General features: G+C 71.8%; 53 protein-coding genes and 1 pseudogene (2 of these 54 cut by a window edge). 36 read left to right on the top strand and 18 right to left on the bottom strand.

Features of this window, described 5'->3' with window-relative positions:
• Positions 1-733, top strand: partial view of an ABC transporter ATP-binding protein gene (locus ACH414_RS18790; protein ID WP_382533616.1) — the final stretch only. It extends 1,103 nt beyond the left edge of the window; only the last 733 of its 1,836 coding nucleotides appear in the window; its start codon lies off the left edge, out of view; it ends in the stop codon at positions 731-733.
• 297 nt (positions 734-1,030) lie between these two features.
• Positions 1,031-1,891 (top strand): endolytic transglycosylase MltG, encoded by an 861-nt coding sequence (gene mltG / locus ACH414_RS18785; protein WP_386570389.1) that lies wholly within the window; start codon positions 1,031-1,033, stop codon positions 1,889-1,891.
• On the opposite strand, the gene ACH414_RS18780 is transcribed toward mltG, so the two are convergent.
• A complete protein-coding gene (locus ACH414_RS18780) occupies positions 1,857-2,948 on the bottom strand; it encodes an NAD(P)-binding domain-containing protein (protein ID WP_398942524.1) in 1,092 nt (363 codons plus the stop codon). The two genes, mltG and ACH414_RS18780, sit on opposite strands and share 35 nt — an antisense overlap.
• Before the next feature lie 61 nt (positions 2,949-3,009).
• A complete protein-coding gene (locus ACH414_RS18775) occupies positions 3,010-4,224 on the bottom strand; it encodes an LLM class flavin-dependent oxidoreductase (protein WP_398942522.1) in 1,215 nt (404 codons plus the stop codon).
• A 366-nt stretch (positions 4,225-4,590) separates the two neighbouring features.
• Between ACH414_RS18775 and ACH414_RS18770 the strand changes: the two genes are divergently transcribed.
• Positions 4,591-5,007, top strand: coding sequence for a secondary thiamine-phosphate synthase enzyme YjbQ (locus ACH414_RS18770; RefSeq protein ID WP_382533623.1), 417 nt, complete (start codon positions 4,591-4,593; stop codon positions 5,005-5,007).
• 362 nt (positions 5,008-5,369) lie between these two features.
• Here the strand turns inward: ACH414_RS18770 and ACH414_RS18765 are convergent, their stop codons facing one another.
• Positions 5,370-6,209, bottom strand: a complete 840-nt coding sequence (locus tag ACH414_RS18765; RefSeq protein ID WP_398942520.1) for an alpha/beta fold hydrolase — start codon at positions 6,207-6,209, stop codon at positions 5,370-5,372.
• A 36-nt stretch (positions 6,210-6,245) separates the two neighbouring features.
• Here ACH414_RS18765 and ACH414_RS18760 point away from each other — a divergent pair, with 36 nt between their 5' ends.
• Complete coding sequence (locus ACH414_RS18760) at positions 6,246-6,866, top strand: TetR/AcrR family transcriptional regulator (protein WP_398942518.1); 621 nt, start codon at positions 6,246-6,248, stop codon at positions 6,864-6,866.
• Between the two features lie 144 nt (positions 6,867-7,010).
• Here the strand turns inward: ACH414_RS18760 and ACH414_RS18755 are convergent, their stop codons facing one another.
• On the bottom strand, positions 7,011-7,835 hold the full coding sequence (locus tag ACH414_RS18755; RefSeq protein ID WP_398942516.1) for a sulfite exporter TauE/SafE family protein: 825 nt from the start codon (positions 7,833-7,835) through the stop codon (positions 7,011-7,013).
• A 336-nt stretch (positions 7,836-8,171) separates the two neighbouring features.
• Between ACH414_RS18755 and ACH414_RS18750 the strand changes: the two genes are divergently transcribed.
• The 3 genes from ACH414_RS18750 to ACH414_RS18740 are packed head-to-tail and all read left to right on the top strand — an operon-like array spanning position 8,172 to position 11,572.
• Positions 8,172-9,080: a phosphate ABC transporter substrate-binding protein gene (locus ACH414_RS18750; RefSeq protein WP_382533631.1), complete on the top strand. Its 909-nt coding sequence runs from the start codon at positions 8,172-8,174 to the stop codon at positions 9,078-9,080.
• A gap of 3 nt (positions 9,081-9,083) precedes the next feature.
• Positions 9,084-10,895, top strand: a complete 1,812-nt coding sequence (pstC, locus tag ACH414_RS18745) for a phosphate ABC transporter permease subunit PstC (RefSeq protein ID WP_382533633.1) — start codon at positions 9,084-9,086, stop codon at positions 10,893-10,895.
• Positions 10,883-11,572 carry a phosphate ABC transporter ATP-binding protein gene (locus ACH414_RS18740; protein ID WP_382533635.1) on the top strand — a complete coding sequence of 230 codons (690 nt, stop codon included), beginning with the start codon at positions 10,883-10,885 and terminating at the stop codon, positions 11,570-11,572. Before pstC ends, ACH414_RS18740 begins: the two co-directional genes overlap by 13 nt.
• An 81-nt stretch (positions 11,573-11,653) precedes the next feature.
• Here ACH414_RS18740 and arsB read toward each other — a convergent pair whose 3' ends face one another.
• Both arsB and ACH414_RS18730 read right to left on the bottom strand, forming a co-directional pair.
• Complete coding sequence (gene arsB, locus ACH414_RS18735; RefSeq protein ID WP_398942513.1) at positions 11,654-12,730, bottom strand: ACR3 family arsenite efflux transporter; 1,077 nt, start codon at positions 12,728-12,730, stop codon at positions 11,654-11,656.
• Between the two features lie 127 nt (positions 12,731-12,857).
• A complete protein-coding gene (locus ACH414_RS18730; RefSeq protein ID WP_382533639.1) occupies positions 12,858-13,169 on the bottom strand; it encodes an ArsR/SmtB family transcription factor in 312 nt (103 codons plus the stop codon).
• Between the two features lie 125 nt (positions 13,170-13,294).
• Between ACH414_RS18730 and ACH414_RS18725 the strand changes: the two genes are divergently transcribed.
• Positions 13,295-13,750, top strand: a complete 456-nt coding sequence (locus ACH414_RS18725; RefSeq protein ID WP_386566641.1) for an arsenate reductase ArsC — start codon at positions 13,295-13,297, stop codon at positions 13,748-13,750.
• Here the strand turns inward: ACH414_RS18725 and ACH414_RS18720 are convergent.
• Both ACH414_RS18720 and ACH414_RS18715 read right to left on the bottom strand, forming a co-directional pair.
• Positions 13,719-15,401 carry a copper resistance CopC/CopD family protein gene (locus ACH414_RS18720; RefSeq protein WP_398942510.1) on the bottom strand — a complete coding sequence of 561 codons (1,683 nt, stop codon included), beginning with the start codon at positions 15,399-15,401 and terminating at the stop codon, positions 13,719-13,721. The two genes, ACH414_RS18725 and ACH414_RS18720, sit on opposite strands and share 32 nt — an antisense overlap.
• Positions 15,402-15,416: 15 nt before the next feature.
• Positions 15,417-16,163 carry a YcnI family protein gene (locus ACH414_RS18715; RefSeq protein WP_382533645.1) on the bottom strand — a complete coding sequence of 249 codons (747 nt, stop codon included), beginning with the start codon at positions 16,161-16,163 and terminating at the stop codon, positions 15,417-15,419.
• Positions 16,164-17,126: 963 nt separating this feature from the next.
• Between ACH414_RS18715 and ACH414_RS18710 the strand changes: the two genes are divergently transcribed.
• Both ACH414_RS18710 and ACH414_RS18705 read left to right on the top strand, forming a co-directional pair.
• On the top strand, positions 17,127-19,643 hold the full coding sequence (locus ACH414_RS18710) for a molybdopterin-dependent oxidoreductase (RefSeq protein WP_386566646.1): 2,517 nt from the start codon (positions 17,127-17,129) through the stop codon (positions 19,641-19,643).
• A gap of 189 nt (positions 19,644-19,832) precedes the next feature.
• Positions 19,833-20,207, top strand: a complete 375-nt coding sequence (locus ACH414_RS18705; RefSeq protein ID WP_382533649.1) for an ArsR/SmtB family transcription factor — start codon at positions 19,833-19,835, stop codon at positions 20,205-20,207.
• A gap of 3 nt (positions 20,208-20,210) precedes the next feature.
• Here ACH414_RS18705 and ACH414_RS18700 read toward each other — a convergent pair whose 3' ends face one another.
• Positions 20,211-21,293, bottom strand: a complete 1,083-nt coding sequence (locus ACH414_RS18700) for a LuxR family transcriptional regulator (RefSeq protein WP_382533651.1) — start codon at positions 21,291-21,293, stop codon at positions 20,211-20,213.
• 246 nt (positions 21,294-21,539) lie between these two features.
• On the opposite strand from ACH414_RS18700, the gene aroA reads away from it, so the two are divergent.
• The 18 genes from aroA to ACH414_RS18610 all read left to right on the top strand — a co-directional run bounded on the left by aroA (position 21,540) and on the right by ACH414_RS18610 (position 41,547).
• Positions 21,540-22,841 (top strand): 3-phosphoshikimate 1-carboxyvinyltransferase, encoded by a 1,302-nt coding sequence (gene aroA / locus ACH414_RS18695; protein WP_398942507.1) that lies wholly within the window; start codon positions 21,540-21,542, stop codon positions 22,839-22,841.
• Positions 22,838-24,364, top strand: coding sequence for a 2,3-bisphosphoglycerate-independent phosphoglycerate mutase (gpmI, locus tag ACH414_RS18690; RefSeq protein WP_386566649.1), 1,527 nt, complete (start codon positions 22,838-22,840; stop codon positions 24,362-24,364). Before aroA ends, gpmI begins: the two co-directional genes overlap by 4 nt.
• Positions 24,365-24,449: 85 nt before the next feature.
• Positions 24,450-25,142, top strand: coding sequence for a hypothetical protein (locus tag ACH414_RS18685; RefSeq protein ID WP_382533656.1), 693 nt, complete (start codon positions 24,450-24,452; stop codon positions 25,140-25,142).
• A 75-nt stretch (positions 25,143-25,217) separates the two neighbouring features.
• Positions 25,218-25,397: a hypothetical protein gene (locus ACH414_RS18680; RefSeq protein ID WP_382533658.1), complete on the top strand. Its 180-nt coding sequence runs from the start codon at positions 25,218-25,220 to the stop codon at positions 25,395-25,397.
• Positions 25,398-25,411: 14 nt separating this feature from the next.
• Complete coding sequence (locus tag ACH414_RS18675) at positions 25,412-26,638, top strand: M28 family metallopeptidase (protein WP_398942504.1); 1,227 nt, start codon at positions 25,412-25,414, stop codon at positions 26,636-26,638.
• A gap of 119 nt (positions 26,639-26,757) precedes the next feature.
• Positions 26,758-27,108, top strand: coding sequence for a carboxymuconolactone decarboxylase family protein (locus ACH414_RS18670; protein ID WP_382533663.1), 351 nt, complete (start codon positions 26,758-26,760; stop codon positions 27,106-27,108).
• Between the two features lie 44 nt (positions 27,109-27,152).
• Positions 27,153-28,427 carry an acetyl-CoA carboxylase biotin carboxylase subunit family protein gene (locus ACH414_RS18665; protein WP_398942502.1) on the top strand — a complete coding sequence of 425 codons (1,275 nt, stop codon included), beginning with the start codon at positions 27,153-27,155 and terminating at the stop codon, positions 28,425-28,427.
• 10 nt (positions 28,428-28,437) lie between these two features.
• Positions 28,438-29,565, top strand: coding sequence for a GNAT family N-acetyltransferase (locus ACH414_RS18660; RefSeq protein ID WP_398942500.1), 1,128 nt, complete (start codon positions 28,438-28,440; stop codon positions 29,563-29,565).
• Positions 29,565-30,770, top strand: a complete 1,206-nt coding sequence (locus tag ACH414_RS18655) for an acetyl-CoA carboxylase biotin carboxylase subunit family protein (protein ID WP_398942631.1) — start codon at positions 29,565-29,567, stop codon at positions 30,768-30,770. The genes ACH414_RS18660 and ACH414_RS18655 overlap by 1 nt, the downstream gene beginning before the upstream one ends.
• Complete coding sequence (locus ACH414_RS18650; RefSeq protein ID WP_386566658.1) at positions 30,767-32,014, top strand: acetyl-CoA carboxylase biotin carboxylase subunit family protein; 1,248 nt, start codon at positions 30,767-30,769, stop codon at positions 32,012-32,014. The genes ACH414_RS18655 and ACH414_RS18650 overlap by 4 nt, the downstream gene beginning before the upstream one ends.
• A gap of 289 nt (positions 32,015-32,303) precedes the next feature.
• On the top strand, positions 32,304-33,995 hold the full coding sequence (locus ACH414_RS18645) for an ABC transporter ATP-binding protein (protein ID WP_382533670.1): 1,692 nt from the start codon (positions 32,304-32,306) through the stop codon (positions 33,993-33,995).
• Entirely contained in the window at positions 33,992-35,932 is a 1,941-nt protein-coding gene (locus ACH414_RS18640) for an ABC transporter ATP-binding protein (RefSeq protein ID WP_382533672.1), read from the top strand. The genes ACH414_RS18645 and ACH414_RS18640 overlap by 4 nt, the downstream gene beginning before the upstream one ends.
• Complete coding sequence (locus ACH414_RS18635; protein ID WP_382533674.1) at positions 35,925-36,251, top strand: hypothetical protein; 327 nt, start codon at positions 35,925-35,927, stop codon at positions 36,249-36,251. Before ACH414_RS18640 ends, ACH414_RS18635 begins: the two co-directional genes overlap by 8 nt.
• A 34-nt stretch (positions 36,252-36,285) precedes the next feature.
• A complete protein-coding gene (locus tag ACH414_RS18630) occupies positions 36,286-36,777 on the top strand; it encodes a FixH family protein (protein WP_382533676.1) in 492 nt (163 codons plus the stop codon).
• Between the two features lie 5 nt (positions 36,778-36,782).
• Positions 36,783-37,976: a pyridoxal phosphate-dependent aminotransferase gene (locus tag ACH414_RS18625; RefSeq protein ID WP_382533678.1), complete on the top strand. Its 1,194-nt coding sequence runs from the start codon at positions 36,783-36,785 to the stop codon at positions 37,974-37,976.
• Positions 37,973-38,200, top strand: coding sequence for a heavy-metal-associated domain-containing protein (locus tag ACH414_RS18620; protein ID WP_382533680.1), 228 nt, complete (start codon positions 37,973-37,975; stop codon positions 38,198-38,200). Before ACH414_RS18625 ends, ACH414_RS18620 begins: the two co-directional genes overlap by 4 nt.
• A gap of 123 nt (positions 38,201-38,323) precedes the next feature.
• Positions 38,324-40,615: a heavy metal translocating P-type ATPase gene (locus tag ACH414_RS18615; protein WP_398942497.1), complete on the top strand. Its 2,292-nt coding sequence runs from the start codon at positions 38,324-38,326 to the stop codon at positions 40,613-40,615.
• Positions 40,612-41,547: a GNAT family N-acetyltransferase gene (locus ACH414_RS18610; protein ID WP_382533684.1), complete on the top strand. Its 936-nt coding sequence runs from the start codon at positions 40,612-40,614 to the stop codon at positions 41,545-41,547. The genes ACH414_RS18615 and ACH414_RS18610 overlap by 4 nt, the downstream gene beginning before the upstream one ends.
• Before the next feature lie 69 nt (positions 41,548-41,616).
• Here ACH414_RS18610 and ACH414_RS18605 read toward each other — a convergent pair whose 3' ends face one another.
• Both ACH414_RS18605 and ACH414_RS18600 read right to left on the bottom strand, forming a co-directional pair.
• A complete protein-coding gene (locus ACH414_RS18605; protein WP_398942495.1) occupies positions 41,617-41,988 on the bottom strand; it encodes an ArsR/SmtB family transcription factor in 372 nt (123 codons plus the stop codon).
• 39 nt (positions 41,989-42,027) lie between these two features.
• Positions 42,028-42,384 carry an ArsR/SmtB family transcription factor gene (locus tag ACH414_RS18600; RefSeq protein ID WP_386566668.1) on the bottom strand — a complete coding sequence of 119 codons (357 nt, stop codon included), beginning with the start codon at positions 42,382-42,384 and terminating at the stop codon, positions 42,028-42,030.
• Between the two features lie 111 nt (positions 42,385-42,495).
• Here ACH414_RS18600 and ACH414_RS18595 point away from each other — a divergent pair, with 111 nt between their 5' ends.
• The 4 genes and pseudogenes from ACH414_RS18595 to ACH414_RS18580 all read left to right on the top strand — a co-directional run.
• The gene (locus tag ACH414_RS18595) at positions 42,496-43,857 is read left to right on the top strand and encodes an FAD-dependent oxidoreductase (protein ID WP_382533690.1); all 1,362 of its coding nucleotides are present in this window, start codon (positions 42,496-42,498) and stop codon (positions 43,855-43,857) included.
• A gap of 5 nt (positions 43,858-43,862) precedes the next feature.
• On the top strand, positions 43,863-45,095 hold the full coding sequence (locus tag ACH414_RS18590; protein ID WP_398942492.1) for an MFS transporter: 1,233 nt from the start codon (positions 43,863-43,865) through the stop codon (positions 45,093-45,095).
• Complete coding sequence (locus ACH414_RS18585; protein WP_386566672.1) at positions 45,092-46,147, top strand: ArsO family NAD(P)H-dependent flavin-containing monooxygenase; 1,056 nt, start codon at positions 45,092-45,094, stop codon at positions 46,145-46,147. Before ACH414_RS18590 ends, ACH414_RS18585 begins: the two co-directional genes overlap by 4 nt.
• Positions 46,148-46,533: 386 nt before the next feature.
• Positions 46,534-46,665 (top strand): annotated as a pseudogene (locus ACH414_RS18580) (restriction endonuclease); the annotation flags it as partial.
• Positions 46,666-47,151: 486 nt separating this feature from the next.
• On the opposite strand, the gene ACH414_RS18575 reads toward ACH414_RS18580, so the two are convergent.
• The 3 genes from ACH414_RS18575 to ACH414_RS18565 form a co-directional block, all read right to left on the bottom strand.
• Complete coding sequence (locus tag ACH414_RS18575) at positions 47,152-47,751, bottom strand: hypothetical protein (RefSeq protein ID WP_398942490.1); 600 nt, start codon at positions 47,749-47,751, stop codon at positions 47,152-47,154.
• Positions 47,752-47,794: 43 nt separating this feature from the next.
• A complete protein-coding gene (locus ACH414_RS18570; protein ID WP_391768913.1) occupies positions 47,795-48,364 on the bottom strand; it encodes an SMI1/KNR4 family protein in 570 nt (189 codons plus the stop codon).
• Positions 48,365-48,734: 370 nt separating this feature from the next.
• A complete protein-coding gene (locus tag ACH414_RS18565) occupies positions 48,735-50,081 on the bottom strand; it encodes a PHB depolymerase family esterase (protein ID WP_398942487.1) in 1,347 nt (448 codons plus the stop codon).
• Positions 50,082-50,622: 541 nt separating this feature from the next.
• Between ACH414_RS18565 and ACH414_RS18560 the strand changes: the two genes are divergently transcribed.
• From ACH414_RS18560 to ACH414_RS18550, 3 genes are all read left to right on the top strand, one after another.
• Positions 50,623-51,012 carry an STAS domain-containing protein gene (locus ACH414_RS18560; RefSeq protein WP_398942485.1) on the top strand — a complete coding sequence of 130 codons (390 nt, stop codon included), beginning with the start codon at positions 50,623-50,625 and terminating at the stop codon, positions 51,010-51,012.
• Between the two features lie 65 nt (positions 51,013-51,077).
• Positions 51,078-51,545 (top strand): ATP-binding protein, encoded by a 468-nt coding sequence (locus ACH414_RS18555; protein WP_398942483.1) that lies wholly within the window; start codon positions 51,078-51,080, stop codon positions 51,543-51,545.
• 402 nt (positions 51,546-51,947) lie between these two features.
• On the top strand, positions 51,948-52,304 hold the full coding sequence (locus ACH414_RS18550) for an STAS domain-containing protein (RefSeq protein ID WP_398942482.1): 357 nt from the start codon (positions 51,948-51,950) through the stop codon (positions 52,302-52,304).
• A 62-nt stretch (positions 52,305-52,366) separates the two neighbouring features.
• Here the strand turns inward: ACH414_RS18550 and ACH414_RS18545 are convergent, their stop codons facing one another.
• Positions 52,367-53,167 (bottom strand): hypothetical protein, encoded by an 801-nt coding sequence (locus ACH414_RS18545; protein WP_386566682.1) that lies wholly within the window; start codon positions 53,165-53,167, stop codon positions 52,367-52,369.
• 390 nt (positions 53,168-53,557) lie between these two features.
• Here ACH414_RS18545 and ACH414_RS18540 point away from each other — a divergent pair, with 390 nt between their 5' ends.
• Positions 53,558-53,899 (top strand): SCO0607 family lipoprotein, encoded by a 342-nt coding sequence (locus ACH414_RS18540; protein WP_398942480.1) that lies wholly within the window; start codon positions 53,558-53,560, stop codon positions 53,897-53,899.
• A gap of 45 nt (positions 53,900-53,944) precedes the next feature.
• Here ACH414_RS18540 and ACH414_RS18535 read toward each other — a convergent pair whose 3' ends face one another.
• The 3 genes from ACH414_RS18535 to ACH414_RS18525 all read right to left on the bottom strand — a co-directional run.
• Positions 53,945-54,691 (bottom strand): NADase-type glycan-binding domain-containing protein, encoded by a 747-nt coding sequence (locus ACH414_RS18535; protein WP_382533710.1) that lies wholly within the window; start codon positions 54,689-54,691, stop codon positions 53,945-53,947.
• Between the two features lie 529 nt (positions 54,692-55,220).
• Entirely contained in the window at positions 55,221-55,799 is a 579-nt protein-coding gene (locus ACH414_RS18530; protein ID WP_382533712.1) for a phage tail protein, read from the bottom strand.
• On the bottom strand, positions 55,796-56,934 hold the 3' portion of the coding sequence (locus tag ACH414_RS18525; RefSeq protein WP_382533713.1) for a putative baseplate assembly protein. 835 nt of this gene lie beyond the right edge of the window; the window shows 1,139 of its 1,974 coding nt (coding positions 836-1,974); the start codon falls outside the window, past its right edge — the gene reads right to left on this strand; its stop codon occupies positions 55,796-55,798. The genes ACH414_RS18530 and ACH414_RS18525 overlap by 4 nt, the downstream gene beginning before the upstream one ends.

The following is a 56,934-nucleotide window of genomic DNA, read 5'->3' as shown; positions in this document are numbered from 1 at the left end:
CTACGACCCCGAGGGCGAGGGCCGGCCGACCCTGGACGGCATCGACCTCACCGTCCCCGCCGGCAGCAGCCTCGCCGTGGTCGGCCCCACCGGCTCCGGCAAGTCCACCCTGAGCTATCTGGTGCCCCGGCTGTACGACGTGACCGAAGGCCGCGTCACCCTCGACGGGACCGACGTGCGCGACCTCGGCTTCGACACGCTCGCCCAGGCCGTCGGCGTCGTCTCCCAGGAGACCTACCTCTTCCACGCCTCCGTCGCGGACAACCTGCGCTTCGCCAAGCCCGACGCCACCGACGCGGAGATCGAGGCCGCCGCGCGCGCCGCCCAGATCCACGACCACATCGCCTCGCTGCCCGACGGCTACGACACCCTCGTCGGCGAGCGCGGTTACCGCTTCTCCGGCGGCGAGAAGCAGCGCCTGGCCATCGCCCGCACCATCCTGCGCGACCCGCCGGTGCTCATCCTCGACGAGGCGACCAGCGCCCTCGACACCCGCACCGAGCACGCGGTGCAGCAGGCCATCGACGCGCTCTCCGCGGGCCGGACCACCATCACCATCGCCCATCGGCTCTCCACCGTCCGCGACGCGGACCAGATCGTCGTCCTGGAGGCCGGCCGGATCGCCGAGCGCGGCACCCACGAGGAGCTCCTCGCCCAGGACGGGCGGTACGCGGCGCTGGTGCGCCGGGACGAACACGCGAACGTGGGATCGGTTGTTCCCCAGAACGTGTGATCGCGTCGGCTTTCGTTGCCCAACTCCCGTACGGCGTCGCATGATTACCGAGCGCGAACGAAGGGCTGCAGACCGCGACCGCGCAGTCCCACAGAAAGCTCTGTACGAGGAGAAGCACCACCATGAACGTCATCACCAACCTGCTCGCCGGCGTCCTCCACTTCCTGGGCTGGCTCGTCTGACCCTCACGCCCGGCAGGAAAGCGGCGCCGTCGGGCCCCCGTCCCAGGGGACCGGCGGCGCCGCCGCGTGTCCGGCGCTCCCCGGATTCGGGGGCGGGCCGGGTTAGCGTGCGCCCATGACGTACCGGTCCTGGCAGCCCGAGCGCCGTCGCCGCACCCGCCTCACCCGGCGCGGCCGACTCGCCCTCCTCCTGGGCGCCGTCCTCGTCGCCGCCGGCGCGGTCACCGTGCCCCTGCTGCTGCTCGGCGGGGAGGACCGGCCCGCGCCCGAGAAGCAGCGCACGCTGCTCATCCCCGAGGGCTGGCGAGCGGGAGAGGTGTACGCGGCGGTCGACCGCTCGCTCGGCCTGCCGGACGGCACCACCCGCAGGACGGCCCAGGCGGCGGGCACCGGCCTGGCGCTGCCGCCCGCGGCCGGGGGCAACCCGGAGGGCTATCTCTTCCCCGCGACCTATCCGGTGGTGAAGGCCACGACCCCGCAGGGCCTGCTGCGCTACATGGTCGACACGGCGGGCAGGCGCTTCGGCGGCGAGCGCATCACCGAGGGCGCCCGGCGGCACGGGATGAGCGTCCACCAGACCGTGATCGTCGCGAGCATCGTGCAGGCCGAGGCCGACAGCCCCGAGGACATGGGGAAGGTGGCGAGGGTCGTCTACAACCGGCTCGGCCAGGGCATGGCGCTGCAGATGGACTCCACGATCAACTACGCGCTGGGGCGCGACACCGTGGACACCACCCACCAGGACACCCGCATCGACAGCCCGTACAACACCTACGAGCGCCGCGGTCTGCCGCCGTCACCGATCGGCAACCCGGGCGACGCGGCGATGGCCGCGGCGATCGACCCGGCGGACGGCGACTGGCTCTACTTCGTGACCGTGAAGCCGGGCGACACCCGCTTCACCGCGAGCTACGCCGAACACCAGGCGAACGTCGCGGAGTTCAACGCAGAGCGGCGGGCTGCGGGGCGCGCCTGAGCAGCCGGCGGACGTCGGCGACCGCCGCCCGGCCGGCCCGGTTGGCGCCGATGGTGGAGGCGGAGGGGCCGTAGCCGACCAGGTGGACGCGCTCGTCGCGCACCGCCCTGGTGCCCTCGACCCGGATGCCGCCGCCCGGTTCGCGCAGTCGCAGCGGCGCCAGGTGGTCGATCGCGGCGCGGAAGCCGGTCGCCCAGAGGATCACGTCCGCTTCGACCGTCCGTCCGTCGTCCCAGGCGACCCCGGTCGGGGTGATCCGGTCGAACATGGGGTGCCGGTCGAGGATCCCGCGCGCGCGGGCGGAGCGGATGGCGTCGTTGAGCGGCAGCCCGGTGACCGACACGACGCTCTCCGGCGGCAGTCCGCGCCGCACCCGGTCCTCGACGAGCGCGACCGCGGCCCGTCCCTCGACCTCGCCGAAGGGCCCCTCCCGGTAGACGGGCTCGCGCCGGGTGACCCAGGTGGTCTCCGCGGCGACCTCGGCGATCTCCATCAGGTGCTGGGTGCCGGAGGCGCCGCCGCCGACGACGATCACCCGCTTCCCGGCGAAGAACTCCGGGCCGGGGTACTGGGCGGTGTGCAGCTGACGCCCACGGAAGGTCTCCTGCCCCTGGTAGCGCGGCCAGAACGGCCGGTCCCAGGTGCCCGTCGCGTTGATCAGCGCGCGGGTCGCGTACACCCCCTCGGAGGTCTCCACCCGCAGGCGCCCGCCCTCGCCCTCGCGGACCGCCGACACCTCCACCGGCCGGTGCACGTGCAGCGCGAAGGTCTCCTCGTAGTCGGCGAAGTAGTCCCCGATCACCTCGGACGAGGGACGCTCCGGGTCGGCCCCGGCCAGCTCCTTCCCGGGCAGCGCGTGCATCCCGTGGACCTTGCCGTAGGTGAGCGAGGGCCACCGGAACTGCCAGGCGCCGCCCGGGCGGGGGGCGTGGTCGAGGACCACGAAGTCGCGGTCGGGTTCGAAGCCCGAGCGGCGCAGGTGATAGGCGGCCGACAGCCCCGCCTGCCCGGCGCCGGCGACGACCACGTCCACTTCGCGTACCCCGAAATCGTTCACGATTCCACTAACGGTGGCCGGTCGCGGCTTCTTCCCGGCCCGGGCGGGCCGGGAAGCCGGCCTACCGGCCCCCGCCGTTCACGAGCAGCGGCGCCCCGCCCGGCGCGGACGCCGGACGTCCGTTGGCCGCCGGGACCCCGAGCAGCGGCGAGGCGGGCACGGTCGACAGCAGTCCGCGGGCCGCGAGCTCCGGCGTCACGCCCTCGCCGAACCAGTAGGCCTCCTCCAGATGCGGATAGCCCGACAGCACGAAGTGCTCGATGCCCAGGTCGTGGTACTCCTCGATCCGGTCGGCGACGTCGACGTGGCTGCCCACGAGCGCCGTCCCGGCCCCGCCCCGTACCAGACCGACGCCCGCCCACAGGTTCGGCGCGATCTCCAGCCGCTCGCGGTCGAGCGTGCCACCGCCGTGCAGCGCCAGCATCCGCTGCTGCCCCACCGACTCGCTACGGCCCAGGGCGGCCTGCGCGGTCGCGACGGACTCCGGGTCGAGGTCGGCGAGCAGCCGGTCCGCGGTCGCCCACGCCTCGCGCGAGGAGTCGCGGGAGATGGTGTGCAGCCGGATGCCGAAGCGCACCCGGCGGCCCCGCTCCTCCGCGAGCCGCCGGATCCAGTCGATCTTCTCCTTCACCTGCCAGGGCGGCTCGCCCCAGGTCAGATAGACGTCCGCGTGCTCGGCGGCGACCGGACCCGCGGCGGCCGACGAGCCGCCGAAGAAGATCTCCGGCAGCGGGTCGGGCGGCAGCGCGGTGAGCCCGCCCTCCACCTGGTAGTGGCTCCCGTCGAAGTCGTACGGCCGCCCGCCCCACACCCCGCGCACCACGCGCAGGAACTCGGCGGTCCGCTCGTAGCGCTGGTCGTGGCTGAGGAAGTCGCCGTACCGCCGCTGCTCGGCCGAGTCTCCGCCGGTCACCACGTTGAGCAGCAGCCGGCCGCGGGTGATCCGCTGGTACGTCGCCGCCATCTGCGCGGCGAGGACGGGGGAGACGACCCCGGGCCGGAACGCCACCAGGAACTTCAGCCGTTCGGTGTGCTGGGCGAGCGCCACCGTGGTCAGCCAGGCGTCCTCGCACCAGGTCCCGGTGGGCGTGAGCACCGCCTCGAACCCCAGCCGCTCGGCGGCCTTCGCGATCTGCGCCAGATACTCGATGTCGGGCGCCCGCACCCCGCTCGCGGAACGCGTACGGCCGATGCCGCCGTCGCCGTAGACGTGCCGGTCGACGAGGGTGCGGCCGTCGCCGCCGGTCGGCAGGAACCAGTGGAGATGGACGGTCATCGGAGGCTGCCCTTCTGAGGGAACGGGCGCGGAGGCACCCGGAGCTGCGGAACGTCCGCGGGACGAGCCGCGGTGGAGGGGCGAAGGAGCCGCTGAACGCCTGCACACGAGGGGAGACCCGCCGGGCCGAGCCGGTCACGGCGTCCGGGAGCCCCGGACAGCGCGGGGCCAGGCAGGAAGGGGAGGAGGCGTCAGCAGCCGCGACGACACGCGGCGGAGGCCACCCGCAGCAGGTCGATGTGACCGCGCGTGGTGAGCAGGGCTGTACGCAACATGGCGCGAACGTAGCGAGCCGATCCGCGAGCGGTCAACGGCGTCTCGGAGCGTGGACGCGCATTCCCGGTCCGTGAACGGCAGGATGGGGCCATGTCTTTCAGCACCACGGTCCTGACCCTGACCACCGGCTCCACGGAGACCGTCACCGACCTCACCCGCCACTGCGAGGACTTCCTCAACCGCAGCGCCCAGGGCGCCGACGGCCTCCTCAACCTCTTCGTGCCGCACGCCACGGCGGGCCTGGCCATCCTGGAAACGGGCGCCGGCAGCGACGACGACCTCCTCTCCGCCCTCCACCACCTCCTCCCGGCCGACGACCGCTGGCAACACCGCCACGGCTCCCCGGGCCACGGCCGCGACCACGTCCTCCCCGCCCTGATCGCCCCCCACGCGACGGTTCCGGTCCTCGGCGGACGCCTGGAGCTGGGGACGTGGCAGTCGATCTGCCTGGTGGACACGAACAAGGACAACCGGGAGCGGCAGGTGCGGTTGAGCTTTCTGAGCTGATCGAGCCGATCAAGATCGTCCCGGGTGTGGGCGGCCAATTCTCCTTACGCGAGCGCTACCCCTGGCAGGCCCCCCGATCGCCCGCGAGCCGGTCACCCCGCACCGTCGAGCCGACACCGACGCCAGGGCCGAGTCGTGACGCCTGGCGATCTCCACCAGCGACTCGGCAGACGGCCGGGGAAGGACGGCTCCGGCGCCATACGAACCCGGGTGTATCGCCGCACTGTGGCGCCCCCGGGCCCGTTTTTTCCGGAATCGAGCAGGAGGCGGAGAGGCCTAGAGCTCGGTTTGTCGGGTGGTCTCGCATTCGGCCGTTCCAGGTTGATAGAGGCGCAGCTCAGCTTGGCTCCCTGGAATCCCGGTCAAAGCCGCCCATTGATGATCGCGGCGGGTGATTGTCCGTCGGGGGTGGCAGCGAGGCTGTTGAGCAGGTGGCCAAGCTCGGCCGGCGCCTGAATGTGGGCCAGGTGGCCCTGGCCGGGGAGTTCGTGGATTCCGGCGTGAGCGACGTGCCGCCGCACGTGGTCGAAGGACGTTCCGTAGGGGTCTTTTCCACGGTTGCACTGGCCGATGATCAGGTCTACTTGGCCTGCCTGTCGCGCCATCACATCCAAAGGCGGCGCCGAGTCGAGCGCGCCGAGTTCGGCGTACAGCGGTCCGCTCAAGCGGCGCAAGACCGCCCAACCGCGCTGATCGTCCCGAAGGGCTTCGACGTGCCCGGCGGAGAAGCCGGAGATCTGCCGATTGACGATCTCGACGCAGCGATCCCAGTCCCTCGACTCTGCTGCGCTCTTCAGGTCCGGCAGTGCCTGGCGTCCGAATGGCTGCATCACCGGCTCGTAGGCGATCACCTGGGGAATGGGACGATCGTTGGCGGTCAGCAGGGCGATCAAGCCGCCGTAGCTCCAGCCGAAGAGCGTCCTCGTGTTGCCGAACTCGTCGAGGACCGCGCCGAGGTCCTCGACCTCTGTCCGCAGCGAGTAGGCATTGGTCAAGGGTCCCGAGGGGGCGCGGCCTCGGCGGTTCACGACTATCACTGAGGGCCAGGCCGCGATGGCGCCCGCAACGTGGCGCCACGTATGTGCATCGCTCATCACGCCCGGGACGACGACGAGGCCCGGGTCATCCGGCTCCCCGTACACGTCGACCGTGACCCAGCTGTCCCCGCCGACCGGCACCTTCTTGTGGATCGTTCGCTCCATAAACCCATTATGGAGCGAACGATCTACAATGCAAGCGTGACCGAACGCCCCCGTGGACGCCCCAGAGCGTTCGACCGCGACCGCGCGGTCCTCGAAGCCGCTCGCCTCTTCTGGCGACACGGCTACTCCGGCACCTCGACCCGCACCCTGACCGCAACCCTCGGGCTCTCCACCTCCAGCCTCTACGCCGCCTTCGGTAGCAAGGCCGGACTCTTCGAGGAAGCGGTGCGCACCTACGCCGAGCGGTACCGCGAGATCTACCAGCAGGCTGTCGCCGAGAAGGACATCCGGACGGTCATCGAACGCATCCTCACCGACTCGGTCCACGAGTTCACCCAGCCAAGCGACGCGCACCCGGGGTGTCTCATCAGCAGCGCCGTGATGACCGACAGCACGAGCACGCTCGATACCAGCACCCACGTCGCCGAACTGCACAACGCGAACGAACAGGCCCTCCTCGTGCGCATCGAACGAGCGGTCCAGGACGGGGAACTGGCTGCGGGTACCAACGCGACGGACCTGACCGGGCTCATTCAATCCCTATGGCACGGATTGTCCGTCCGGTCCAACGCCGACACGTCTCGCGAGAGCCTGCTTGCGACGGCACGACTTGCTCACCGGTTGATCTGCCGACAACTCGCGTCACCAACGTCCTGACACGCAACATCGGGGGTCAGCGGGGGCGTAGACCGTAGCTGCGGATCGTGGGGTCCGGCCGACCGGCTGACGCCGGCTCCGGAGGTGCGGTTGAGCTTTCTGGGCTGAGGGTGCCGGTCGCGAGGGGGGAGGGGCGCCGGCGGGTCAGTCGTCCCGGTCGTGACGGAGGAGCTTGACCGCGGTGACGAGCAGGACCGCGGCCAGCGCGGGAACGAGTACCACGGTCGGGAAGACGCCGAGGAGCAGGCCGCCGAGGGCGGCCCCCGCCAGGGAGCCCGCGGCCATGGTGGCGGTGAAGCGGAGGTTGGCGCCCAGGACGGCGAAACTGCCGTCGCGGCTGTAGCGGGCGAAGGCGACGAGCATGGTCGGCAGGGAGACCAGCAGGGACAGGCTCCCGGCGGTCTTGATGTCCTCCCCGAACAGCAGGACGATCGTCGGGATCAGCAGCTCGCCTCCGGCCACACCCATGATCGCGGCGACGACGCCGATGCCGAAGCCGGCCGCGACGCCGACGGGGATCCGGGCTGCCGGCGGCAGGTCGAGGCTGCCCAGGGTGGTGGTGTGTGCCAGGACCAGGGCGGCCGCCATGAGGACCATCAGTGCCGCCAGCACCCTGTAGAGGGTGGTGCTGCGCATGCGCACGGCCCAGGATGCGCCCGCCCAGGCGCCCAGGAGGCTGCCGGTGAGCAGGTTGACCGCGACGGGCCAGCGGGCGGCGACCTCGGCCGCCGGGACCGCCGCGAGGCGGGCGGGCAGCGCGACCAGGACCACGACCAGGCTCATCGCCTTGTTGAGGATCACCGCCGGGAGCGCGGCGAAACCGAAGGCGCCGATCAGCAGCGGCAGGCGGAACTCCGCGCCGCCCAGCCCGATCATCCCGCCCAGAACGCCGATGACCGCTCCCGCGGCGAACACCACCGATGCCGAGCGCGTCGGTGGGAGGGGACGGAGGGCCTGGTCGGTGCTCATGACGGGCATCCTCGCCGGTGGAGGGTGGTCGGGCAACGTCGCGTCCCCGGCTTCGGGGAAAGGCACCGGACGTCCGGTGCGGGTTCGTCGGGACCTCCGACGGCCTCCACGGCCTGTCTCTCCCCCTGACTGGCCCAGATGCGTGGATACGCGGACGATCAAGCAAACGGAAGATGTATCAGAAGTGGGGGCAATGTGAACGCCCGTGAAACGACTGGGTGTTGATGAAGGCTTTCCAGCCGCCCGACTGGCTGCTTAGATTCCATTCGAATCAGACCGACTGGGGGAGGACCCTGTATGTCCCGCACCACGGAATCGCCTTCGCAGCCACAGGACTTGACGACGAGGAAGGCCCGGTCCGCGGGCCTGGTCGGTCGGCGGCGGTTCGCCGGTCTCGCCTCGGGGGCAGTCCTGATCGCGTCCCTCACGGCGGCCTGCGCCAACGCCGACGCCAGTGGTGGCGCGGGGCAGGCGCTGCAGGCGAGCGGTTCCACCACGGTCGCGCCCGTCGCGGCTGACGCGGCCGAGGCGCTGAAGGCGCAGGGGTTGAACATCACCGTCGCCACGCAGGGCGGTTCGGCCGGCGGCATCTCGCAGCTCGGTGCCGGGCAGATCGACATCGCGCTCAGCTCGAAGCCGATATCGGACAAGGACAAGGCCGCCAGCCCCAAGACCGACTACGTCGAGACGCAGATCGGCGCCGACGCCGTGGGCATCATCATCAGCAAGCAGGTCGCGGACGCGGGCGTGAAGAACCTGACCGCGGATCAGGTGAAGGGCCTGTTCGAGGGGAAGATCACGAACTGGAAGCAGGTCGGGGGCCCCGACCTGCCGGTCTTCGTCTACGACAAGGAGCCCGGGCGCGGTACGCGCGAGGTGCTCGACAAGTACCTGTACCACGGTGAGAAGCCCCCGCCGCCGCCGAACTCCGACAACTTCGCGATCGTGGGCGGCAACCTGGAGACGCGCAACAAGCTCGAGTCGACGCCGGGCGCCGTCGGCCCGCTGTCGACCGGCTTCGTCGAGGGCCGCGACAAGCTCGCCGTCGTCACCCTGGACGGAATCGCCCCGTCCTCGGAGAACGTCGCCACCGGCAAGTACCCGATGAGCCGCCCGCTCTACATGATCACGAACGGGCCGGCGAAGGGCGACGCGAAGAAGTTCATCGACTACATCCTTTCCGACAAGGGGCAGCCGCTCCTGACCAAGCACGGCTACCTCACCCTCAAGCAAATCGGGAAGTAGCAGGTGACAGTGAAGACGCTGGTGCGGCAGCCCGCCGCACCGGACACCTCACCCCGCCCGCACGCCTCCCGGTGGGTGTGGGCCTGGGTGGGCGCCGGCGCGGTCTCCGTCGCCGGCGTCATGCTGGTGCTCGTCGGCTACCTGGGTGCCGGCGTGCTCGGCGGCACGGTCGACTGGATCGACCTCCTGGCGGAGCCGATGTGGAGTCCGACCGACTCCGTCTTCGGCGGACTGGCGATGATCTACGGCTCGGCCGTCGTGTGCCTGATCGCCCTCGTGCTCGCCGTGCCGGTCGGGTGGGCGGCGGCCATCGCGCTCTCCGAGTACCTCCCGCCCCGGCTCGCGCGACTCCTGCGGATGAGCGTCGAGCTCCTCGCGGCCGTACCGTCCATCGTGTACGGCCTCATCGGCATCATGGCGGTGCGACCGTTCATCGCCTGGCTCGGTGATGTGCCGGGTGGCGACAGCCTCCTGGCGGCCGGCATCGTCCTCGCTGTCATGATCACGCCGACGATCGTGGCCGTGAGCGTGGACGCGCTGACCGCCGTACCGGACCGGTACCGCGAGGCCGCCTACTCCCTGGGGCTCACGCGGCGCGAAGTCGTCCGAGCCGCGGTGCTGCCGCAGGCCCGGCAGGGGATGAGAGCCGGCGTGCTGCTCGGACTCGCCCGTGCCCTCGGCGAGGCGATCGCCGTGTTCCTGGTCGTCGGAAGGGCCGACGGAAGGCTGCCCACGTCGTTCGGCGGGCTGGTCGACTCACTCGTCCATCCCGGGCAGACGCTCACCACGAAGCTGGCCGGACCGGAGCCGGTCCTCGCGGGTACCTCCGGCCCCTACTTCGCCGCGATCTGCGGGCTGGGGCTGATCCTGCTCGCTCTGGTCGCCGCGACCACCGTGTGGGGCATCCGGCGCACGTCCGGCTCCGGTTCCGCGAAGCGGGGCAACCGGAAGCGGCGGTCGTCGCGGATGCGCGGGGAGCTCGACAAGGCCGTGGGGCTGCTGCGCGTGGGGGCGCTGCTGCTTCCCGGTGCGCTGCTCGTCGCCATGCTCGGCATCCTCGCGACGAGGGGGAGCGCGGCCTTCGCTCCGTCGTTCTGGTTCACGTCCGCGGCCGGTTCCGCCGGTGGCGGGGTGAGTGACCAGATCCTCGGCACGCTGCTGCTCGTCGTGACGACGGGGCTCATCTCGCTGCCGCTGGGATTCGGGGCGGGCATTCTGCTCGGCGTCAACGCCTCCGCCCGCACCGCGCGCGTCCTGCAGACGGTGACCGTGGTGGTGGGCGGGACGCCGACGATCCTCCTCGGCCTGGCCGGGTTCGTGATCATCTGCAGCACCATGGGCTGGGGGCGGTCGTGGCTGGCGGGCGCCATCGTGCTCGTGCCGGTGGTCGTGCCCGTGATCGCGCTCACCACGGCCGGCCGGGTCGGCGGTATGCCGCCGGAGATGACCGAGAGCGCGCTGGCGCTCGGCCTTTCGCGCGCTCAGTACATCCGGTCCGTCGTCGTTCCGTACGCCTGGCCGGCCACGATCACGGGGCTCCTGCTCGGCCTGGCTCGTGCCGCGGGGGAGACCGCGCCGCTCCTGTTCACCGCGACGGTGGTCTTCGGCGCGCCCGCGCTGCCCAACGGGATCGTGAACGCTCCCGTCCAGTCTCTGCCCACCCACATCTTCAACCTGTCCCAGGACTCGGGCGACCCGCAGGCGGTCTCGCAGGCGTGGGGCAGCGCGCTGGTCCTGGTGCTCATCACGGCTGTACTGCTGAGCGTGGCGGTCGCGCTGCGCAACCGCTTCGAGGGGGAGCGATGGACCACGTGATCGCCGTACGGGAACTCCGGGTGCGGGACAGGGAGAAGACCCTCGTCGGGCCCGTCTCCTTCGGCCTGGAGCAGGGGTCGACCACCGGCCTCTGCGGGCCGTCCGGGGCCGGCAAGTCCACGGTGCTGCGCGCGCTCGTCGACCTGCTTCCCGCCGGGCTCGCCCGGGACGGGCACCTCGCGGTGCTGGGACGGCCGATCGCGCCCCGGAAGGGCGACGCCGACCTGAGGACCAAGGTCGTCCTGGTGCCCCAGACGCCGGTCGTCTTCGGCGGCAGCATCCTCGACAACGCCCTCTTCGGGATCCGGCACGTCATGCGCGCATCCCGCGAGACCCTGCGCGACCGGGCCGAACAGGCCCTGAACGAGGCAGGCCTGTGGAAGGAGGTCTGCGACCGGCTCGACTCTCCGGCGCAGAACCTGTCCGCCGGCCAGCGGCAGCGGCTGTGCCTCGCGCGGGCCCTGGCCCTGGAGCCCGTGGCCCTGCTCCTCGACGAGCCGACGAGCGCCCTGGACGAGCGCAGCCGGGACACGGTCGAGGAGTCCGTGGCCGCCCTGCGCGGTCGCCGGACCGTTCTGCTCGTGTCGCACGATCCCGCGCAGGTGGCGCGACTCTGCGACCGGACGGTGCAGTTGGACCCGCCCGTGGCGGTGCCGAGCCCCGCTCCGGTGGGTTGATCGTCCGGAGAACCCGGGGTCTCCCTGCGGGCGGCCGGCGCGTTGCGCCGGCCGCCCGTTTCGGCGTTCCCGTCCGGGAGATCACGCCTGCGCGAAGCGTTTCCGCAGGGAGAGCGACACATGGACCAGGCCGATGAGCACGGGCACTTCGATCAGCGGGCCGACGACACCGGACAGCGCCTGCCCCGAGGTGAGGCCGAAGGTGGCGATCGCGACGGCGATGGCGAGCTCGAAGTTGTTGCCGGCCGCGGTGAAGGCGAGGGTCGCGGTGCGCTCGTACGGCAGTCCCACCGCCCTGCCCAGCGCGAACGACCCGAAGAACATGACGGCGAAGTAGACCAGGAGCGGCAGGGCGATACGTGCCACGTCGAGCGGCTGCGAGGTCACCGTCCTGCCCTGGAGGGCGAACAGCACGACGATCGTGAACAGCAGGCCGTACAGCGCCCAGGGGCCGACGCGGGGCAGGAACACGTGCTCGTACCGGTCCCGGCCGATCCGGCGCTCGCCGATCCGGCGCGTGAGGAAGCCGGCCAGCAGAGGCACGCCGAGGAAGACGAGCACGTTGAGCGCGATCTGCCACGGGGAGACGTCGAGGCCCTGGCCGTCACCGAGCCCCAGCCACCGCGGCAGCAGGTCGAGGTAGAACCAGCCCAGCAGGCCGAACGCCACCACCTGGAAGAAGGAGTTGAGGACGACGAGGACGGCGGCGGCCTCCCGGTCGCCGCAGGCGAGGTCGTTCCAGATGATCACCATCGCGATGCAGCGTGCGAGGCCCACGACGATCAACCCGGTGCGGTACGCGGGGAGATCGGGCAGGAAGGCCCAGGCGAGGGCGAACATGACCGCCGGGCCGACGATCCAGTTGGCGACCAGCGAGGAGACCATGAGCCGGCGGTCGCCCGTGACGGCGTCGAGGCGGTCGTAACGCACCTTCGCCAGCACCGGGTACATCATCACGAGCAGCCCGACGGCGATGGGCAGGGAGACGCCGCCGACCTCGACCGCGGCGAGAGCGCCGCTCACCCCCGGGACGAGGCGGCCCAGGAGGAGGCCGACGGCCATCGCGAGGAGGATCCACACCGCGAGGTAGCGGTCCAGGGTCGAGAGGCGACGGGTGAGGGCGGTCGGGGAGGCGGTGTCCGGGTCGGTGAGCGTCACGGGCGCCGCCTCGGGCAGGAGTCGGACTCCGTGATCGCATCAGCCTCGACTGAAGTGAGCATGAGGGGATGCTCTCACATCACTTCGGACTGACACCAGCTTTCGGTGATGTCAGCTCCTGTTGATGTCAGCAGCTCCGCTTGCGGTCGTTGTCGACGGTCTCCCGTGCGGTCGCCGCGAGGCCGGCCAGCTCGCCCGCGAGCGTGGACAGGGCCTCGGGCCTCAGTCTGTAGTACACCCACCGGCCGCAGGGCTCGGTGTCGACGAGGCCCGCCTCGCGGAGCACCTTCAGGTGGTTGGACAGGTTGGTCTGCCGGGCCCCCGTCTCCTCGACCAGGTGGGTCGTGCAGAGGGACTCGCGTGCCAGCAGCGTCACGATCCGAAGTCGCAGGGGGTCGGCCAGCACCTTCAAAACGTCACTGTCGACTGATGTCAGCATGTGCTGATACTCTCACGTTCGGGGGTGTCACGGCCACCGCTTCCCCCAGTCTCCCTCAGGGATTCGACCGGCACGTCGCCACTCCTCACCTGCCACAGCACCGCACCGCACCACCGAGGATCGACATGGCCGCCATCCCCCGCGCTTCCGTCCTGTTCGTCTGCGTCCACAACGCCGGCCGCTCGCAGATGGCCGCCGCCTGGCTCCGGCACCTGTCCCGGGGGCGCGTCGAAGTCCGTTCCGCCGGCACCCTGCCCGCCGAGCAGATCAACCCGCAGGCCGTCACCGCCATGTCCGAGGTGGGCATCGACCTGCTGGGCCTCACCCCGCGGGTGCTCACCCCGGAGATGGTGAAGAGCAGCGACTACGTGATCACCATGGGCTGCGGCGACACGTGCCCCGTCTTCCCCGGCAAGCAGTACCGCGACTGGGCGCTGCAGGACCCGGCGGGCCAGGGGCTCGACGTCGTGCGCCGGATACGTGACGAGATCCGGGAGCGGGTCGGGGATCTCGTCGCCGAGATCGACCGGAACGCCCACGCCGCTGACATCAGCGGACGTCGAGCGGACGACGCAGCGTGATCTGATCGACGTCCGAGGTCCGCACCGTCAGCGCCAGCTCCCACGCGCCCGACGTCGGCACCTGGAAGCCGGAGACGGTCCAGTGGCCTTCCGACGCGCGCCGCAGGGGCACGGGCAAGGGGCCGATCCCTGCGGACGACGTCAGTGTGGCCTGGACCTCGGGTACGTCGAGGAGTGCGCCGGACGGATCCGTCACGGTCACATGGACCGCGTTGGCCCCGGCCCGCCCGGGATCCACGACGACATCGGTCTTCCCCCTTCCTCCGGGGCCTCCGCTGTCGAACGACGCCTCGACGGACACCACGGCAGCGGTCCCCGCTTCCGCGGCCGAAAGCTCCGAGCGCGCGGGTTCCGTGGTGGTCAGCACGGTGGTGACCGCCAGCACCGCCACCCCGAGGACGGCCTCCATGGCCACCCAGCGCCGGAGGTGGCGCACCGGGGCCTGCCCGTGCTCCAGACGCGCCGTCCAGCGCCGCGAGGCGTAGCCGAGGCAGAGCAGCAGGGCCACGCCGCCCGACTTGGCGAGCAGCAGGAGCCCGAAGCGGGTCTCGGTCAGGGCCGGCAGCGAACCCACCTGGCGCCACGACTGGTAGATCCCGGTGCTCACGAGAACGCAGACACTGGCGAACGCGACCCGCGAGAAACGCGCCACCGCTTCCGTGGGCACCGCGTCCGACCGCGTCAAGGCGGTGGTCAGGACGCACAGGCCGCCGATCCATGCCCCGGCGGCCAGCAGGTGCAGCACGTCGACGGGCACGGCGACGGCGGTCTGCAAGCCGGCCGAGGCGTGCTCGGCGCCGGCCCAGGTCCACGCGAGTGCCGATCCCAGGAGCAGCGCGGCGACGAGTGCGGCACGGGCGGCACCCGCTGGGGCAGCGGCCCTTCGCCACCGGATCCACATCACGGCGCCGGTCGCCAGCAGCCCCAGGCGCACGGCGAGCAACGCGCCCGCCTTCGTGCCCAGGACCTCGCCGAAGGCCGCGACGTCGACGACGTCCCCGACCCTCCCGGAGCCGGTGTAGGCGCCCCGGAGGACGAGCAGGGCGAGGGTGCACGCCAGCAGCACCGCCCACCCCGCCGTCACGAGACGGTGCGGCAGACGGCTCTCCCGTCCCCGCGGCCGGCACACCAGCAAGAAGCAGACCGCACCCGTCAGGAGGACCATCCCGGCGTACGCGCCGAAGCGCGCCGCCGCGTAGGCCCACCCGACAGGGCCCGAATCCGGATCGCGTACGGCCGGAACCGTGCCGGCGGACGTCGCCGACGGAGCGCCCACGGCGAAGGTGAAGGCACCCGCGACCGGGTGGCTGTCCGCGGACACCACCTGGTACGCCACCGTGTACGTCCCCCGGGGCAACCGGCCCCGCAGGCCCACGGCGTACGAACCGCCGCCCGCCTCGACCGGCCGCGCGTCGTCCACGCGCCGGCCTGCGGGATCCAGTACGCGCACGGCGTCCGCACTGAGCGCGATCTCCTCGGTGAAGGTCAGCACCACTCGTTGCGGGGCTTCGGCGACCACCGCCCCGCGCGCCGGCGTGCTGCCGGTGAGCACGGCGTGCGCGTCGGCAGGGGAGGCCCCCGCGGCGAGCAGGGCCAGACCGGCCAACAGGACGACGAGCCATCGGTGCGCGCGGGAGACGGCGACCGTCATGACAGCCCCGCCGGATCAGGCGTTGCCGCGGCGGCGGCTGGTGACGAGAGCCGTGACGAGTCCTGCGGCGCCCAGGACGATCCCGGCGATGCCGAGCCACCGCTCGCTCCCGTGCTCGCTGTCGTCGTGCGCCTCGGCCTCCGCCTTCGCGTCGCCGTGCCCGTCGTCGGCCGAGGGCTTCGCGGCGGGTTCGGTCGAGGCCGCCGGAGCGTCGTGGTGGGTGTCGCTCGCCGCGGAGAGCTTCAGCACGGCGGCCGGGTGCTCCGGCTCCTCCTGGCCCTCCACCGGCGGCTCGATCCAGCGCACGACCTCCTTGTTGTCGTAGGTCTGGAGCGCCTTGAGGACGAGCTCGTCCGTGTCCTCGGGGAGCTTGCCGAGAGACAGCGGGAACTTCTGGAAGTAGCCCGGCTGGATGCCCTTGTCGGTGGCGGTCCAGGTGACCTTGCTGACGGCCTCGGTGATGCTCTTGCCGTGCAGCGTCAGCGGCTTGGCGAGCTTCGTCCTGGTGACGTCGATGGTCCACCCGGGCACCGCCTGCGGCATGACCGAGGCGAGCGGGTGGTCGGCCGGGAGGGTGAGCTCGACCTTGACCGTCGAGGCGTTGGGCCGCTCGTTGGGGACCTTGACGTTCACGGTGGCGTAGCCGCCCTTGGCGGCCGTGCCCTCCGGCTGGACGGACACGTGGGCGAAGGCGGGGGAGGCGAGGGCGAGGCCGGCGGCCGCGGTCAGGGTGACGACGCCGAGGCGTGCGAAGGTGCGCATGGCTGTGTGACTCCAGGGGAATGGCGCCCCGCGCGCCCCTGCTGCGGGGCAGGCGCGTTCGTGGGGCCGGTGACGGATGGCATGAGGGATCCCGCCCCGGCGCGGACGTGGCGGGGCCGACGTCAGCCGAGGGCGGCCATCCGAGGCGGGGGACCGCGTCGAGTCACCTCGTGTACGAGGAGGAGCCGGGGGCCCGGGGGAGGCGTGTCCCGCACGGGCGAGCCGCGAAGGAGGGACGGGAGCGCCGGGTGCGGGCGTCGCCGTGCCCGACGGTGACTCCGCAGGGCGTGACGTACGAACCGGACGGCGTCGGCTCCGTGGATACGGGCCAGTTCGCGTACGCGGGCCGCCGCCGCTTCGCCGCCGCGGAGCAGCCACCCGACCCCGGCCGCCGCCACGACGTGACCGCACAGCATCGGGAGGGTGGGAAGCGCCGCTGTCCAGGGCGGGGGAGTCATGCCCTCGTGCATCGCACTCATGGAATGCGCCATCGGGCCCGCCGGCATCGTGGCCGAGAAGAACGCGTGCAGTCCGATCTGGAGCACGGCGAGAACGCCCGAGCTCGCGGGGGCCGACATACGGCGGCGGGCAAACGGCGCCACCAAGAGGGCGACGGCGGTCGAACCCGTCACGAGCGCGCCCCAGGACGGTGGCCCCCCGCTCGCCACGCTGTGGGCGCACGCCGACATCACCACGCTCAGCCAGGTGATGAGGAAGGTGCGGAGAAGCCCTGCTCCGGGCAGCGAGCGCGCACGCGGATTCATCCCCACCCCCCTGCGGGTTCCCTGTGGACGTGCACCGATGTGAACTGACGGATCGTCAAAAGAGGTTGCGAGCAAGCCGGTCCGAGCGGCGGGACGGCGCGCGACGCCACTGTAGCCCCTTGATTCGATGAATCTCTAGACAGGGGGTGGTGATCACCATAGGCTCTCGACGCCTGCCACACCACAGGGGGAGTCGGACGTGTCCCACAGCAGCAAGCCTGTCTCCAGACGCAACGTGGTCCAGGGTGCCGTGCTCACCAGCGCGGCCCTGATGGTCAACGTCCCGACCGCATCCGCGGCCGGGGGCGACCCCGCGAGCGTCGCATCACCCACCACCGTCGGCGAGGGCGGTCCGTTGAACTTCACCGAGGGCTCAGCCGCCCTCCATCCCGACCGGACGGTCAAGAGCGCCTGTCAGTTCTGCAACTCGAACTGCGCGATCTCGGTCGGAGTCCGCGCCGACCGTGTCATCAGCGTGCAGGGCGCGTCGGGCGACCCGGTGCAGCAGGGCAACATCTGCGTCAAGGCCCCGATGATGGCCGAGATCACCCACAACCCCCTGCGCCTGACCAAGCCCCTGATCCGCACCGGTGGCAGGAAGGGCTCCAAGGACTCCGCCTTCCGCGAGGCCACGTGGGACGAGGCGCTCGACCTGATCGCCCGCCGCCTTCTGGCGCTGCGCGACAACGGCGAGGCCGCGGCCATCGCGAACCGGACCACCGGCCGTCTCCCCCGGGGGACCGGATCCCTCGTGGCCCGCCTGTTCGCGCTCCTCGGCAGCCCCAACAACACCGACGTCGGCCCGGTCTGCAACGACGCCGGCGGCAACGCCCTCAAGGCCACCTTCGGCCTCGGGAACTTCACCAACGGCTACGGCACGGACGGTGCCACGGGCCAGGACGACCTGGGCTCCGCCGACTACTTCCTCTTCCTCGGCACCAACCAGGCCGAGACCCACCCCGTCACCTTCGACTACCTGCTCCGCGGGCGTGAGCGCACGGGCGCCAAGCTCGTCGTCGTGGACCCCCGGCAGACTCCCACGGGTGCGCTCGCCGACGAGTGGATCTCCCCGAAGCCGCACACCGACCTCGCCCTCGCCCTGGGCGTCCTCCACCACATCCTCGACAAGCGCCTGTACGACAGGGAGTTCGTCGACCGCTGGGTCCTCGGCTTCAAGGAGCTCCGGGCCCATATGGCGGCCTCCGGCTACACCCCCCAGTGGGCCTCCACGGTCACCGGCGTCCCGGCCGACACCATCCGCCGCATCGCGCGCGACTACGCCCGCGCCGACAAGGCGGCCATCTTCTGCAACGCCGGCATCTCGCACCAGCTCGGCGCCTTCGACACGTACCGCGTCCTGACCTTCCTCGCCGCGGTCACGGGCAACATCGGCCGCCTCGGCACCGGCTGCAACTTCATGCACAACACCTGGCCGGGCGACCTCCACCTGCCGCCGCTGGCCGTCCGTACGCCCGATGTCGGCACCGCCCTGCCCGTGGGCCCCGACTACTTCGCCGAGTCCGTCCTCACCGGCAGGCCGTACCGCCTCAAGGCGGTCATCACCCAGGGCAACCCGCTGATCTCCTCCGCCAACACGGAGAAGGTCAAGGCGGCCTTCCGCAAGCTCGACTTCTACGTCTACACCGGCCTCTTCATGGAGGAGGCGGCCTACTACGCCGACGTCGTGCTCCCCGTGAGCTCGCCCCTGGAGTACGAAGGCGTCTACATGCGGCGCGACGACCGGGCGATCCGCTGGCAGGAGGCCGCGGTCCCGCGCTGCGGCGAGTCCAGGACGGACTACGAGATCTGGATCGACCTCGCCCACGCCTTCGCGCGCCAGGACCGCCGCAAGGGCCACGCGTACTGGGCCGACGCCTTCCCCCTGGAGTGGAAGGACTACTCGACCCTCTGGGCCGAGTTCGTCGAACACACCCCGGGCGCGGGCGGCATGACGCGGGAGCGGATGCAGAAGCGTACGGAGCCGCTGCGCTGGCCCTGCCCCACGCCCGACCACCCGGGCGTCAGCGCGCTCTACCAGGACCACCCGTCCTGGTACCAGGCCGCGGAGTCGCTCGGGGCCAAGAAGGGGCAGCGCTTCCTCACGCCCAGCGGCAAGATCGAGATCTACACCGAGGAGCTGGACCGGCAGCTGGCCACCGCGGGGCACGCGGCGCTTCCCGGCTTCTACACCCACCCCGAGGTGACCGGCGCCCACCCCACGCTCGCGTACGAGAAGCGCTTCGTCACCAGCCCCGTCAACCCGCAGGCGCTCACGCACCCGGTGCGGCTCGGCGTGCAGGGGGACGGGTCCGTCCACCGCGACTATCCGCTGATGGGCATGACCGGCCGGCCGAGCGTGGTCCACTTCGCCTCCGTCACCCACTGGACGCCCACCGGAGCACGCCTGAACGGGATCCGGTTCCTCCAGATCCACCCCGACACCGCGCGCGGGCTCGGAATCGACGACCGCGACGACGTGATCGTGGAGAGCCCGCGGGGCAAGGTGACGGCCACGGCCCTGTACTGGGAGGGCATCCGCGAGGACACCGTCTTCCTGCCCAACACCTTCGGCCCGGCCCAGCGGCTCGCGGAGGAGCTGGGAGCCGGCCACTACGAAGCGGCGAACACGCTCGTCGACGACGGCTACTACGACAACCTCTCCGGCCAGCAGGCGTACAAGTGCTTCGCCTGTCGCGTCACCAGGGCTCCCGCCTGACCGGGAGCATCAGCCGGCCCGGCGGACCACCCCGCCACACACCCCCCGTCGGGCATCCGGGCCCTGCCTCGGCGCGTCCCCCATCGCGCGGAGGCAGGGCCGTTCCTCCGGGCGGAAAGGCGCATACGGTGCCTCTCGTCACGTCTCAGGTCAGTTGCGCAAAGATTCGACAACTGTCAAACTAGACAGATGTCACAGCTCGAGGTGATCGACCCCGTAACCTGCTGCACCCCCGTCATAGCCGCGCCCCTCGACGAGGAACGGGCGGTGGGCACGGCCAAGATGTTCAAGGCCCTGGGTGACCCGATCCGGCTGCGCCTGCTGTCGATGATCGCGAGCGCAACGGGTGACGGGGAAGTGTGCGTCTGTGACCTGACCGGCCCGTTCGACCTCTCGGCGCCCACCATCTCGTATCACCTCAAGATCCTCCGCGAGGCGAATCTGGTGACCTCCGAGCGCCGTGGCACGTGGGTGTACTACCGCATCCGGCGGGACAACCTGGGCCTGCTCTCCGGTCTGCTCGCCGTTCCGAGCATGGGAGAACTGGCGGTCGCCGACGTCTGACGGTCAGACGAGGACGCCGACCTCCAGGCCCTCGGTGATCGAGCCGGCGAGTTTGCCGCCCTTCGTCTCCCTGGAGGACCGCATCGGCTGGTCTCCGCCGCATCCGCAGGGCCGCAGCCAGCCGCGCTCCACCGCCTTCGCCCCCGCCTCGAACCTGCTGCGGGCGCCCAGGCGCTCCGTGATGTCGGCGATCATTCGGCGCGCGGTGCGCAGGCCCACGCCGAGCTTCTTGCAGACCGCCTCGTCGGTGAGCCCCTGACCCATCAGGCGGAGCAGCTCCCTTTCCAGCGGTGTCGGCTGGTCGCCCTCGCAGGCTCCCGGGGCATCCAGCGGCGTCATGCTCTCGCAGAGACGCTCGAACAGCGCGATCAGCCCCGTGATGTACCCGGCGCCCGACACCTGGACGGCGCCCGCGTCCGGGTTCTTCGGATCAGCGGGCAGCAGGGCCGTGGTCCGGTCGTAGACGACGAGCCAGAGGGGGAGCGTCGGGGCCGTGCCGACCTTGCCGCCGCTGCGGGCGATCCAGCGGGCGTAGGCGAGGCCGGCCCGGTCGTTGTAGACGCTCTCCAGATAGACGTTCCACACCAGGACCCCGCGGTCCATCATGTGCTGGTCCATCGGGCGCCGGGCGTGCATCGCCTCGGCGCCGTTCGCGTCGGCGGGGAGCAGGGAGACGCACTCCGTCGTGGTCCGGCCGGCCAGGCGCTCCATGCGCGCGTGGATGGCGGCCTGGGACTCCAGGCGCTCCCACCCGGCGTGCGTGCTGCGCGCCTGGGCGTCCTCGTACTCCTCGGACAGCCGGTCCACCGCGGCCTTGACGTGGACGAACTCCTGCTGACGGCGCAGGAGTTCCGACTGCTGCCGCTCCAGCATCGTGCGCAGGGCCAGGGGCGGTCGGGTCGGGACGAGGGTCCCGTTCACCTGGCGCAACAGCGACAGCTCCAGCAGATGGTCCACGCTCTGCTGCACCGCGGCCTCCGGTGCGTCGAGGCCGAGCAGCAGGTCGCCGAGACGGCACCCCGGCCGGTCGAGCGCGAAGCGGTAGACCGCGTGGGCCAGTTCGTCCAATCCCAGTGACTGCAACATCCGCCCCCCAGGGTCTGTTGCTGAATTGAATTTCTTCAAGATAGCACGGTGCTTGATCGATTCGGTGGTCGTCTCGTGCCGCGATCTGATCAAGGTGGGCAGCATGTTGCCCGGCAACTTGCTGCCCCCGGAAGGAACTTCTCAGCCACCCCGAAGCCACCGCAGTCTCGAACGCGTCACCCCCGGCGTTCACGACGCCACGACCATCGGGAGAAGGCTTTGAGCTCGTTCGGGACAGACCTGCGGATGAAGGCCGAAAGCGTCACGATCCGACCGCTGCAGAGCTTCGACAAGCGAGTGAAGGTCCTCGGCTCCAAGAGCTACTCGAACCGCTACCTCGCGCTCGCCGCCCTGTCCGGTGAGGCCACCACGATCGAGGGCGCGCTCGTCTGCGACGACACGCAGTTCCTCGCCGGCGCGCTGCGCGCCTTCGGCCATGTCGAGGTGGACATCGACGCCGCCGCCGAACGGATCACCGTCACGCCCACCGGCAGGCCCATGGTGGCTCCCGCCGAGGAGGTGTACGTCGGAGCGGCCGGCACCCCGATCCGCTTCCTGATCGCGATGGCCGGCCACGCCGAGGGGACGACCGTGCTCACCGGCACCAAGCGCATGCAGGAGCGTCCCATGGGCTCCCTCCTCGAAGCGCTCCCGGGCCTGGGCGTGACGGCCGAGGCCGTCCGCGGCAACGGCAGCCCGCCGATCAAGGTCACCGGCCCGAGCTTCCGCGGCGGGTCCACCCGGATCAGCGGCGCGGTCAGCTCCCAGTTCACCTCCAGCCTGCTGGTCAACGCCACGCGCGCCGAGCAGGACACCGAGGTCCACGTCATCGACGACCTGATCTCCAAGCCGTACGTCGAGATGACGATCGCCGCCCTCGCCGAGATGGGCGTCGCCGTAGAGCGCGACGGCTACACCCGCTTCAAGGTCGCCGCCGGCCAGAAGCTGCGCGGCGGCACGGTCGCCGTCGAGCCCGACGCCTCCGGCATGTCGTACTTCCTCGCCGCCGCCGCGGTGCTCGGCGGCACGGTCACCATCCCCGGCATCGGCAGGAGCTCCAAGCAGGGCGACGTCGGCCTCGTCGACGCCCTGGTCCGCATGGGTTGCACGGCAGAGGTCACGGACGACTCCATCACCCTGACCGGCGGGGAACTCCACGGCATCGACATCGACATGGAGACCATGCCCGACGTCGTCCCCACCCTCGCCGTGGTCGCCGCCTTCGCCCAGGGCACCACACACATCAGCAACATCGCCAGCCTCCGGATCAAGGAGTGCGACCGCATCGCGGCCGTCACCACCGAGCTGCGCAGGATGGGCATCACCGTCGAGGAGTTCCCCGACGCCATGACCATCACCGGAGGCACCCCGCAGGGCGCGGTCATCGACACCTACGACGACCACCGCATCGCGATGTGCTTCGCCATCGCCGGCCTGCGCACCGAAGGCGTCGTCATCAAGGACCCCGGCTGCGTCGCGAAGTCCTTCCCGACCTTCTGGAAGACGCTGGACAGCCTGCGCGACGACGACACCACGAGCACCCTGTGAGCGCCGGCACCCCGGGCATCCTGCTGGTGCTCGACGGCTGGGGGCACGCGGAGCCCAGCGAGGCCAACGCCCTCACCGCGGCCTCCACCCCCTACCTGGACGGCCTGCTCGGCGCCTGCCCCACCGTCTTCGCCGACGCCTCCGGCACCGCCGTCGGACTCCTCCCCGGAACGGTGGGCAACTCCGAGATCGGCCACATGGTCATCGGCGCCGGCCGCCCCATCCCGTACGACAGCGTGCTCGTCCAGGAGGAGATCTCCAGCGGACGCATGCGCGCCAACAGCACCCTGACCGAGGCGCTGACCCGCCTCGCCTCGACCGGCGGGGCCCTGCACCTCATCGGGCTCTGCTCCGACGGCATGATCCACGCACATGTGCGACACCTGCAGGAACTGCTCCGCATCGCGGCGCGGTTCGGCGTGCCCCGGGTCCACATCCACGCCATCACCGACGGGCGGGACGTCGCCGACCACACGGCGGCCGCCTACCTAGGTCTCGTCGACGGCTTCGCCGCCGAGGCGGGGATCGGCGGGATCGCGAGCGTCGTCGGACGGGGCTACGCCCTCGACAAGAGCGGCAACCTCGAACTGACCGAGAAGGTCGCCCTCGCGCTCGTCGACGGCAAGGGCGAAGCGATCGGCGAGCCGCGGGAGGCGCTGGAACTCACCCGGCGCGGTGACGAGTGGGTGCCGCCCTGCGTCGTCACGGGTGCCGACGGCCGACCGGTCGGACTCGTCCAGGACGGCGACGCCGTCCTGTTCACGAACTTCCGCAGCGACCGCATCCAGCAGCTCGCGGACGACCTGTACGTCCGTCTCGCCGGCCGGCAGGTCGCGTTCCTCAGCCTCGCCCAGTACGACACCGAGGCGCCCATCCCGCCGCTGGTGCACCGGTCGGACGCGGGCGGCGGCCTCGCCACCGTGCTCGCCGCGCAGGGCGTGCGCTCCGTGCGGATCGCCGAGGCCGAGAAGTTCGAGCACGTCACGTACTACCTCAACGGCCGGGACGCGACCGAAGTCCCCGTCGAGGAGCACATCAGGATCACCGGTGATACGGCCGCCGACTACACGGCACGACCGTCGATGAACATCGACCGCGTCACCGAGGCCGTCAACTCCGCCGCCAGGCGTGAGGACGTCCCCCTCGTGGTCGCCAACCTCGCCAACATCGACGTCGTCGGCCACACCGGCCACTTCGACGCGACCCGGCAGGCCGCCGAGCACACCGACCGTGCCGTGGAGGCCATCTGCCGCACGGCCCGGGCGACCGGCCGCTGGGTGCTCCTCGTCGGGGACCACGGCAACGCCGAGAAGATGCTCACCGAGGCCACCGGCGCAACCGACGGCGGCCGGCCGTACGGCGGTCACACGACCAACCCCGTCCCGGCCGTGCTGGTCCCGGCTCCCGGGCAGCAGACGGCCGTGCCCGCCGGTCCCGCCACCCTCGCCGACATCGCGCCCAGCGTCCTCGCGCTGCTCGGCCTCGACCCGGCGCCCCGCATGACCGGGCGGCCCCTGTGGTGAGCCGAGCGCCGTCCGGCCGCCTCGAAGACGAAGCGTCCCCTTGCACCCCCACTGGACTCACCCCCACCGGACCGGAGGCATCCCGATGACCTCGCGCCCCAGGCTCGCCCTCGTCGGCGACCGCAGCGACCGCGTACCCGCCCATGCCCGATTCGACGAGATCGTCCCCGCCTTCGGCGTCGACGTCGACTGGCTTCCCAGCAGCACCGTGACCGAGGCCATCGCCGGGTACGACGGGATCTGGGTGGTCCCCGGTTCGCCGTACGTCAGCCAGGCGAACGTGCTCCTCGCCATCCGCACCGCCCGCACCCTCGGCATTCCCTACCTCGGCACCTGCGGCGGCTTCCAGCACGCGCTCATCGAGTACGCCCGCAACGTCCTCGGCCTCGAGGACGCGGAGGACGTGCAGTACGACGCGGACGCCGCCACCCCGCTGATCGTCCCGCTCTGCTGCTCCCTCGTGGGCGAGACGGCACCGCTCCACTTCGCGCCGGACAGCCGGCTCGCCTCCGCCTACCCGGGCCTGGAGCAGACCGTGGAGACGTACCACTGCAAGTACGGCCTCAACCCGGACTACGAGGAGGAGATCCTCTCCGGTTCCCTGCGCATCAGCGGCTGGGACGCGGAGAAGGCGCCCCGCGCGGTGGAGCTGCCCGACCACCCCTTCTTCGTCGGCAGCCTGTTCCAGCCCGAGTTGTCGTCGACCGCCGAGCAACTCCACCCGCTCATCAGGGTGTTCCTGGACGCGGTCGGCGAGCGGGCGCGTCGCGGCCATTGACACGACGATCACTCTGATTCGATACTTGTTTAAGTAAAGAGAGTTCGAATCAGATGAGCGGGAAGGAAGTGGGTCATGGCCACGAACTCGACCGAGGCGACCGAGCAGGAGTCCGTCGGCGGCTTCGTCACGGACCCGACCGCCACCGCGGGCGCCTCGCAGGGCGGCTGCTGCGGCGAGCCGGCCGACGCCACCGGCGCGGTCGCCGGCGGTCAGGGCGGCGGCTGCTGCGGTGAGCCCGGCGGCGGCTGCTGAGGAAGACGCCACAGATGAAGGACACAGCCCACGGCCAGGAGCCCGTCGCGGCGCGGTCGGCGGCGGACGCGTTCGACGCGGACCGCGCCCTGACGACGCTCCGGGCCCTGTGCACGCCGGACATGCAGGGGCGTGCCCCCGGCACCGCCGGGCACGACCTGGCCACCGGGTTCCTCGCCGCGGAGCTGACCTCGTACGGCCTGACGCCCGAGCTGGACGGCTTCGCCATCCGCGAGATCATGCGACTGGCGGCCCAGCCCACCCTCCGGGCGGAGGGCGCCCGGCTCGACCGCGAGCTCGTCCACCGCGCCGAGTTCGCCGAGCACCCGCGCTCGGGACCGATGCCCGGGCCCGTCACCGGCACGGTCTCCGAGGACGCGGGGCCGGGGGAGTGGGCAGCCCTGTCGACCGTCCCCCAGGGAGACGCCTTCGCGAGACTCGCCGACACCCTGGTGTCGCGCGGCGCGGTGGGCGTCCTCACCGCGCAGAACGCGGACGGCTCCGGGTTCCTCACCAAGCGCGTCCAGGGCCCGACACCCGTCGGTCTCCCCGTCGTGGCGGTGCGGCCGGACCTGCTGGCCGACGCGGTCGGCGGCGTGGTCACCGCCCACGTGCCGCTGGTCCGCGTGCCCGCCACGGGCACGAACATCATCGCCACCCTGCCGGGCAGCGACCCGGAGGCGAGGCCCATCCTCCTCAGCGCCCACTACGACGGTGTCGGCTCGGATCCCGAGCGCCACTTCCCGTGCGCGGGCGACAACGCCAGCGGCACCGCGGTGCTGTGCGAGGTCGCGCGTGTGCTGGCCTCCTCGGCGCCGCTGCCCCGGCCGGTCGTCTTCGCCCTGGTCGACGCCGAGGAGATCGGCACGCTCGGATCCGGGCACCACGCGCGCGCACTGCGTGAAGCGGGCGTCGAACCCGACGCGCTCAACCTCGACATGGCCGGCAAGTTCAACGGCGGGATCGCGATCGAGCTCGGACCGGCCGACCCGGTTCCCCGGCACATCATCGCCGCACTCGACAGCGCCGGCAGGCGCCTCGGCATCCAGCTCTACGCGGGCACGGTGTCCTCCGACAACCGGCGCTACGCGTCCGCCGGATTCCCCGCCGCGGGCATCGGAGTCGGGGCGGCGCACTACCACTCGCCGCTCGACAGCCCCGAGCGGATCGAGCCCGACGCGCTCGGCAAGGCGGGCAGGCTCGTCCTGGAGACGATCCACCACCTCGCCACCCAGAGCTGATCACCCAGAGCTGATCACCAGAACTGATCGCCCAGGGCTGATCACCAGAACTGATCACCCAGAACCTGATCACCCGGAACTGATCCCCGTCACCATCCTTTTCCCTCAGGAGTATCGCCATGGCCGCGGCCCAGCAGTCCGTCTCGACCCAGCTCATCCAGCTCGCCCCCACGGTCGGCGAGCACCACGCCGCCTTCTCCAAGAGCTACCAGGAGTTCTTCGGCGCCGTCTTCGACCACGACGCCCTGGATGCCAAGACCCGCGCCGCCGTCGCCCTCTGCGCCGCGCTCATGCAGGACCGCGAGGAGACCGTCCGGTCCTTCCTCGCCGCCGCGAAGAAGCTCGGGCTGAAGAACGAGGAGATAGGCCAGATCGCCGGCATCGTCGAGGCCATGAAGCTCGACGCCCTGCAGCGCCCCGCGGTCCAGGCCGTCGCCGCCGCGGCCAAGAAGGCCAACACCTGCTGCTGACCCGGCACGCCTCCATCCGACCTCACCCCGAAGGACCGCAGCACGTGACTGATCCATCCAACAGCGGCGCCGGCTCCGTCGTCGTGCTCGGAGGCCGCAGCGAACGGGAGTTCGCCGTCGTGCGGGACCTCGGGTACCGCGTGGTGCTCGTGGACGAACAGGTGCCCTGGCACTGCATGCCCTGGGTCGACGCCCACCTGGACGTCGCCCTCGACGACTGGGCCGCGGTGGCCGACGCGATACGTTCCGAGCTCGGCGACGAGGCCCCCGTGGCCGTGCTCACCCACACGGAACCGCGACTGCCCCTGATGGCGCACCTCGGCGCGCTGCTCGTCGACAACCCCCGTGGCCTCGACGAGACCGCGGCGACGAACTGCCGCGACAAGTGGCGCACCCGGACCGTGCTGAGCGAGGCGGGCCTGCCCGTGCCCCGTTTCGCGCTCGCCACCACCGTGGAGGAGGCGATCGACGCGGCCGGGGACATCGGGTACCCCGCGGTCGTCAAACCCCGCGACGGAGCGGGCGCGTTCGGCGTGCGGTGCTGCCAGGACGAGCGGGAGCTCCGCGCGGCCGTCAGCGCGCTGTTCGCCGCTCCGGCCGGCCCCCTGCCCGGGGCCCTGATCGAGGAGTACGTCGACGGGCCCGAGTACGCCGTGCAGACCCTCACCCAGGGCTCCACGACCGGCGTCCTCAGCGTCTTCCGGCAGCGCATGACGCCTCCGCCGGTCTTCGTCGAGCTGGGATACGAGCACCCGAGCGGTCTGTCGGCGGACGAGCGCGGCGAGCTGGACGGACTCATGCGGGACGTCCTCGCCGCCCTGGGCGTGCGCGACTGGATCAGCCACACCCAGATCCGGCGCGGCCCGGACGGCTTCCGGGTCATCGAGGTCAACGCGCGCCGCCCCGGAGGCAGGCTCGTCGAGATGACCACCGCCGTCAGCGGCGTCGACATGACGGAGGCCGTCACCCGTCAGGCCCTGGGGCTTCCGCAGGCCGACGCCCGGACCACCGTGCCGTACGCGCGCTACGCGAGCATCGTCTTCGACACCGCGGGCACGCTCCTGTACGACGAAGTCGACGCGGAGGAAGGGCCGTTCGCCCCCATCGTCGAGGTCGAGGTCGAGCCCGGCGAGACCGTCCGGCCCAAGGAGCATCCCCACGGCGGCGTCTACGGCCGCATCGTGGTCTACGGCGAGACGCCCGAGGAGCTCGACCGGGCGGAGCAACAGGTCCGCAAGGCCCTCAGCCTGCAGGTGGTGTTCGCAGACGGCCTCGGTCCCGCGCAGACCGACAGCCGCGAGTTCAAGTCGTGCTGCTGAGGTGGCTCGGATGACCCTCACCGAACCCGCAGCGAAGCTGTCGCGACCGCACCGGATCGACGTGCGGACCTCCATTCGGTCGGTCGACGCCGAGCAGTGGAACCGCGTCGTCGCCCGGGCCGGCGGGAGCGTCTTCCACACGTGGGAGTGGCTCGCCGCCTTCGAGGACGCCCCACCGGGCCGCTTCGAGGCCCGCCATCTGCTGGCGTACCAGGGCGACCTCCTCGTCGGGGTGTGCCCCGCGTACGTCGTGCACGACTGCCCCCGGCTGTCCTACCTGACGGACCTCGCCCAGCTCGACCTGGGCGGCCCCGTCCTCCTGGCCCACAGCCTCGCGGCCCTCGACGGCGGACCGCTCGCCGTGCCCGGCCACGAGGGGGCTCTGGTCTCGCTGATCGCCGGTCTCGCGGAGACCGCGCGCGGCGACGGCATACGGACCTGGGGCGTGGCGAACGCCCCGGCGGGTGACCTCGGCGGACTGCTGCTGCGGCACGGCTACGCCACCGCCCACATCACGACCTCGTACCGCTGCTCCACCGATGTGCCCTCGGTCGCGGACTACTGGGGCGCGGCCCCCGGCCGTCTGCGCCGCAAGCTGGAGAAGGAACGCCGGGTCTCCGGCCGGGGTTACACCGTGGCGGAGGCCCCGGCGGACGCGGACACCCTCGTACGCCTCCTGCACTCCATCCTCGAGAACCGTGGCACGCCCACGGACGTGCTGCCCGAGGCGTTCCTCCACGCCGTCAAGGCCCGCCTCGCTCCGTACGAGCGCATGGTGACCGCCGTCGACGCCGACGGGCGGACCGTGGCGGTCTTCGCCGGCTGGCAGTTCGCCCGGAAGTGGTCGATGTGGCTGGCCGGGCTCGACACCGAGCGGCTCGCGCACTTCGTGCCGTACCGGGCCATGGCCGCCCGGCTCATCGAGGGCGCCATCGCGACGGACGTCGGCTCCATCGACCTCGGCCGGTCCAACGGCGCGGAGAAGCGCAAGCTCGGCGCCCACCCCGTCCCGCTCTACCTCGCCCTCGACACCTCCGATCGCGCCGACCGGGCCGCTCTGCACGCGGCCTGCCGTCGCCTCGAAGAGCGGTGCCAGGGTGCCGACGAGCAGCTCGACATCGTCAGGCGGTGCTGCTGATGAACGCCCATCCCGCCGCCGACACACGACCCAGCGTGGCGTGCGTCTCGGGACGCCGCGTGGTCGACGTCCTCGACCGGCTCGACGTGCGGTCCGTCCTGCTCGACGACCCCACGCCGCTCGATCTCGCCTGCAGGGTCGACGTGCCCCTGGACATCGACCTCGACGACTGGGAGGCCGCCGAGGCGGCACTGCGCCGGCTCCACGCTGCCCGCCCGCTCGACGCGGTCTTCAGCGTCTACGACGCGCACCTGCCGTTGGCCAGCTACCTCGCCGCGCGGCTGGGCACCCGTGGCCTCGACCTCCAGGCCGCGCTCGCCTGCCACGACAAGATCCGCATGCGGATGGTGCTCGCCGGCGGGGGAGTGCGCGTCCCCGACCACCTGCCGGCCGTCGACCCGGCCGACGCCGCGGCCGCGGCCCGGCGCCTCGGCCTGCCCGTCGTCGTCAAGAAGGCGACCGGATCCCGAGGACGGGGCAGCATGCTCTGCCGCAGCCCCGAGGACGTGACCCGCGCCGTCGGGGTTCTCGGTCCCACCGCACTGCTCGTGGAGCGTGTGGTCGAGGGTCCCGAGTACGCCGTGCAGAGCATCACCCGCGACGGCAGGACCGAGGTCGTCGGTGTCCTCGCCCAGCACGTGGGGCCCGGTCCCCGGCAGGCCGAGACGGGGTACGACTTCCCCAGCGGGCTCAGTCCCGAGCGGGAGTCCGAGGTGGCGGCCTTCGTCACGCGCGCGCTGGCCGTGCTCGGCTTCGACCACGCCGTCTCGCACGCCCAGGTCCGGCTCACGGAAGACGGCCCCGTCCTGATCAACGTGGCCGCCCGGCCGCCCGGCGGGCAGTTGTGCGCCGCCACGGAGCGCATCAGCGGCATCGACCTGACGCGTGCCGCCGCCGAGATCGCCCTCGGCGTGCCGGTCACGCGCGGGACGCCCACGGCGACCCGGGTCCTGTACCGGTGCGTCACCTCCGACAGCCCCGGCACGGCCTGGTACGACCCCGACGGCATCGACGCGCCCGCCGTCACGCTCGACATCGAACCCGGCGACAGCGTCCGCAGCGTCGACGACCCGGACGGCGGGAGCTACGGCCGCATCGTGGTCTACGGCGACGACCCCGCGGAGCTGGAGAGCCGGTACCGCGCCATCCTCGAATCGCTCCGACTCCACGTCGAGCCCGACCACCAGCAGGTGATGCTCCCTTGACCCCTCGCATCCTCGTCCTCGGCGGCCAGCGCACGGTGCAGCAGCTGAAGGAACACACCGACTACGAGGTCGTGTTCGCCGAGGAGGACATGACGATCGAGCAGCTGATGCTGGCCGACTACCCGCTGGAGGTCGACTTCGACGACTGGGACGACGTGGTCGCCCTGGTCGCCGCGGCCCACGCCGACCAGCCCGTCGACGCCGTCGTCACCGGGGTCGAGCGGCTCGTCCCGCTGGCCGGGCGGCTGCGCGCCGAGCTGGGGCTGGACCGCGGTGTCACGGAACAGGCCGCCCGCGACTGCATCGACAAGGCGGCGACCCACCGGCTTCTCGCGGAGGCGGGCGTCCCCGTGCCGCGCAACCGGGTGGTCGCCAGTGCCGGGGAGGGAGCCGAGGCCGCCGGGGAGCTCGGCCTCCCCGTGGTCGTCAAACCCCGTGACGCCTCCAGTGCCGCCGGCCTGAAGTACTGCGAGAGCGGCGAGGAGGTGGAACGGGCGGTCGGCGACATCCTGGACGGTGGGCGGGACACGGCGCTCATCGAGGAGTACGTCACCGGCCCGGAGTTCGGTGTCTTCGCCTCCCGTGTCGGGGGGCGGACCCAGGTCGTGTGGGTCGTCGAGGGGGAGGTCGGGCCGCCTCCGACCTTCGTCAAGGTCGGAGGGTTCTTCCCGAGCCGCCTCGACGCCGAGCGGCTCGCCGAGCTCGAAGACCTCGCGGACCGCGTCCTCGCGGCCGTCGGCCTCGACGACTGGGTCGCGGCCCTCCAGTTCACCCTCACGTCGGACGGCTGGCGGGCCGGCGAGATCAATCCCCGCGTGCCCGGCGGGCAGGCGGTCGAGATGATCCGGTCGACCACGGGATACGAGCCGAGCCTGATCGCCACCGAGGCCGCCCTGGGCCGGCACGCGGAACCCGGGACCCCCAAGGCGTCCTTCGGGCTCTACCGCAGCATCGTCTTCGACGGGAGCGGGCGCATCGACTACGACGCGCAGGCCCTCGGATCGCTGAGCGGACTGGAGTCCCCGGTGGCGCCGTTCGTCGAGTTCGACGTCAAGCCCGGCGACGCCGTGCTCCCCGTCGAGCACCCGAAGGGCGGTGCGTTCGGTCGCATCGTGCTCGCCGGAGAGAGCCTGGAGCAGCTGGAGCGCGACTACGCGAAGGTCCGTGAGCAGCTCGCCATCCGGCTGGTCGACGACGCGGCGGCCGACGCCGCAGTCGAGCGTCCGCACACCAGCTGCTGCTGACGACTCCGGCTTGGTGAAGATCTGTTGACGGTCCACCAGGCACCGTGCTTCGATACTTTTGAAATCATCGAATCAAGAAACCGAGAGGAGGGACCATGGCTGACGACATGATCGGCTCGGGCTGCTGCGAGACCAGCGGCGCCGAGGACGTGGCCGAGGACGGCCAGGAGTGCGGCTGCGCCTGCGCCTGCTGCGACTGATCCCTTCGCGGGACGCTCCAGCGGACCGCACCCGGCGGGTGCGGTCCGCCGAACACCACCCACCACCACACATCAGAGGGGGCTCGACGTTGAACGACTCGCTTCGCGCGCTGCGCTTCATCTATGGCTACCCGCTGCGCTACCGCCGCGAGATGATCACCGCCACGGTGGTCATGTTCATCGGCCTCCTGGGCAACATCGCCGTGCCGCTCCTGACCCGCTACGCCATCGACATCGGCGTCCTGGGCGGGAAGTCGAGCAGCCTGCTGATCACCTCGGCCGGTGTGCTGGCCGCCGGCGTCGCGACCACGGCCCTGCTGCACTACGGCAAGCGCATGCGGTTCACCGTCGCCAGCAAGGCCGTCAACGACCTGCGCGAGGACCTGGTGCGCAAGATGATGCGCCTGGGTCCCGCCGATGTCGCCGAGGCGTCCGGCGGCCGCGCGCTCACCCGGCTCGTCTCCGACGCCGTCTCGGTCCGCGGCCTCACCAACGGCGGCCTGCTGGAGCTGGCGAACCAGCTGCTCGTCATGCTCGCCATGCTCGTCACGGCGCTCGTCATCGACCCGCGCACGACCCTGCTGGCCTGCATCCCGCTGATCTTCGTGGTCATCGGGAACTTCACCGTCCAGCTGCGCCTGCAGCGGGCGTTCATCGAGCTGAAGAGCCAGTTCACCAAGCTCCTCGCCGGTGTCGGCGAGTCGCTCGCCAACATCAACGTGGTCAAGTCGTACGGCCGCGAGGCGGACGCCTCCGACCGCCTGAACAAGGTCAACGAGGCCCACACGGCCCGCGACGGCCAGATGAAGCGCACGTACAGCCGCTGGGAAGCGATCCTGAACGTCATCGGCGGCCTGCCCACGCCGATCGCCCTGTGGGCCGGCGGCAACGCGGTCCTGGACGGCACCAGCACCGTCGGCGACCTCGTCGCCGTCGTCGCCCTGGTCATGATGTTCCAGATGAGCGTCCACATGCTCGCCATGCACGTGAACGGAGCCTTCCGCAGCGTCGTCACCGCCCAGCGCCTGCTCCGCGTCATGGACGCCCGCTCCGTGCTCGCCACCGGGGAGGGCAGCGCCGACGTCCCCGCCCTGGGCGGGATCCACGCCTCCGGCATCGACGTGGACGTCGCGGGGCGCCGGATCCTGGACAAGGCCGAGTTCCGCGTCGAGCCCGGCGAGGCCGTCCTGCTGACCGGCCCCACCGGCAGCGGCAAGTCCACCCTGCTCCATGTGCTGGCCCGGCTGCGCGACCCCGAGGCGGGCAGCGTCACGTACGACGGCGTCGACGCCCGTACCTACGAGTCCGAGGCACTGCGCCGCCGGATCGTCTGTCTGCCCCAGCGCCAGTGGATCTTCGAGGGCACCCTCGAGGACAACGTCCGCTTCGCCCGCCCCGAAGCCACCCGCGACGAGACGGCCCACGCGGTCGAGGCCGCCGGACTCTCCCACATCCCGCTGGACCGGCGCTTCGGCGCCAGCACCCTGGACCTCTCCGCGGGTGAGCGCCAGCGCATCGGCCTGGCCCGGGTGCTGCTCGTGGACCCCGACATCCTGCTGCTCGACAACCCGACGGCGAACCTGGACGCCGAGACCGAGGCCGCGCTCCTGGAGACCGTCCTGCGGATCCGCCGGGGCCGCACGCTGGTCATCGCCTCCCAGCAGCCGGCCGTGGCCGGCTACGTCGACCGCACCATCAGCCTCGCCTCCCCGGAGTCCTCCGCGGACGCCACGGCCACCCTCGCGGGCGCGACCAGCGCGGACGGAGGAAGGGAAGCATGACCACCACGTCCATTCAGGCGAACGAGGCACTCCCGGACCAGGCCGCGGCCCGACGGACGCTGCTGCGCGCCGTACGCCGCTTCCTTCCCTATCTGCGACCCCACTGGGGCTGGCTGACGGTCGCCACGTCGATGGCCGTCGTCAACACGGTCGTCACGATCGCGGTGATGTACACGGTGATGGCCGGCATCGGCCACATCGTCATCGGCGACATGGAGGCCGTCCGCTCGACGGCCCTCAACCTCGTCCTGCTGACCGTCCTCGACAACCTCATCCGCATCACCTACAACTCGGCGATGATCCGGGTGAACGAGCGCCTGACGGTCACCATCCGCAACGACCTCGTGCGGCGCCTGCACAACGTCCAGCTCTCCCGGCACGTCGCCCAGGAGAGCGGGGCGTGGGTCACCCGGGTCCTCTTCGAGGCCAATCGTTTCCGCGGCTTCCTGACCAAGACGCTGATGGAGATCACCAACAGCGTCATCTGGTTCATCGCGTTCGCCGTCTTCCTGCTCGCCCTGAGCCCCCTCGTCGCCCTGCCCACGCTCATCACGATCCCGCTGATGGTGTGGATCGCGGTGAAGTGGACGGCGCGCCTGCGACCCGACACCCGTGCGCAGCGCGAGGGCTGGGACCACGTGGTCGGCTACCTCAACCAGCGGATCGACGGACTCGCCGACATCCGCGCCTTCGGCCAGGAGGAGTCGGTCCTCGCCGACCTCCGCCGGCGCTCGGAGGAGTACAGCGAGGTCCACAACCGGCTCTCGCGCAAGCGGCTGTGGCTCACCTCGCACCTCGGCTTCAGCGTCTTCCTCGCGCTGGCCCTGCTGATCTTCTTCGGCGGTCTCCAGATCATCAACGGACACCAGCTGGGCTCCGGGTTCTTCTTCGACATGGCCTCCGGCATGATGCCGATGACCTGGATGCTCATGGGCACCGACACCATGATGGCGTCCATGGGCATGGCCTCCGGCACCGCCCTGGCGGCCGGCACCCTCGCCGCGTTCGCGCTCTTCGTCAAGCGCATGCTGAACCCCGTCCGCGACCTCGCCAACCAGATGGGCCAGGCGTCCGACATCGCCGCCTCCGCGCAGCGCATGCTCGACGTGCTCGACCTGGAGGAGGAGCAGAGCGGCTCCGGCACCCTGCCGCCGGTGGAGGGCGCGGTCGACGTCGACGACGTCACCTTCGCGTACGGCGACGGGCCGGACGTCCTCCACGGCATCAGCCTGCACGCCGAACCCGGTCAGCACATCGGCATCGTCGGCACCAGCGGTGCCGGCAAGAGCACCCTGATGCAGCTGCTGGTGCGCCTCTACACACCGACCCGCGGCACCGTCCGCATCGACGGCCACGACCTCGCCGGCATCAGCAGCGCCTCCGTCCGCTCCCAGGTGCTCCTGGTCACCCAGGAGGCGCAGCTCTTCGACGGCACCGTCACCGAGAACATCCTGTTCGGCCGGCCCGAGGCCACCGAAGAGCAGGTCGTCGAGGCGGCCAAGGCCGTCGGCGCCCACGAGGTGATCTCAGGACTGCGCGACGGCTACAGGACCAGGGTCGGAGAGCGCGGTTCACGCCTGTCCGTCGGCGAGCGCCAGCTCATCGCCCTCGCGCGGGCCATGCTCGTCGACCCGCGCGTCATCGTCCTCGACGAGGCCATCTCCAGCGTCGACCCGGAGCGACAGCGCCTGGTCTTCGGCGCGATCCGTCGCCTCCTCGAAGGCCGTACCGCGATCGTCGTCGCCCACTGGCTGACCCTCATCGAGGACCTCGACCAGGTCTTCGTCCTGGAGGACGGCCGCATCGTCGAATCCGGCCTCCCCGTCGAACTGCTCACCGCGGGCGGCCGGCTCACCGAGCTCTGCCAGGCCCATGAGGGCCGCACCCGCAACAACACCACCGGCAACGCCCAAGGAAAGGACACCACCCATGTCTGACACCAAGCTCGGAAGCATGTTCTGGGACGCGGCCCAGGGAAGCGCCGCCCCGACGGTCGAGGCGCCGAAGGCGTCGTCGTGCTGCGGCCCCAAGCCGACCGCCGAGGCCACCGCGCCCGCCGCGCCGGAGAAGGCCGAGCAGCCCGCCGCGCCGAAGAAGTCGTCCTGCTGCGGTCCGAAGCCGGCTGACGCCGCCGAGGCCCCCAAGAAGGCCTCGTGCTGCGGCCCCAAGCCGGCGGCCGACACCGCCGAGCCCGCCGGGGCCGAGCCCGCCGAGGCCGCGGCCGCCGCGCCGAAGAAGTCGTCCTGCTGCGGCTGACCCCTCCCCGCCCGCCCGTCCATAAGGAGTGCAGATGACCCGGCGCACGGCCACCAACCGGCCCGCCGTACGCGGCACGAAGGCAGTGCGCCTGGCCGCCGTGACGAGTGCGGCCCTGGCCGCGGTCCTCGTCACCGGATGCAGTACCCCCGCCGCGTCGGCCGGCGGCGGCTCGGGCGGCGGCACCGCCCTCGACGCGAGCTGCCGCGGCACGAAGACCGAGGCGGGGCTGGAGATCGCCTTCGCGGTCGCGCCCTGCCCCGCCAAGGGCGGCGGCGCGGCCGGCACGGCGACCATCACCGTCAAGGACGCGGCGGGCAAGCCCGTGCAGGGGGCGAAGGTCGAGATCAACCCCGAGATGCCCAACATGAAGATGAAGGGCGGCAACCAGTCCGCCGAAGCCAAGGGCGACGGCTACGAGGCCAAGCTCGTCCTGGGCATGCCCGGCGACTGGCTGGTCTCCGTGGTCGTCACCCCGGCGTCCGGCAAGGCGACCACCGCCGCGTTCGACGTGAAGGCGGAGTAGCCGCCGTGCTCAGTACCCGCGCGCGGAACCTGCCCGCCTCCAGCACCGCCGCCCTGGACGCACACGTCAAAGCCCTGCTTGCGGACGGCGCCGACATCATCAACCTCACCGGCGGCGAGCTCGACTTCCCCACCCCCGAGCAGGCGGCCGACGGGGCACGACAGGCGATCGCCGACGGCCGCACCCGCTATACCCCCGTCGCCGGTATCGGACCCCTGCGGGACGCGATCGCCCGGCGGCTCGCCACCCACTGGGGCTGCTCCTACGAAGCGCACCAGATCGTCACCACGAACGGCGCCAAGCAGGCACTCGCCCAGATCTTCACCGTGCTCTGCGAGCCCGGCGACGAGGTGATCCTGCCGGCCCCCCACTGGGTGAGCTTCCCGCACATGATCGCTCTCGCCGGGGCCGTCCCGGTCGTCGTCGACACGGCCGGCACCGGCTTCAAGCTCACCCCCGAGGCGTTGAGGCGAGCTATCACCCCGAAGACCAGGGTCGTCCTCCTCAACAGCCCCTCGAACCCCACCGGCGTCGTCTACGACCGCGCGGAACTCCAGGCGTTGACGGCCGTCGCCGTCGAGCACGACCTCGTCATCGTCAGCGACGAGATCTACGGAGACCTCGTCCACGAGGGAGCCGCCTTCACCAGCGTGGCCTCCCTCGGCCCGGAGGTCGCGGAGCGGACGGTCACCATCGGCGGCTTCTCCAAGACCTACGCGATGACCGGCTGGCGCATCGGCTACGCCGCCGCGCCTGCGCCCGTCGCGGCGGCCCTCACGGCCGTCCAGGGACACACCAGTTCCGCCCCGTCCTCCATCTCCCAGTACGCCGCGCTCGCCGCCCTGACCGGCGACACCGACACGGAGCTCGCCCGGCGCGCGGCCGAGCTCGGCGTCCGGCGGACGCTGATGAGGGACGGCCTCGCCGAACTGCCGCCCCTGAGGCTCACGGCAAAACCCCAGGGCGGCTTCTTCGCCTTCGTCGACGTCCGGGGCCTGTACACCCGGCCCGACGACGACGCGGGCACCGTCGCCCGCGACCTCCTGGAACACGCGGGCGTCGCGGTCATGCCCGGCCGCGACTTCGCCGCGCCCGATCATGTGCGCCTCTCGTACGCGGTCAGCGCCGGCGACATCGCTCAGGCACTGCACCGCATCGGGACCTACCTGAAGACCACCAACGAACGGAGCACCTCATGAGCGACACCGCCACCACCGTCTTCGACGTCCGCGGCATGACCTGCGGCGGCTGCGCCAAGCGCATCCGCACCGCCATCGAGACGGACCTCGGCGAGGGCGCCGAGGTGGTCGTGGACCACAAGGCGGGCCGGGTCACCGTCACCGCGCCCGGGGGCGTCGACGCCGGGTCCGTCCAGGCGGCCGTCGAGCGCACCGGATACGAGTTCGCCGGAACGGCCGCGTGAACCCGCCCGCCAAGCTCGCCCTCTTCGCCGTCGGCCTCGTCGCCTGCTTCGGCATCTCGTACCTGCTCGGCAGCGCCCTGCCGCCCCTGTAACCCCAGCCCCCGTCCTAAGGAGAACGCAGTCATGGCAGGCACTGCCACGACGGCACCGGCCGTGGTCACGCTCGACATCGGCGGCATGACCTGCGGTGCCTGCTCGGCTCGAATAGAGAAGAAGCTCAACCGGCTCGAGGGCGTGACCGCCGAGGTCAACTTCGCCCTCGAACGCGCCCACGTCAGCTTCGACGAGCGGCACTCGGTCGACGACCTCATCGACACGGTCGTGAAGATGGGCTACACCGCCGAGCTGCCGCCACCCCCCGAGGCGGCGGCCGCGGCGGGCACGGTCGAGACGGCCGCGGAGGCCGCCGACCGCGAACTGGCCGCCATGCGCCGGCGCATCCTCATCTGCCTCGCGCTCACCGTGCCGGTCATCGCGATGGCCATGGTGACGCCGCTCCAGTTCGACCACTGGCAGTGGCTCTCGCTCACCCTCGCCGCACCGGTCGCCGTCTGGGGCGCCTGGCCGTTCCACACGGCCGCCTGGAAGAACCTCAAGCAGGCCGGCGGCACGATGGACACGCTGGTGTCCGTCGGCGTCCTCGCCTCCTTCGGCTGGTCGCTGTACGCCCTGTTCTTCGGCTACGCCGGCATCACCGGCATGCAGATGCCGTTCCTGATGACCCCCACCCCGGGCCAGGGGCTGCACCACATCTACCTGGAGGTCGCCACCTCCCTGACCCTCTTCGTCCTGGTCGGTCGCTACGCGGAACACCGCGCCAAGCGCCGGGCGGGCAACGCGGTCCGTGCGCTGCTCGAACTCGGGGCCAAGGACGTCACGGCCGTGCGCGCGGGCCAGGAGGTGACCATTCCGATCGGCGAACTCCGGGTCGGCGACCGCTTCGTGGTCCGCCCCGGCGAGAAGATCGCCACCGACGGCGTGGTCGTGGAAGGCACGTCCGCGGTCGACGGGTCGATGCTGACGGGAGAGAGCGTCCCGCAGGAGGTGACGGTCGGCGACAGCGTCGTCGGCGCCACGGTGAACACCAGCGGCCGTCTCACGGTGCGCGCCGAGCGCGTCGGTGCGGACACGCAGCTCGCCCACATCAGCCGGCTCGTCTCCGACGCCCAGGCGGGCAAGGCCCCCGTGCAGCGGCTGGCCGACCGGATCGCCGCCGTCTTCGTCCCCGTGGTCGTCGCCATCGCCTTCTGCGTCGGCGGCTTCTGGATCGGCAACGGAGGGGACTCGGCCGTCGCGCTCACCGCGGCGGTTTCCGTCCTCGTCGTCGCCTGCCCGTGCTCCCTCGGGCTCGCCACCCCGACCGCCCTCCTCGTGGGCACCGGGCGGGGCGCCCAGCTCGGCATCGTGATCCGCGGACCCCAGGTCCTGGAGTCCACCCGCCGCATCGACACCGTCCTCCTCGACAAGACCGGCACGGTCACCACCGGAAAGATGCGACTCGTCGAGACCGTCTGCGCGGAGGGCACCACCCGGGACGAACTGCTCACCCTCGCCGGTGCGTTGGAGCACTCCTCCGAGCACCCCATCGCCACCGCCGTCACCACCGCGGCCAGGGAGCTGACCCCGGACCTGCCCGCGGTCGCCGACTTCCGGGCCAGCGCCGGCTTCGGCGTGGTGGGCACGGTCGACGGCCGCGAGATCACCGTCGGCCGACCGGGCTGGGTCGGCGAGCGGATGAGCACGCCGGAGAGCCTCCGCAGCCGCCTGGGCGAGATCGAGGGCAGCGGCCACACTCCGGTGGCCGTCGGCTGGGACGGGCGCCTGCGCGGACTCCTCCTCGTCGCCGACGAGGCCAAGCCCACCAGCCGCCGGGCCGTCGACGAGATGCGCGGCCTCGGCCTCACGCCCATCCTGCTGACCGGAGACAGCAAGGGCGCGGCCCGCCGCATCGCCGACGAGATGGGCATCACCGAAGTCGAGGCGGAGGTCCTGCCCCAGGACAAGGCGGCCGTGGTGCGCCGCCTGCAGGACCAGGGACGGAACGTGGCCATGGTCGGCGACGGCATCAACGACGCCGCCGCGCTGGCCCAGGCCGACCTCGGCATCGCCATCGGCGGCGGCACCGACGCCGCCATCGAGGCCAGCGACATCACCCTCGTACGGGGAGACCTGCGCGACGCCGCCGACGCCGTCCGTCTTTCCCGGCGCACCCTCGGGACGATCAAGGGCAACCTGTTCTGGGCGTTCGTCTACAACCTCGCCGGCATCCCCCTCGCGGCCTCGGGGGTGCTCAACCCGATGATCGCGGGTGCGGCCATGGCCCTCTCCAGCATCTTCGTCGTGACCAACAGCCTGAGGCTGCGCCGGTTCAAGCGCTCGTCCGGCGACGAGGACATCCTGGCGGCGGTCGCGTGATCGTCGACTCCATGGGGCTGCCCATGGCACTCGTCGACCTCGACCAGGCCCTCAGCGGCGCATGGCGGGCGTTCGAGCACGAGGCCGACGTCGTCAGGGTCCAGGACCCGCCCGCGGCCGCCTGGCCGGCGCTGCGGGCGGCGGGGTTCCTGCCCAAGCCGCAGGTCGTCATGTGGCGGGCGGAGCCCCTGGACTCGGAGGAGAAGTACCTCGCCACCCTGTCGGGGAAGGACCGCTACGACGTGCGGGCGGCCTACCGCAGGGCGCGGGAGGCCGGCCTGCGGGTGGCGACGGAGCCGCTGACGGTGCCACTGCTCGACGAGTTCCTGGCGCTGTACGAGCGCCAGGTCGCCCTCATGCGGCACGGCTGGGCCGTCGCGGTCCAGCAGCGCGGTGGCATCCTCGCCGAGGCGGAGACGTACCGCGTCGTCACGGTCCGCTCCGGGGACGCCCTCGTGGGAGCCTGCCTGAACCAGGACCTGCCGGCGATGGACGAGATGCGGGCACGGTTCTCGGCCGTGTCGGCGGACCAGCGCGGTGACAGTCTCTCCCGGGTCCTGTACGGCGAGACGCTGCGCGAGGCACGGCTGCGGGGCAGGCGGTGGGCCACCCTGGGGCGGGACATCAACCTGTACGGGCACGTGGGCAACGCCGGGCTCTTCGGCTTCAAGTCGCGGCTCGGCTTCACCGCCGTCCCGGGCCAGGCGGTCGAACCGGGCAGCGGCTCCCACCAGGCGGACCGGGTGGTCCGCCTCACCGCCCTTTCGGACCCGACGCTGCTGCTCTCCTACGCGCCGGAGTCGGGGGAGGCGGCCGCCGTGGCCGCCCCGCTGTGGCTGAACGTCTACACCTCCGCCGAGGAGCCGGACGTACGCCCCTTCCGCGGGGTGGGTCTCGCCGGCACGACCGTGCACGGCATCCGCCCCACCTGAGACCGCGGGCGGGCGTCGCGGCCATCCCCCCGTACGCGATGCCCGCCCGCTTCTTCACCGCGGACGCGGTCAGGCGCGCTCGGGCATGGCCAGGAGGGACGCCAGGGCGGCGAAGACGTCCGGGTCCACGCGGTAGTACACCCAGGTGCGCCGGCGCTGGGAGGTCAGCAGTCCTGCCTCGCGCAGCTTCTTCAGATGGTGGGAGACCGTCGGCTGGGAGACGCCCACGTCCGCGATGTCGCAGACGCACGCCTCGCCGGCGGGGTGGGAGGCCACCCGCGACAGCAGTCTCAGCCGGACCGGGTCGGACAGCGCCTTGAAGAGGTTGGCCAGGCGCTCGGCGTCCAGCGTCGAGAGCTCCGCCGAGATGAGCGGAGGGCAGCAGGGGACGCTTCCCCGTGCGGGAAGGGCGATCTCGGGAACCGTACTCAGGTTCGACATTCTTCTATTTTTGCATGTGTCTAATCAATGTCGCAATGCTCAACCGCCCAGCGCCAGAAGGGCGGACATGGTGGCGACGGGCTGTGGCGCGACCCTGTAGTAGATCCATGTGCCGCGCCGTTCCGAGGTCAGGAGGCCGGCCTCGCGCAGCTTCTTCAGATGGTGGGAGACGGTCGGCTGCGAGACGCCCACGTCGGAGATGTCGCACACGCACGCCTCTCCGGCCGGGTGCGAGGCGACGCGGGAGAAGAGGCGGAGCCGGACGGGGTCGGCGAGCGCCTTGAACAGGGTCGCCGCGTACTCGGCATCGTCCTCGGACAGGGCGCCGGAGTCGAGCGGCTCGCAACAACCCTCCGGCGTCGCCTCGATGGTGATCGCGGGACGTTTATTCGACATCCTTCTATGTTGACACTCGTCGAAGTGTGCGGCAAGCTGGCCTCAGATTAGATACACGTCTAATCAGCAGAGCGCGGGTTCTCCCCGCCGACAGCGAAGGACAGAGCCCCGATGACCACCAACGATGCCGCTGAACTCCCCGTCGTCGTCATCGGCGGCGGCCCGATCGGTCTCGCCGCCGCGGCCCATCTCGCGGACCGCGGCCTGAACCCGCTCGTGCTCGAAGCCGGGGACACCGCCGGAGCCGCCGTCCGCGAATGGGCCCACGTGCGCCTGTTCTCCACCTGGGACGAGGTCATCGACCCGGCCGCCGAGAAGCTCCTGTCCGCGAACGGCTGGCAGCGGCCCGACGGCGCCGCCTACCCCACCGGCGGCGACTGGGCTGCGTCGTACCTCCAGCCCCTCGCCGACGCGCTCGGCGACCGCGTCCGCCTGAACACGACCGTCACCGGCGTCTCCCGCGCCGGCCGCGACCGCGTCGTGGACGCCGACCGCGACGAGCAGCCGTTCCACGTCCACGCGCTCGCCGCCGACGGGACCGAACTCCGGCTGCTCGCCCGCGCCGTCGTCGACGCCTCCGGCACCTGGGCCAAGCCCGGCCCCGCCGGCGGCAACGGCCTGCCCGCCGTCGGCGAGCGCGCCCACGCGAAGCACATCGCCTACCGCGTGCCCGACCTCCGCGACCCCGAGGTCCGCGCCCGCCACGCCGGCAAGCGCACCGCGGTCGTGGGCAGCGGCGCTTCCGCCTTCACCGCGCTCGTCGCCCTCGCCGAACTCGCCGCGTCCGCGCCGGGCACACGCGCCCTGTGGGTCCTGCGCCGTGGCGTCACCTCCGCCACGTACGGGGGCGGCTCGGCCGACCAGCTCCCCGCCCGCGGCGCCCTCGGTCTCGCGGCCAAGGCCGCGGTCGACGCCGGCCACGCCGACGCCGTCACCGGCTTCCGCATCGCCGAGATCGAGCCGAACCCCGACGGCACGCTCACGCTCGTCGCGGAGGACGGCACCCGCACCGAGCCCGTCGACGAGATCATCGCCCTCACCGGCTTCCGCCCCGACCTCTCCTTCCTCGACGAGCTGCGCCTCGACCTCGACGCCCGACTCCAGGCCCCCGTCGACCTCGCGCCCCTGATCGACCCCAACGTCCACTCCTGCGGCACGGTCTACCCCCACGGCGCCAAGGAGCTCTCGCACACCGAGAAGGACGTCTACCTCGTCGGCATGAAGTCCTACGGCCGCGCGCCGACCTTCCTCGCCATGACCGGCTACGAGCAGGTCCGTTCGATCGCGGCCGCCCTCGCGGGCGACCACGAGGCCGCCGAGCGCGTCGAGCTGACGCTCCCGGAGACCGGCGTGTGCGGCGGATCCGGCCTCTTCGACGCCCCGGCCGAGGAGGAGGGCGGCAGTTGCTGCGGCGCCCCCGAGACCCTGCAGATCGAGACCATCCCGCTGTCCGGCCGCCCCGTCGGCAGCTGACCCCGATGCCACCGGTCGCAGCCGCCCGGCCGCTCGCCCCGACCCAGGGGCGACCGCGCCGGGCGCTGTGGGCCCTGTGCCTCACCCAGATCACGAGCTGGGGCATCCTCTACTACGCCTTCCCGGTCCTGAGCGCCCAGATCACGGCCACGACCGGCTGGTCGCCCCGTGCGACCACCGGTGCCTTCTCGCTGGCGCTCGTCGGCTCGGCGCTCTCCGGCATCATCGTGGGCAGGGTCATCGACAGCAGAGGCCCCAGGGCGGTCATGACGGCGGGATCGGTCCTGGGCGCAGTGAGCCTGACGGTCATCGCCACCGCACCCGACCTGACCGTCTTCTTCACGGGCTGGGCCTTGGCGGGACCGGCCATGGCCGCGACGTTCTACCAGCCGGCCTTCGCCGCCCTGACCCGCTGGTGGGCGCCCGACCACGTCCGCGCCCTCACCGTCGTCACTCTCGCGGGAGGCCTCGCCTCCACCGCCTTCGCCCCGCTCACCGCGACCCTCGCCGACCGCCTGGGCTGGCGGGGCACGTACCTCGCCCTCGCCGTGGTGCTCGCGGCCGTCACGATCCCCGCACACGCGACCGCCCTGAACGCTCCCTGGCCCGCGGTGACGCCCACCGTCGAGGCCCACGGTGAGGCGTCGGACGTGGCGCGGAGCCGGCCCTTCGCCATGCTCGTCACCGCACTGACGCTCTCGGCCTTCGCGACGTACGCGGTCGTCGTAGCCCTCGTACCCCTGATGGTCGAGCGGGGCTTCTCCCTCACGGCCGCGGCCCTGGCCCTCGGCCTCGGCGGGGCGGGCCAGACCCTGGGCCGCCTCTTCTACGCGCTGCTCGCCCGCCGCACCGGGCCCCGCCTGCGCCTGGCCGTCCTCATAGCGGGCGGCGGCCTCACGACAGCCGCGCTGGCAGCGGTTCCCGGTCCCTACCCCTTGGTCGTCGCTCTCTCCATGACGACAGGCATGATCCGGGGGAACCTCACCCTCGCCCAGGCAACCGCCGTCACGGAGCGCTGGGGAGCGGCGCACTACGGGAGGCTGTCCGGGCTCCTCGGAGCGCTTCCGACCGCGGCCGGCGCCCTCGCGCCCTTCGCGAGCACGGCCCTCGCCGGCTGGCTGGGCGGATACCCTCACCTGTTCGCACTGCTTGCGGCGGTCGCTGCCGTCGCCGCCCTCGCCGCCACCCGTACGCAACCGAACTCGAAGCAATCGGAAGAAGGGAAGTCCCCGACATGAGCCGGACGTTCGACGTTGTGGTGATCGGCGGAGGTCAGGCCGGTCTCGCCGCCGGCTACCACCTGCGCCGAGCCGGCCTCGACTTCGTCGTCCTCGACGCGGGCACGGCTCCGGGCGGCGCCTGGCGGCACGCCTGGGACTCCCTCCACCTGTTCTCCCCGGCGGCGTACTCCTCCCTCCCGGGCCGCCTCATGCCGCCCCAGCCGGGGGAGCAGTTCCCCGAGGCCGGCCATGTCGTGGAGTACCTCACCGACTACGAGCAGCGGTACGACCTGCCCGTAGTCCGCCCGGTCCGAGTCCGAGGAGTCCACGACGAAGGTGAACTCCTCCGCACGGAAACCGACTCCGGCACCTGGCACGCCCGCGCGGTCATCAGTGCCACCGGCACCTGGTCGCGCCCCTTCGTACCGACGATCCCCGGCCGCCAGGACTTCCGCGGCCGCCAACTCCACACCGTCGAATACGACAACGCGGCGACGTTCGCGGGCCGACGGGTCATCGTGGTCGGAGGCGGCAACTCCGGCGCCCAGATCGCCGCCGACCTCGCGCACGACACCCAGCTCACCTGGGCCACCCTGCGCGAACCCCGCTACCTCCCCGACGACATCGACGGCCGTGCCCTCTTCGACGCCGCGACCGCCCGCCGCCGCGCCCTCGACGAGGGCCGCCCCGACGCCGGCGGCATCTCCGCCCTCGGCGACATCGTCGCCGTCCCACCCGTCCGCGAGGCCCGCGACGCCGGCCTCCTCAAGGCCACCCCGATGTTCGACCACCTCACGCCGACCGGCGTGGCATGGGCGGACGGCATGACCGCGGAGGCGGACGCCATCATCTGGTGCACAGGCTTCCGCCCGGCCCTCACCCACCTCGCCCCCCTAGCGCTGCGCACCTCCGACGGCCGCATCCCCACCCAAGGCACCCGTTCCCTCACCGACCCCCGCGTCCACCTCCTGGGATACGGCGACTGGACGGGCCCGGCCTCGGCCACGCTGGTGGGGGTGGGGCGCACGGCGCGGGAAGCGGTCCGGGCGATCGCCGACATGCTGCGATAAGGCTTAGCGGTCCTCTGTTCTGCATCTCGCAGACGGCACGGCCTCCGTCAGGTGGCGAGAGAGGGGCCCTGAACGTCCCGGAGTTCCGAGGATCAGCTCGGCAGACGAAAGGCGGGCGGCCGTCGCCGTGTGGAGCGAATTGCCAAGGCCTCGGTGCGGGCGAGAGAAGATTCGCGCCAAGCTTCGGTCGTGCTCTCGATCAGGGCTGCGGGCCTTGGCGGGCAACTCCGCGGTTCCGAGTGCCACGGAAGCAGCACCGATCGCGGGCGAGTTGTGCCTCGCCTACCCACACCACGTCGACCAACGACCCCACCCGAGCGGGGTCTCGGTCATGGGCGACTGGAAGACGACCAGCCAGGCCTGCTGGAACAGCCAAGGAAACATGCCTGGCGCTGCGCCAGGACATCGTGGCACTGCACCGCGACATGCTGGGCTCCTGGGTCAGAGGCGCTCACCTGGAGAGCCTGATCCCGCTGAACGGCAGCGGCGGCGGCCCCAGGCGGCGCCCCTCTGCCTGACCGCGAGGAGGGGCTCGGAGCGGTGAGCAGTCCTGACCGCTCCTGGGTGGGGCGAGCCAAGAAGGCGACCGGGTGTCGCCCCGTACGCCCCGTACGTCAGAGCGCGTCCGGGCCGCGCCGGCGGGCGGATGGAAGTCGAGCCGATTCTTGGTGTCGAAGTCGGCAATCCTGGTGGACCGGCAGGCCGACGTCTTACCTGCCGTGATCCAGCAGGTTGGTCGGGGACTGGAGCAATGCCGACGGCGCCAAAGTGCACGTGTCGGGTGGACATAACTTCTCGGCAAGCGGAATCAAGCATGCCGTCCCCGGCTGTGAGTGCCCTACGGAAAGCGCTGGTACGTGGCGGTTCTGTGCGCAGGACAGGCCGTCGACGAGCCGCGTAGCCTCGGCCTTGACGACCGAAGGAGAGTCATTCGTTGCGTCGGTGAATGTTGACAGATCGGCCGGCTTCCGATTGCTCCTGGCGTTTCTGGAGTCGCTTGTCCATTACGACTCGGGGCGCATTTTACTCACTCGCCTCATGAGCTCGGCCGCTTGATCATCCCAGTCCGGTCCGAATTGTTCCAGATCGGCGGCTGCCGCCATCAGGAGTTCTCGGTCGTCGGGCTTCTGGAGGCACGCGAGGCGGAAAGCAAGGTTTCGCGCCCACGAGGGCAGAGCCATCCAGTCTTCCCTGAGGAGGTGTTTCATGTCTCGGTAGATGACGTCTGGGTCTTCGAACGTCACTGCTTCGACGAACTTCGTGGCGATGAGTTCGTGATCGCCGTCTGCCGCTCCTTCGTCTCTTGCGCGGATGAGCGCCCTTGCAGCCCTCATGAACTCAGACACGGAACCCTCCACTTCAAGAATCGGGTCAGTATATGGCGACTTGGTAATCGAATCCGATTCCGGGCCGTGATACACGATGCCCCGCCCCCGGTCTTGCGTTCCCTGTAGTACGAACATCCTGGGCTTCTGGTAGAGGGCGATGCCGATCGTGGCGGTGGCGGTGGCGGTGGCGGGCGTGGCGGCGCAGTGGGTCGTCGCGGTCCACGCGGGCTTGACCGAGCATTTCCTGGCCTTTGCCGGTGTCGCCGCAGCTCTCATTGGATACCGGCGCCTCACGCGCGGATAGCTTCCTGGGAGCCGATCAGCTTGGGGGGACTTCCAGGTCGATCGGCGGCAATCCCCAGGGCTCCAGAATCCCAGTGCAGTACTCCGCGAGGAACTGGACGGCACCTCCACGGTAGTGCCACCAAGCCCCGCCGCGAGAAGCGACCGTGACGACCCAGTCCTGTGGTGTCGGTCCTGTCGTGCTCCACATGAACTTGTCACCGTCGCACGACTCGCCCCAGGGCAGCAGCCCACCGGGAGCGGGGTGGGCCAGCAGGCCGAGACGGGGCTCCAGCCAGGCAGCGGCAAGCACTTCGAGGGTGTCACGGGTGCCCTGCAGTGCGCGGCCTTCTTCGCCCGGTTCAGGTAGCCGGACCAGAAGGAAGTCCCCGATGTCGAAGGTCGGGTACCACTCCGCGAGGTGTTTGAAGTCAGAGGGAAGTCGGGCGCCCAGGCCCTCCTCAAACCCCGCCCAGTCGATGACCGCTCGCGCCGGCCGACGCAGGTCGGTCAATCCAGGGACAGCACCCTCCAGGAGCGCGAGAGCCTCCTCCGGATCGACTATGCGGCGCTGCGGCGCCTGTGTCCTGACCATTTCTTCTTCCACGAGGCGCAGCGTGCCACACGCAATCGCCCTCCCCGACCGGCGGGCTCACCAAGACTCCTTTGATCCCCAGGGAATCGCGCCTCCCGCTACTAGAGTCATCAGAAGCGGCTTCTTGGGCGAAGCGCTGTCGATCGCCGTGACGGTGGACTCTTCCTCGGCCTCTACGGGGCTGCCGACCTGCTCGTAACCGCGGTTGGCGTCTGAGTCAGTGTGCTGACGCGCGACTCGGACGCCGGCGCCCGTCTTGGCGACGTGGGTGTCCAGCCGAACGCCGGCGATCGTCACATGAGGCGGCGGGTCAGGAAACCCTCACCGGCCGGCCCGCAGGGGTGGGCCTCGTTCGGTGTGCCCCTGCGGGTCGGCTGCGGTGTCACCCCATCGTCCACCGCTGGTTCGTGCCGCCGCTGCAGGACCAGAGTTGGACGGGCGTGCCGTCGGTGGTTCCCAGGCCGGCCACGTCCAGGCAGAGGCCCGACTGGGCCCCGGTGACCGTGCCGTTCGGGTTGAACTTCCACTGCTGGTTGGGCTGGCCGTTGCAGGGCCAGGCGATCACCTTGGTGCCGTTGGTGGTTCCCTTGGCGCTGGCGTCCAGGCAGCGGGTGCCGCCGCCGGTGTTCACGGTCAGCTGGTTCGACGCCGTACGCGTCCAGGTCTGGTTCGCGCCGCCGTTGCAGGTGTGGATCTGCTGCTGCGTGCCCGGCGTCGTGTTCGTGTCGGTCAGGCACTTGCCCGCGGCCACCGCACGCAGCGCGCCCGTCGTCCCGCCCGAGGGGCCCGCGTCCAGTCCCATGAAGTGGACCGCTTCGGCCGCCATCCCCGCTCCCTTGACCGGCAGTTGGTGTCCCGTCCCGGCCAGGCTGTACGCCTCGACCTGGGGGGTGCCGGCGCTGTTGCCGTACCGGGTCCGGGTCCAGTTCGCCGCTGGGGTGTCGGTCGACGACGGCGTCTGGCTGACGCCGAGGACGTCGGCCCACTGCTTGATCTCTTCGCCGAGGTTGTCGTGGCTCAGGATGGAGTCGGCGGTCCCGTGCCACAGTTGCACGCGCGGCCGTGGACCGTTGTAGCCGGGGTATCCGGTGTTCCGCACCAGTCCGCCCCACTGCTGCGGCGTCTTGGACACCTGGCCCTGGGCGCAGGCCGAGTTCCAGCCGCGCACGGTGCCGGTGGCGAAGCAGTGGTAGGGCACCCCCATGAACGCCGCGCCCGCCTTGAAGACGTCGGGGTAGTCGGCGAGCATCACGTTGGTCATCATGGCGCCGGAGGACTGCCCGGTCACGTACACGGCGTCGGGGTTGCCGCCGTAGTGCCGCTCCGCGTAGGTGATCATCGACATGAGCCCGACCGGGTCGCTGCCGCCGTTGCGGGTCAGCGCCTGGTCCGACGAGACGTCCCAGCAGCTTCCGCTCGGGCTCGTCGAGGGGTAGATGACGAGGAAACCGTACGTGTCGGCCTGGGAGGCGAAGTCGGTGCTGGAGTGCATGTAGGGGCCCGTCCCCTGGCAGCCGTGCAGCGCGAGCAGGATCGGCGGGTCGGGCCTGACGCTGTCCGGTGCGTATACGTGCATCAGCAGGCCGGTCGGGTTGGCGCCGAAGTTCGTGATCTGGACCAGCGACGCGGCAGCGGCCCGTGGAGCCGCCTGTAAGTGCAGGCCGAGTGCGAGGCCGAGTACGGCGACGATGCCGAGCAGCCGGGACGCGAGCGAGCGGGATCGGGACATGGGACCTCTCCGTCGGGACGGGCACGAGTGCGAGGAGGTTCCCGGCGCCACCGCGGAGACAACGCCACCGATACTCGTGCCGGTCCACCGCTCCCGTCAACAGCCGCACCACGGCCTCACGGCGGCCGCTCGGGCCCGCTCCGCCCCCAAGGGGATTGCAGCAGGAAGGTGTGGGGACTCTTGTCGCCCGGAAAATGGTTGCGCTAACATTTTTACGAGGGGTCCGGCGCTCACCCATTGCCCCTGGCGCGACCAGGAGGGGGCAACCTGTCCTGCGTCCGTCCCGGATGCTCCCCGAGTTGAGCGGTCTGACCTGGGCTTTCGCCCATGGATCGCTGGTCGGCGGCACGAGTGGCGAAAGTCCGGGCCGTGGATCAAGGTAGTTGTCGGTGGGAGGGGTAGGAGCTGGGTGAACGGTCGCGCCGTCTCGGCGCACCGGATGCCCGTCGGCTGTCGCCGCACTGTCTCCCGCACCCGCGCGGGGTCCGATGCCCCGGCCCACCTTCGACGGTGGAGCCTTCGGTGGGCCAGGAGGCGTCGGATGACGAGCAACCCTTCTTCCTCGCTGCCCGTGCCGGACACCCCGGCCACCCTCGTGCGCCTGGGGAGCGTGGTGGTGTGCGCCCTGGCCGGCGACCTCACCCTCGACAACGAACGCCAAGTCCGGCGCACCCTGCACCGAGCGGTCCTGCAGACCGACGAACTCGTCGCCGTCGACTGCTCGAACGTCACCCTGTTCACCGCGAGCGCGCTGAACGCGCTGCTGGCCGCCCGCTCTTGGGCCGTCGAGCGCGACGTCGCCCTGGTGCTCGCCGCGCCCGGTCCGCACGTCCTCGCGGTGCTGGAGGCGACCGACACCGCAGAAGCCCTTCCTCTCTACCTGACCCTCGAGCACGCCGTCGCCCACGCCGGAGCCGCCCCCTCTGCTTAGCCGTCCCGAAGCCGGGAAGATGCGGGGCCTACCCATCGTGTACGCCCTGACACGGAACCTGTGCCATGACCGTCCAGCAGCCCGGCCACCGCCACCGTCACCGCCTGCCGTTCACCCCGGACGGGCGCCACGAGCGCGTCGTCGGCCGGGGGCTGGACTTCACCCGTGCCGTCCTGGCCGACCAGCTGCCCGACGCCGCCCAGGTCGGGGTAGGCGACGTCCTGCTGGTGGTGGCCGAACTGCTCAGCAACGCCGTCCAGCACGCGGACGGTCCCACCGCCCTCGAAATACGCCTCGACACCCCCGGTGGCCAGGAGGCCGCCGCGGTGCGGGTGGAGGTGTCCGACACCTCCACCGTCAGGCCGCACCCGCGTACCCCCCGTCCGGACGAGCCGGGAGGCCGGGGCCTGCGCATCGTCGAGCGCACCAGCACCGCCTGGGGCTCCGAGGCCGCCCCGGGCGGCAAGACCGTGTGGGCCGATCTGCGCCTGCCCACCCCGGTCGGCGGCGGCCACGCCTCGCACGGGGTCTGAAGCACGCGCCCCGAGGATCCGGCGCCGCCGCCCCTGCCGCTCCGCCCGACTTGCCACTCATCAGGGCGCCTCACCAAGGCCCAAGGCCTCTCATCAGGGCGCCTCATCGGGGCGCCTCATCGGGCCCCCTCGGGGCCCCTCGCCAGGGCCCCGGAGACGGAGCGTAGGGCTGACGGTCGAGACCGGCGGGTGAGAGTGGCGGGCAGGGGGAATACTGGTAGCAACCAGCCTGGTCCGGTGGGAGACCCCGCGCTACCAACCAGTCACCTTCGGTGGCTGTCGGATGGTACGGGTGGTCTCGCTCGGCTATACGCGGCCCGGCGCCGCGCGCTTGACGGCCCTCTTCCGCCCCTCATTGTGGGAGCCGACCGTAATGGGCTGCAGCAGAAACGGCGGAAGACGATGCTTCCCGCCCTCACCGTGCACGTGCGCGCCCATGCCGACACCACCGTGGTGGCCCTGGTCGGCGAGCTCGACCTCGACACCCGCGACCAGGTCACGAACGTCACCGACGCCCTCCCGCCCCTGAGCGGGCAGGTCCTGGTCCTGGACCTGTCCCGGATGACGTTCATGGACTCCACCGGCATCAACCTGTTCCTGATCCTGCGCGCACGCGCCCACAACGAAGGCGGCCGTCTCGAACTCACCGACGTGCCGCGACAGGCACTCCAGGTGATGGACCTGACCGGCACCCGCGAGCTGTTCGCCATCCGCCCGAGCTCGTTCGCCTCCCGCGCGGTCGACCGCAGCGACCGGTAGCCACGTCCGGGCTCTCGCGTCCGCGGACCGGACACCGCGCACTCCTTGCCAGGGCGGCCAGGTCAGGCGGCGAGGCGGTTGCCCTTGTCGTCGCAGGGCAGGCCGGTGGCCGGGTTGTGGGAGAGGAAGTCCCGATTGGCCTGCTGCTCCACCTCGGTGATCGCCGTCGGCTCCACGTTGATGATGCCGCCGAACGGGCGGTCGACGTCCCGGATGATGATCAGCATCGTGGTCAGGAGCGCGGTGATCACCGTCAGGGTGATCAGCTGCCCGCGGTTGTTCCTCCGCGGCAGGCAGATTCCGAGCGCCATCACGGTGATGACGAGGGTGGCGAGCAGGAACCAGAAGATGGCGCTGGGGATGCTCGCGCTCGCCTGGGTGAGGCGCTCCTCGCGCTCGTCGGAGCGCTTGTTGTCGGCGCCGATCAGCATGCCGAAGACCGGCTTGCCCTCCAGGGTCCGGAAGGCCAGCCGGAAGTCCGTCGACCACACGCTGGGCGCCGGAGACCCATGGCCGTCGGACATGGCCGGCCATTCCTGCTCGCGCACGGCGCGGGCGTAGCAGACCGCGTCGGACTGGATCCGGGCGCGCTGCACCTGAGGCGCGTACTCGGCGGTCTCCACGAGCTGGTCCAGGGCCCGGGCCTCACCGCGGGAGGCGACCTCGGCCTTGCCGTACGAGCTGTTGGCGGTGACCAGCACGAAGGACAGCAGCAGGACGGTCATCGTGAGCAGCGGGCCGACCATGTCCTTGACCGCCATTCCCGTGTCGTCGTCATCGGCGACCAGCCGGGGCCGCAGCCAGCGGTTGGCGGCGAGCCCGGCGAGCAGGGCGACGACGGCGACGACGATGACGAGCCACATCAGCGGCCACCTCCAGGGGCAGGGGACGGAACACACCCTGCTGCGGGCACGGGCAGGGAGTCGCGATCATGCCGCGCTCCGTCACCCAGCCCCAGCGAAGAAACGATCATCGCCCTCGAACGAGTGGATCACTTTCGACCGGGGGGACGCCGGTCGCTGCCGCCGTCCGGAGCCACCACGGACGCGGTGGAGTGGTCGTACGCAGGCTGCCCGGGTGTCTGCTCGGAGTGCCCGGGTGCCTGCCCGGAGTACGCCCTGAGGAACCCGGCGCACCCACCACGGCTCCGGCCTGCTGAGCATCCGGCCGGGCAACCCTGAGTACGCGTACTCACGCCACGGCGGCTCCCTGGGGCGAGAGTTGGGGCCGGACCAGACGAAAGGGAGACCGCCGTGCACACGCCCACCACCCTGAACCGACAGGCCCCTGCACCGCGTTACGGGAAGGCCCGTCTCGTGGGCGCCGCGCTCGCGAGCGCGGCCGCCGTCCTCGCCCTGGCCGGATGCGGTTTCGAGTGCCAGGAAGACGTCTGCAGCAGCGGGGAGTACCCCGTCCTGTCCGTGGGCGGCACCGGGTCGGCCTGCGTCTCGGACAAGCAGGAGCCCCCCGCCGGCTTCGTGCGGTACCCGGAGGGCAAGGTGCCCCAGCAGGTCGGCGACAAGTGGGACGTGTACTGGGACACCCACACGATCGACAAGGACGGCAAGATCATCGACGCCCCGGCCGCCGGCTGATCGGTGCTTCCGCACCCGTGTTGAGGTGGCCGACCCCGGCTCGGCTCAACCCCGCTTGAAGAACTCCACCTCCGCGACGGCCAGATGGCGCCCACGGGACAGACCCGTGGGCGAGTCGAGGACCAGGCGGACCGACGTGACGTCGCTGATGCCGGTGGGGAACGTCTGCGGACCGGCCTTGTCGCTCAGGGCCAGGGACTTGCGCACCGTCCCGCCGTCCTTCGTCGTCACCTCCATCTCGATCCGCAGCGCCCGACCCTGGAGCGCGTACTGCTCCGGGGCCGACGAGGCGCCGTTCGTGACGATCACGTCGACCAGGCGGAAAGGCCTGGCGAACGTGTACGTCGCGGAGGCGCCGGCGCCTGGCGCGCCCCAGTAGCGGTTGCTGAGCCCGTCCGTCGTGTCACCCGCCGGGTGCCCGGGGACCTCGGCGCTCGCCCGGACGCGGGCGGGAGTCACCGCCTCGGCCTTGCCCAGCTTGTCCCGGGTGTCCTCGATGAGGTGGCGGCCCGCCGGGAGGAGCAGGAACGCGGCCCCGCACAGGGCGAGCACCACGATCAGGACCGTCACGAAGCGGGCCGCCCGGCCCGAGCCCGCCCGGACCCGCCGGCGGAACGGCCAGACGGTACGCCACCAGGGCAGGGCGGGCGGCGCCGAGGCGGGGGTCAGGCGTGCCGCGCAACGGCGGCAGAACCGCCGGTCCGGGGTGTTGGGCGTGCCGCAGGCCGGGCACGGCACTCCGCTTCCCGTCTCCTCCACCGGGGCGGTGCGCACCACCGGGCGTGCCGCCACCGCCTTGGCGGGCTGGACGGGGCGGGGGGAGTCGACCGGAGGCGGAGACGTAGGCGTAGGCCTAGGCCCAGGCGTAGGCGTAGGCGGGGACGAGGGTGGAGGAGGGGACGAGGGCGGAGGCCGGAGTGAAGCTGCGGCTGCGGGGGCGGTCGGGGGTGTCCGGGGCGGGGCCGGTTCCGATGGCGTCCGCTCCGGTGCCGTCCGTTCCGATGGCGTCCGTTCCGGTGCCGTCCGCCCCGATGGCATCCGTTCCGCTGGCGTCCGCCCCGATGGCGTCCGCTCCGGGGGTGGGGCCCCCGGAGGTTCGGGCTGGTCACGGGTGGGCGTCGTGGGGGCGGCGGTCTCTTCGCGTGCCGTCGCGGAATCCTGGCGGCGGGCTTCCCGCGCCTCCCCTCCTGACGGGCCGGTGGCAGGGGAGCCGAGCCCGGGGCGACCCGGCGCCGGCGTCTCCACGGACCACCCCAAATACGCACCGCAGTTCCCGCAGAAGTCGTCCGTCACGCCGTTGGGCGCCCCGCACGCCGGGCATTCACGCAAGGTCGTCGCCTCCTTCGGGACCGGCGGGCGGACCGGGCAGGACCTCCACCCGGCAGACCGTGTGCACGGGGCACAGGGCGCGGACGAGCGCGCGCACGCGCTCCGCGTCCACCGTGGCCTCGCGCCAGGGCCACACCCGGACCAGGACCTCGTCGGCCGGGGGCGGCGGCAGCTCCGCGCCGGGCGTACTGGACCAGGTGGCCCCGCCGTCCCCGCGGACCTCGGCGGACACGCCCAGGACCAGGCGCAGGGCCTCGACCAGGCCGCGCCGGGTGCCGCGCCGGCGGTGCAGCTCGACCGCGCGCGCCACCGCCTCGCGCCGCAGCTCCACGGGCCACCGGGGATCGTCGACACCGCCCACCCAGGAGGCCAGCCAGGCGAGGAAGTCGGGGGGCGCGAGCCGCGGATCGAAGTACGAGGGCAGGTTGTCGAGGGTCGCGAAGACGGGGGCCAGGACCGTGTCGAGCCCGGCCGTGAACCGCTGCGCGAAGTCGTCGTCGGCGTACAGCGCGGGCAGCTGCTCGCCGATCGGGTGCCGGCTGGGCAGGCCCGGGACGGCGGCCCGGCTCACCGGTGCTCCTCCCCGCTCGCGGCCGTCACGACGACCTGGTGCTGGTACGAGAAGACCAGCGCACCCGCGCCGATGTCGATGCGGTCGACCGGGGCACCGCGCCGTCCGGTGACCGGATCGGCGGCGAACAGGCGGATCTCCTCCACCAGGACGTCCCCGACGGCGCGCTGCAGGACGCCGAACACCTCCCCGTACTGCACCGGCCGCCCGAACGGCCAACCCGTTCCCTCGGGGCCGCCGCGCAGGGGGTTGAGGTGCCGGAACAGCGCGGCGAGCGCCGCTTCCCGTACCCGGTCGGTCTCCGCCGCGGGTGCCGACAGCCGGGCCACCACGGTGACGCCCTGGTAGGCGGGCGGCTCCACGACCAGGCGGGTGCCTATGAGGCGCCGTTCGTCGAGGGCCGACGTGATCGTCGTCAGCACCTGGTCGGAGGGGATCAGCTGCTCGAAGCGGAGCCGGTCGCCCTCGTCGGCCACGGCGTCCGGCACCACCAGGACCCGTACCGCGCCCGGGCCGTCCTCGGCCGACGCGGGCAGACAGCGGACCCGGAGCACCGACGGCGCGGCCTGGCGCGCGATGATCTCGTAGTCCTCGGCGGTCACCGCGCGCTCCTGCATGCGCAGCGCCTCCGGGGCCCGCAGCCGGGCGTTGTCGAGCGTCTCGCCGGCCACGCCGCCGCGCGCCGCCTCACGGTTGCCGACCCGGGTGACGTACGGGACGGAGCTGCGCAGCACCGAGATGGCGCCCCGGGCGACGTTGCCCGCCGGTCCGCCCCCGGTGCGGTAGCGGGCCACCCTGACCTGGGCGCCCTTGGGCGGGACGGCCCCCCGGGAACCCAGGCTGCCGTCGGGCTCGCGCAGCACCGGCGGGAACGTGAACTCGCCCAGGGTGGCGTCGACCCGTACGTGCCGGTCGTCGGGGCCCGAACGGCCGAAGTGCTCCACGACCTCCCAGCGCTGCCACCCCTCGGGGGAGGACACCTCCACCACCGGCGGCTCCCCGTCGAGCAGTACGGGCGGCCGGCCGAGCCGGAAGCTCTGCCCGGCGACTCCCTCCGAGGTGCCGAGGGGGACGTCGGTCACCGTCTCGGCGTGCTCCACGGTCATCGTCCCCCCGATGGTGAAGACGGCGGCCT

This window comes from Streptomyces sp. NPDC020422 (assembly GCF_044386705.1).
Taxonomy (GTDB): Bacteria; Actinomycetota; Actinomycetes; order Streptomycetales; family Streptomycetaceae; genus Streptomyces.
The sequence above is the reverse complement of the archived record's forward strand: the minus strand, read 5'-3'. Positions and strand labels throughout refer to the sequence as shown.

Coding starts and splice junctions, on each gene's coding strand:
- ACH414_RS18725 (WP_386566641.1), top strand. CDS start 13,295: ATGGCCGCCATCCCCCGCGCTTCCGTCCTGTTCGTCTGCGTCCACAAC.
- ACH414_RS18640 (WP_382533672.1), top strand. CDS start 33,992: ATGACCACCACGTCCATTCAGGCGAACGAGGCACTCCCGGACCAGGCC.
- ACH414_RS18730 (WP_382533639.1), bottom strand. CDS start 13,169: ATGCTGACATCAGTCGACAGTGACGTTTTGAAGGTGCTGGCCGACCCC.
- ACH414_RS18605 (WP_398942495.1), bottom strand. CDS start 41,988: ATGTCGAACCTGAGTACGGTTCCCGAGATCGCCCTTCCCGCACGGGGA.
- ACH414_RS18560 (WP_398942485.1), top strand. CDS start 50,623: ATGACGAGCAACCCTTCTTCCTCGCTGCCCGTGCCGGACACCCCGGCC.
- ACH414_RS18615 (WP_398942497.1), top strand. CDS start 38,324: ATGGCAGGCACTGCCACGACGGCACCGGCCGTGGTCACGCTCGACATC.
- ACH414_RS18635 (WP_382533674.1), top strand. CDS start 35,925: ATGTCTGACACCAAGCTCGGAAGCATGTTCTGGGACGCGGCCCAGGGA.
- ACH414_RS18680 (WP_382533658.1), top strand. CDS start 25,218: ATGGCCACGAACTCGACCGAGGCGACCGAGCAGGAGTCCGTCGGCGGC.
- ACH414_RS18545 (WP_386566682.1), bottom strand. CDS start 53,167: ATGTGGCTCGTCATCGTCGTCGCCGTCGTCGCCCTGCTCGCCGGGCTC.
- ACH414_RS18715 (WP_382533645.1), bottom strand. CDS start 16,163: ATGCGCACCTTCGCACGCCTCGGCGTCGTCACCCTGACCGCGGCCGCC.
- ACH414_RS18655 (WP_398942631.1), top strand. CDS start 29,565: ATGAACGCCCATCCCGCCGCCGACACACGACCCAGCGTGGCGTGCGTC.
- ACH414_RS18700 (WP_382533651.1), bottom strand. CDS start 21,293: ATGTTGCAGTCACTGGGATTGGACGAACTGGCCCACGCGGTCTACCGC.
- ACH414_RS18550 (WP_398942482.1), top strand. CDS start 51,948: ATGCTTCCCGCCCTCACCGTGCACGTGCGCGCCCATGCCGACACCACC.
- ACH414_RS18705 (WP_382533649.1), top strand. CDS start 19,833: ATGTCACAGCTCGAGGTGATCGACCCCGTAACCTGCTGCACCCCCGTC.
- ACH414_RS18620 (WP_382533680.1), top strand. CDS start 37,973: ATGAGCGACACCGCCACCACCGTCTTCGACGTCCGCGGCATGACCTGC.
- ACH414_RS18600 (WP_386566668.1), bottom strand. CDS start 42,384: ATGTCGAATAAACGTCCCGCGATCACCATCGAGGCGACGCCGGAGGGT.
- ACH414_RS18595 (WP_382533690.1), top strand. CDS start 42,496: ATGACCACCAACGATGCCGCTGAACTCCCCGTCGTCGTCATCGGCGGC.
- ACH414_RS18590 (WP_398942492.1), top strand. CDS start 43,863: ATGCCACCGGTCGCAGCCGCCCGGCCGCTCGCCCCGACCCAGGGGCGA.
- ACH414_RS18565 (WP_398942487.1), bottom strand. CDS start 50,081: ATGTCCCGATCCCGCTCGCTCGCGTCCCGGCTGCTCGGCATCGTCGCC.
- ACH414_RS18765 (WP_398942520.1), bottom strand. CDS start 6,209: ATGGAGCGAACGATCCACAAGAAGGTGCCGGTCGGCGGGGACAGCTGG.
- ACH414_RS18575 (WP_398942490.1), bottom strand. CDS start 47,751: ATGAGAGCTGCGGCGACACCGGCAAAGGCCAGGAAATGCTCGGTCAAG.
- ACH414_RS18630 (WP_382533676.1), top strand. CDS start 36,286: ATGACCCGGCGCACGGCCACCAACCGGCCCGCCGTACGCGGCACGAAG.
- ACH414_RS18720 (WP_398942510.1), bottom strand. CDS start 15,401: ATGACGGTCGCCGTCTCCCGCGCGCACCGATGGCTCGTCGTCCTGTTG.
- ACH414_RS18685 (WP_382533656.1), top strand. CDS start 24,450: ATGACCTCGCGCCCCAGGCTCGCCCTCGTCGGCGACCGCAGCGACCGC.
- ACH414_RS18675 (WP_398942504.1), top strand. CDS start 25,412: ATGAAGGACACAGCCCACGGCCAGGAGCCCGTCGCGGCGCGGTCGGCG.
- ACH414_RS18755 (WP_398942516.1), bottom strand. CDS start 7,835: ATGAGCACCGACCAGGCCCTCCGTCCCCTCCCACCGACGCGCTCGGCA.
- ACH414_RS18770 (WP_382533623.1), top strand. CDS start 4,591: ATGTCTTTCAGCACCACGGTCCTGACCCTGACCACCGGCTCCACGGAG.
- ACH414_RS18660 (WP_398942500.1), top strand. CDS start 28,438: ATGACCCTCACCGAACCCGCAGCGAAGCTGTCGCGACCGCACCGGATC.
- ACH414_RS18670 (WP_382533663.1), top strand. CDS start 26,758: ATGGCCGCGGCCCAGCAGTCCGTCTCGACCCAGCTCATCCAGCTCGCC.
- ACH414_RS18555 (WP_398942483.1), top strand. CDS start 51,078: ATGACCGTCCAGCAGCCCGGCCACCGCCACCGTCACCGCCTGCCGTTC.
- ACH414_RS18585 (WP_386566672.1), top strand. CDS start 45,092: ATGAGCCGGACGTTCGACGTTGTGGTGATCGGCGGAGGTCAGGCCGGT.
- mltG (WP_386570389.1), top strand. CDS start 1,031: ATGACGTACCGGTCCTGGCAGCCCGAGCGCCGTCGCCGCACCCGCCTC.
- ACH414_RS18740 (WP_382533635.1), top strand. CDS start 10,883: ATGGACCACGTGATCGCCGTACGGGAACTCCGGGTGCGGGACAGGGAG.
- aroA (WP_398942507.1), top strand. CDS start 21,540: ATGAAGGCCGAAAGCGTCACGATCCGACCGCTGCAGAGCTTCGACAAG.
- ACH414_RS18775 (WP_398942522.1), bottom strand. CDS start 4,224: ATGACCGTCCATCTCCACTGGTTCCTGCCGACCGGCGGCGACGGCCGC.